General features: G+C 72.3%; 47 protein-coding genes and 2 pseudogenes (1 of these 49 running past the window's edge). 15 read left to right on the top strand and 34 right to left on the bottom strand.

What is annotated here, in order from left to right:
* Positions 1-858, bottom strand: partial view of an AfsR/SARP family transcriptional regulator gene (locus AB0I41_RS14735; RefSeq protein ID WP_357106685.1) — the 5' end (the start) only. Its footprint begins 1038 nt before the window's first position; only the first 858 of its 1896 coding nucleotides appear in the window; its start codon is at positions 856-858; its stop codon lies beyond the left edge, outside the window.
* 906 nt (positions 859-1764) lie between these two features.
* Here AB0I41_RS14735 and AB0I41_RS14730 point away from each other — a divergent pair.
* Positions 1765-2424, top strand: a complete 660-nt coding sequence (locus AB0I41_RS14730; RefSeq protein ID WP_357106683.1) for a hypothetical protein — start codon at positions 1765-1767, stop codon at positions 2422-2424.
* A gap of 82 nt (positions 2425-2506) precedes the next feature.
* Here the strand turns inward: AB0I41_RS14730 and AB0I41_RS14725 are convergent, their stop codons facing one another.
* From AB0I41_RS14725 to AB0I41_RS14680, 10 genes and pseudogenes are all read right to left on the bottom strand, one after another.
* A complete protein-coding gene (locus tag AB0I41_RS14725; RefSeq protein WP_357106680.1) occupies positions 2507-3301 on the bottom strand; it encodes a hypothetical protein in 795 nt (264 codons plus the stop codon).
* A 48-nt stretch (positions 3302-3349) separates the two neighbouring features.
* The gene (locus tag AB0I41_RS14720; protein WP_357106677.1) at positions 3350-3838 is read right to left on the bottom strand and encodes an SUKH-3 domain-containing protein; all 489 of its coding nucleotides are present in this window, start codon (positions 3836-3838) and stop codon (positions 3350-3352) included.
* Positions 3839-4020: 182 nt separating this feature from the next.
* Positions 4021-4446: a hypothetical protein gene (locus AB0I41_RS14715; protein ID WP_357106675.1), complete on the bottom strand. Its 426-nt coding sequence runs from the start codon at positions 4444-4446 to the stop codon at positions 4021-4023.
* 100 nt (positions 4447-4546) lie between these two features.
* Complete coding sequence (locus AB0I41_RS14710) at positions 4547-4834, bottom strand: DNA/RNA non-specific endonuclease (protein WP_357106843.1); 288 nt, start codon at positions 4832-4834, stop codon at positions 4547-4549.
* A gap of 195 nt (positions 4835-5029) precedes the next feature.
* A pseudogene (locus tag AB0I41_RS14705) lies at positions 5030-5317 on the bottom strand (hypothetical protein); the annotation flags it as partial.
* 1187 nt (positions 5318-6504) lie between these two features.
* Positions 6505-6855, bottom strand: a pseudogene (locus AB0I41_RS14700) (DNRLRE domain-containing protein); the annotation flags it as partial.
* Between the two features lie 949 nt (positions 6856-7804).
* Positions 7805-8506, bottom strand: coding sequence for a L,D-transpeptidase family protein (locus AB0I41_RS14695; protein WP_357106672.1), 702 nt, complete (start codon positions 8504-8506; stop codon positions 7805-7807).
* 469 nt (positions 8507-8975) lie between these two features.
* A complete protein-coding gene (locus AB0I41_RS14690; RefSeq protein WP_357106670.1) occupies positions 8976-9767 on the bottom strand; it encodes a DUF4184 family protein in 792 nt (263 codons plus the stop codon).
* Positions 9768-9795: 28 nt separating this feature from the next.
* Positions 9796-10494 (bottom strand): HAD family hydrolase, encoded by a 699-nt coding sequence (locus AB0I41_RS14685; RefSeq protein ID WP_357106667.1) that lies wholly within the window; start codon positions 10492-10494, stop codon positions 9796-9798.
* 188 nt (positions 10495-10682) lie between these two features.
* Positions 10683-13391, bottom strand: a complete 2709-nt coding sequence (locus tag AB0I41_RS14680) for a glucosidase (protein WP_357106663.1) — start codon at positions 13389-13391, stop codon at positions 10683-10685.
* Between the two features lie 45 nt (positions 13392-13436).
* Between AB0I41_RS14680 and AB0I41_RS14675 the strand changes: the two genes are divergently transcribed.
* The 4 genes from AB0I41_RS14675 to AB0I41_RS14660 all read left to right on the top strand — a co-directional run bounded on the left by AB0I41_RS14675 (position 13437) and on the right by AB0I41_RS14660 (position 18811).
* Entirely contained in the window at positions 13437-15377 is a 1941-nt protein-coding gene (locus AB0I41_RS14675; RefSeq protein WP_357106660.1) for an amylo-alpha-1,6-glucosidase, read from the top strand.
* A 144-nt stretch (positions 15378-15521) separates the two neighbouring features.
* Positions 15522-16853 (top strand): glycosyltransferase family 4 protein, encoded by a 1332-nt coding sequence (locus tag AB0I41_RS14670; protein ID WP_357106657.1) that lies wholly within the window; start codon positions 15522-15524, stop codon positions 16851-16853.
* Positions 16854-17078: 225 nt separating this feature from the next.
* On the top strand, positions 17079-17888 hold the full coding sequence (locus AB0I41_RS14665; protein ID WP_357106654.1) for a metal-dependent hydrolase: 810 nt from the start codon (positions 17079-17081) through the stop codon (positions 17886-17888).
* Positions 17885-18811: an amidohydrolase family protein gene (locus AB0I41_RS14660; RefSeq protein WP_357106652.1), complete on the top strand. Its 927-nt coding sequence runs from the start codon at positions 17885-17887 to the stop codon at positions 18809-18811. The genes AB0I41_RS14665 and AB0I41_RS14660 overlap by 4 nt, the downstream gene beginning before the upstream one ends.
* Positions 18812-18887: 76 nt before the next feature.
* Here the strand turns inward: AB0I41_RS14660 and AB0I41_RS14655 are convergent, their stop codons facing one another.
* The 3 genes from AB0I41_RS14655 to AB0I41_RS14645 form a co-directional block, all read right to left on the bottom strand.
* Complete coding sequence (locus AB0I41_RS14655) at positions 18888-19388, bottom strand: hypothetical protein (protein ID WP_357106649.1); 501 nt, start codon at positions 19386-19388, stop codon at positions 18888-18890.
* Positions 19389-19480: 92 nt separating this feature from the next.
* Positions 19481-20074 carry a nucleotidyltransferase family protein gene (locus AB0I41_RS14650; RefSeq protein ID WP_357106647.1) on the bottom strand — a complete coding sequence of 198 codons (594 nt, stop codon included), beginning with the start codon at positions 20072-20074 and terminating at the stop codon, positions 19481-19483.
* Positions 20075-20208: 134 nt separating this feature from the next.
* Positions 20209-21918, bottom strand: coding sequence for a bifunctional 3'-5' exonuclease/DNA polymerase (locus tag AB0I41_RS14645; RefSeq protein WP_357106645.1), 1710 nt, complete (start codon positions 21916-21918; stop codon positions 20209-20211).
* A 208-nt stretch (positions 21919-22126) separates the two neighbouring features.
* Between AB0I41_RS14645 and AB0I41_RS14640 the strand changes: the two genes are divergently transcribed.
* Together AB0I41_RS14640 and AB0I41_RS14635 are read left to right on the top strand one after the other, a co-directional pair.
* Entirely contained in the window at positions 22127-23893 is a 1767-nt protein-coding gene (locus tag AB0I41_RS14640) for an ABC transporter ATP-binding protein (RefSeq protein ID WP_357106642.1), read from the top strand.
* Positions 23890-25644 (top strand): ABC transporter ATP-binding protein, encoded by a 1755-nt coding sequence (locus tag AB0I41_RS14635; RefSeq protein WP_357106640.1) that lies wholly within the window; start codon positions 23890-23892, stop codon positions 25642-25644. The genes AB0I41_RS14640 and AB0I41_RS14635 overlap by 4 nt, the downstream gene beginning before the upstream one ends.
* 46 nt (positions 25645-25690) lie before the next feature.
* On the opposite strand, the gene AB0I41_RS14630 is transcribed toward AB0I41_RS14635, so the two are convergent.
* From AB0I41_RS14630 to AB0I41_RS14610, 5 genes are read right to left on the bottom strand one after another with little or no spacing between them, the layout of a single operon-like run.
* Positions 25691-26647, bottom strand: a complete 957-nt coding sequence (locus AB0I41_RS14630) for a carbohydrate ABC transporter permease (protein ID WP_357106637.1) — start codon at positions 26645-26647, stop codon at positions 25691-25693.
* Between the two features lie 12 nt (positions 26648-26659).
* Positions 26660-27601, bottom strand: a complete 942-nt coding sequence (locus tag AB0I41_RS14625) for a sugar ABC transporter permease (protein WP_357106634.1) — start codon at positions 27599-27601, stop codon at positions 26660-26662.
* A 22-nt stretch (positions 27602-27623) separates the two neighbouring features.
* Positions 27624-29039, bottom strand: a complete 1416-nt coding sequence (ngcE, locus tag AB0I41_RS14620; RefSeq protein ID WP_357106631.1) for an N-acetylglucosamine/diacetylchitobiose ABC transporter substrate-binding protein — start codon at positions 29037-29039, stop codon at positions 27624-27626.
* Positions 29040-29065: 26 nt separating this feature from the next.
* Positions 29066-29815 (bottom strand): SIS domain-containing protein, encoded by a 750-nt coding sequence (locus tag AB0I41_RS14615; protein ID WP_357106629.1) that lies wholly within the window; start codon positions 29813-29815, stop codon positions 29066-29068.
* Complete coding sequence (locus AB0I41_RS14610) at positions 29812-30759, bottom strand: MurR/RpiR family transcriptional regulator (RefSeq protein ID WP_357106626.1); 948 nt, start codon at positions 30757-30759, stop codon at positions 29812-29814. The genes AB0I41_RS14615 and AB0I41_RS14610 overlap by 4 nt, the downstream gene beginning before the upstream one ends.
* A 200-nt stretch (positions 30760-30959) precedes the next feature.
* Here AB0I41_RS14610 and AB0I41_RS14605 point away from each other — a divergent pair, with 200 nt between their 5' ends.
* The gene (locus tag AB0I41_RS14605; RefSeq protein ID WP_357106623.1) at positions 30960-31949 is read left to right on the top strand and encodes a BadF/BadG/BcrA/BcrD ATPase family protein; all 990 of its coding nucleotides are present in this window, start codon (positions 30960-30962) and stop codon (positions 31947-31949) included.
* Positions 31950-32061: 112 nt separating this feature from the next.
* On the opposite strand, the gene AB0I41_RS14600 is transcribed toward AB0I41_RS14605, so the two are convergent.
* On the bottom strand, positions 32062-32961 hold the full coding sequence (locus AB0I41_RS14600) for a carbohydrate ABC transporter permease (protein ID WP_357106620.1): 900 nt from the start codon (positions 32959-32961) through the stop codon (positions 32062-32064).
* 96 nt (positions 32962-33057) lie between these two features.
* On the opposite strand from AB0I41_RS14600, the gene AB0I41_RS14595 reads away from it, so the two are divergent.
* Positions 33058-34290 carry an RNA-guided endonuclease TnpB family protein gene (locus AB0I41_RS14595; protein WP_357106617.1) on the top strand — a complete coding sequence of 411 codons (1233 nt, stop codon included), beginning with the start codon at positions 33058-33060 and terminating at the stop codon, positions 34288-34290.
* Positions 34291-34303: 13 nt separating this feature from the next.
* Here the strand turns inward: AB0I41_RS14595 and AB0I41_RS14590 are convergent, their stop codons facing one another.
* Both AB0I41_RS14590 and ngcE (AB0I41_RS14585) read right to left on the bottom strand, forming a co-directional pair.
* Complete coding sequence (locus AB0I41_RS14590) at positions 34304-35212, bottom strand: sugar ABC transporter permease (protein ID WP_357106614.1); 909 nt, start codon at positions 35210-35212, stop codon at positions 34304-34306.
* Between the two features lie 61 nt (positions 35213-35273).
* Positions 35274-36689, bottom strand: a complete 1416-nt coding sequence (ngcE, locus tag AB0I41_RS14585) for an N-acetylglucosamine/diacetylchitobiose ABC transporter substrate-binding protein (RefSeq protein WP_357106611.1) — start codon at positions 36687-36689, stop codon at positions 35274-35276.
* A 192-nt stretch (positions 36690-36881) separates the two neighbouring features.
* Between ngcE (AB0I41_RS14585) and AB0I41_RS14580 the strand changes: the two genes are divergently transcribed.
* Complete coding sequence (locus AB0I41_RS14580) at positions 36882-38354, top strand: acyltransferase family protein (protein WP_357106608.1); 1473 nt, start codon at positions 36882-36884, stop codon at positions 38352-38354.
* Here the strand turns inward: AB0I41_RS14580 and AB0I41_RS14575 are convergent.
* A complete protein-coding gene (locus tag AB0I41_RS14575) occupies positions 38326-39834 on the bottom strand; it encodes a CoA-acylating methylmalonate-semialdehyde dehydrogenase (RefSeq protein WP_357106605.1) in 1509 nt (502 codons plus the stop codon). The genes AB0I41_RS14580 and AB0I41_RS14575 overlap by 29 nt on opposite strands.
* On the bottom strand, positions 39831-41138 hold the full coding sequence (locus tag AB0I41_RS14570) for an aspartate aminotransferase family protein (protein WP_357106602.1): 1308 nt from the start codon (positions 41136-41138) through the stop codon (positions 39831-39833). The genes AB0I41_RS14575 and AB0I41_RS14570 overlap by 4 nt, the downstream gene beginning before the upstream one ends.
* Before the next feature lie 623 nt (positions 41139-41761).
* On the opposite strand from AB0I41_RS14570, the gene AB0I41_RS14565 reads away from it, so the two are divergent.
* Positions 41762-42730 (top strand): hypothetical protein, encoded by a 969-nt coding sequence (locus AB0I41_RS14565; protein ID WP_357106600.1) that lies wholly within the window; start codon positions 41762-41764, stop codon positions 42728-42730.
* Positions 42731-42784: 54 nt separating this feature from the next.
* Here AB0I41_RS14565 and murD read toward each other — a convergent pair whose 3' ends face one another.
* Positions 42785-44131 (bottom strand): UDP-N-acetylmuramoyl-L-alanine--D-glutamate ligase, encoded by a 1347-nt coding sequence (murD, locus tag AB0I41_RS14560; protein WP_357106596.1) that lies wholly within the window; start codon positions 44129-44131, stop codon positions 42785-42787.
* Positions 44132-44223: 92 nt separating this feature from the next.
* On the opposite strand from murD, the gene AB0I41_RS14555 reads away from it, so the two are divergent.
* Positions 44224-45573 carry a hypothetical protein gene (locus tag AB0I41_RS14555; protein ID WP_357106594.1) on the top strand — a complete coding sequence of 450 codons (1350 nt, stop codon included), beginning with the start codon at positions 44224-44226 and terminating at the stop codon, positions 45571-45573.
* A 130-nt stretch (positions 45574-45703) separates the two neighbouring features.
* On the opposite strand, the gene AB0I41_RS14550 is transcribed toward AB0I41_RS14555, so the two are convergent.
* The 4 genes from AB0I41_RS14550 to AB0I41_RS14535 form a co-directional block, all read right to left on the bottom strand.
* Positions 45704-47653 carry a PucR family transcriptional regulator gene (locus tag AB0I41_RS14550; protein ID WP_357106592.1) on the bottom strand — a complete coding sequence of 650 codons (1950 nt, stop codon included), beginning with the start codon at positions 47651-47653 and terminating at the stop codon, positions 45704-45706.
* 81 nt (positions 47654-47734) lie between these two features.
* The gene (locus AB0I41_RS14545) at positions 47735-48313 is read right to left on the bottom strand and encodes a hypothetical protein (RefSeq protein WP_357106590.1); all 579 of its coding nucleotides are present in this window, start codon (positions 48311-48313) and stop codon (positions 47735-47737) included.
* Between the two features lie 38 nt (positions 48314-48351).
* Positions 48352-49233, bottom strand: a complete 882-nt coding sequence (locus tag AB0I41_RS14540; RefSeq protein WP_357106588.1) for an RNA methyltransferase — start codon at positions 49231-49233, stop codon at positions 48352-48354.
* Positions 49230-49397 carry a hypothetical protein gene (locus AB0I41_RS14535; protein ID WP_357106585.1) on the bottom strand — a complete coding sequence of 56 codons (168 nt, stop codon included), beginning with the start codon at positions 49395-49397 and terminating at the stop codon, positions 49230-49232. Before AB0I41_RS14535 ends, AB0I41_RS14540 begins: the two co-directional genes overlap by 4 nt.
* Between AB0I41_RS14535 and AB0I41_RS14530 the strand changes: the two genes are divergently transcribed.
* Positions 49396-49998: a thymidylate kinase gene (locus AB0I41_RS14530; RefSeq protein WP_357106582.1), complete on the top strand. Its 603-nt coding sequence runs from the start codon at positions 49396-49398 to the stop codon at positions 49996-49998. The genes AB0I41_RS14535 and AB0I41_RS14530 overlap by 2 nt on opposite strands.
* Before the next feature lie 34 nt (positions 49999-50032).
* Positions 50033-50236 (top strand): GNAT family N-acetyltransferase, encoded by a 204-nt coding sequence (locus AB0I41_RS14525; protein WP_357106579.1) that lies wholly within the window; start codon positions 50033-50035, stop codon positions 50234-50236.
* Positions 50237-50295: 59 nt separating this feature from the next.
* Here AB0I41_RS14525 and AB0I41_RS14520 read toward each other — a convergent pair whose 3' ends face one another.
* The 4 genes from AB0I41_RS14520 to AB0I41_RS14505 form a co-directional block, all read right to left on the bottom strand.
* Positions 50296-52470, bottom strand: coding sequence for a transglycosylase domain-containing protein (locus AB0I41_RS14520; protein WP_357106576.1), 2175 nt, complete (start codon positions 52468-52470; stop codon positions 50296-50298).
* A 252-nt stretch (positions 52471-52722) separates the two neighbouring features.
* The gene (locus AB0I41_RS14515) at positions 52723-53520 is read right to left on the bottom strand and encodes a hypothetical protein (RefSeq protein WP_357106573.1); all 798 of its coding nucleotides are present in this window, start codon (positions 53518-53520) and stop codon (positions 52723-52725) included.
* 152 nt (positions 53521-53672) lie between these two features.
* Complete coding sequence (locus AB0I41_RS14510; protein ID WP_357106570.1) at positions 53673-54779, bottom strand: SPFH domain-containing protein; 1107 nt, start codon at positions 54777-54779, stop codon at positions 53673-53675.
* 5 nt (positions 54780-54784) lie between these two features.
* A complete protein-coding gene (locus tag AB0I41_RS14505) occupies positions 54785-55258 on the bottom strand; it encodes an NfeD family protein (RefSeq protein WP_357106567.1) in 474 nt (157 codons plus the stop codon).
* 90 nt (positions 55259-55348) lie between these two features.
* On the opposite strand from AB0I41_RS14505, the gene AB0I41_RS14500 reads away from it, so the two are divergent.
* Complete coding sequence (locus AB0I41_RS14500) at positions 55349-56662, top strand: serine hydrolase domain-containing protein (protein ID WP_357106564.1); 1314 nt, start codon at positions 55349-55351, stop codon at positions 56660-56662.
* Between the two features lie 102 nt (positions 56663-56764).
* On the opposite strand, the gene AB0I41_RS14495 is transcribed toward AB0I41_RS14500, so the two are convergent.
* Positions 56765-57577: a DUF3097 domain-containing protein gene (locus AB0I41_RS14495; RefSeq protein ID WP_357106561.1), complete on the bottom strand. Its 813-nt coding sequence runs from the start codon at positions 57575-57577 to the stop codon at positions 56765-56767.
* Positions 57578-57671: the final 94 nt, after the last annotated feature.

The following is a 57671-nucleotide window of genomic DNA, read 5'->3' as shown; positions in this document are numbered from 1 at the left end:
GCCGGCGCCGCCGGCCGGCCCGGCCGGCGGGGTCGGCGGGGTCGGCGGGGTCGCGGCGGCGACAGCCGGAGCCGGCGGCGGGGTCGCGGTGGTGATCGGCACGGGCGGCGGGGTGTACGCCAGCTCGGACGCCCGGTCGAGCATCGCGCGGTGCAGGGTGCCCAGCTCCTCGCCCGGCTCGATGCCGAGCTGCTCGTCGAGTACGGCCCGGGCGTCCCGGTAGACGGTGAGCGCCGCCGGGACGTCTCCGCAGCGGTACAGGGCGAGCATGAGCTGCCCCCAGGCGCGCTCACGCAGCGGGTGGGCGTCGACATGCCCGCGCAGCTCGGGCAGGAGATGCCCGTGCTCGCCGGCGGCCAGCCGCGCCTCGGCGAGCTCCTCGAACACCTGGAGCCGCTGCTCGTCGAGGCTGGCCCACCGGTTGTCCAGCGCGGTGCCCCGGGGCAGGCCGTCACCCGACGCCCCACGCCAGTGCGCCAGGGCAGCGGTGAGGGTGGCGACAGCGCCGGCGGGGTCGGGCACCGCGAGCAGGGAACGTCCCTCACCCGCGAGCCGGTCGAACTCGGTGACGTCCAGCTCGTGCGGCGACAGCCGCAGCTCGTACGCGTTGGGGCGGGCGACCACTCGGTCGCCCAGCGCCCGGCGCAGCCCGGCGGCATGGGACCGCAGATTCGCCACCGCGGAGGCGGGCGGGACGTCGGACCAGACCATCCCGGCCATTCGCGGCAAGGAGACCGACCGGTTGGCCTCCAACGCCAGACCGGCGAGGACGCCGCGTCGCTTCGCCGCGCCGGGCGTGACGACCTGGTCGTCCACGCACAGCTCGACGCTACCCAGAAGCCGAATCTGCAGTTGCACCGTGCCGCTCCCCCCGTTGGACCTCGAGCGCGCCCAGGCTAAGTGGACGGTTTCGGGTGCAACAAGGCAGAAAGCCAGCATCAGAGGGTGACGAACATCAATACCTTTCAACGGCGTGTCGCCGTAACGGAATGAGGACCGGAAGCGCTCGCGGAGGTTCGTCACCCGGCGTGATCGTCGACGCGGCGAACGGGCCCGGTCACAGATCAGTGAAGTACCCCAGTGTTGCCAGCGTGAAACAACGACGGGAGCGATCTGTATCAGTCCACACCCGAGTCGGCGGTCGCGCCAACCGGCCGGACGGACAAGGGGGCGGACAACTCCGGTGAGTCACGGGCCCCGCCCGGCGAGCCGTGACGATCCACTCGACAGGACGCGGGTGACCGGTCAGTCGGTAACTCTCGTCCAAACGGCCGATAGGGCGATCGGCCGCGCGCTTCGCCACGCGCCAGCCGCTCCGGAGGTCGAGCCGAAGCTCTTCGGCCCAGCGCCGTCAGGGCCACCCGTTCCTCGAATGAGGGATCCACCTCCTCATCAGAACCGGAGTCCTGCCTCGACGGATCATCGTGCGCTCTCGCGCAAGAACGCCAGGATCTACTGATCAATCTCGGTCAGGCAGCAGCAGGAGCGGGTGGTTGCGCCAGCTTCCGGTCTTCGACCCGTCCCTACCGTCGACATCGACGGTGGAGGTGATGAAGGTCTTCCTGCCTTCGGCACTGCGACCGTGGAGGTGCTCAGCTCTGGCGAGCCCAGCTGCCATCGTCACTGCAGGTAGTGATCATTGGCGTCGCTCCCGCCAGGCCCCGGGGGTGATCCCCCGACCATCGTCGTGTCCGGATCGACCCGTCCGCACGTGGAGACGCATCGCGACGGTGTCGTCCGGCGCCGACTCGTAGGCTTTGCCTGGTGACCGTCTACGACACTGCCGCCAAGCTGCCACCCATCGATGTGGTGCGCGACCGCTCCCGAGCCCTGGCGATGCTCGACTCCATCGTCGATGGCGTCTACTACGACTACAGCCACAGAGCGGGCCAGTGCGAAGCGGCGTCGATGCGCAACGGCAGCGGCGAAGAGTACGACATCGTCTTCACCGCCGATGGTGCTTTCATCCGCGGCGTCTACCACGATTCACCAATGCACAACTACACCGGCGGCCAACTGTGGCCCGGCCTGCTGGAGGGGTTGCCCGAACAGTTCGCGCCGCTGGTGCACGAGCGCACGTTCTGCCATGAGGACGGCACGCTCGACGCCACCTTCGTGCTCTGGCGGCGGTCCGGGGACAACCGGTGGCACGCCGGTGAGGGGATCGACCTCTCGCCCGCCGACGACGAGGAGACCGATCCCGACGGGGCCTGGCTGCTCGACATCCTGTGCGACGACGCCGCGGAGGAATACCTGGAACATGCCTGGTCGGTCTACGACGTCGAGCTGGACAGAAGCGTGGTCGAGCAGATCCTCGCGCTGCAGCCCCTGACCGATGAGGTCATCCAGACGCTCAATCCGCAGCGGCGACTGGCAGACCTGCGGGAGCGGGCGGCGGAGCTGGACTACCCGGTCGCGGCCTGACCTCGAAAGTCAGCCGTCACCGGCCCGCCCTCGTCCCCTAGTGTTGCGTGTCTGAAGTCGCTTACAGGCGGTCAGCGGCCGGTCAGTCAACAGCACGGGCATACGCCTCGTATAGGCTGGCTCCAGCCATAACATTGAGAGCGATACAGGCAGCTACCCCTATCCAGCCCTGGTGGTTTTGTGCCAAATCGGCTAGAGCGGCGCGATCGGCACCGGAAAGAGCCCGACGCAGGTCGTGGGTGGTGTCAACGCCGATCTCTGAGCAGATCCAATGCGCCACGATCACCGCGTCACCAACGGCCTTAGGGTCTGCGGCGACTTCGGCAGCAAAGTACGGCAGCCCTCCATCGTTGGCGCCGTACCGCAACGCGAGGGCGACCAGCGTACGACCGGCGAGCCGGTCGTACGGGTCGCGGTCGACCCGCCGCCTGGCATACTCCTCAAGCTTGAAGATCGTGAGGCGATCGTTGGCCCGCCCCGACCAGAAGTCGTCCGACCGCGGCAATGCAGCCAGGTCCCCCATGGTGACCCGCAGCGGTGTCACCAGACGCTCCACGATGTCAGGGTGCCCGACGGCCTCCGCCGTGTCCCTCAGAAAAGCAGCGACCAGGGCGATTTGCTGCTCGACCTCCGCAGTCGTCATGACCAACAGCGCCTTTCGTGAGGCGTCGCGACCGAAACCACGCGGCCGGTAGATGAACTGCGAGTACTCCCGCGATCCGTCGTCCTTGTGCTTGATCTGCGTCAGCTGCTGACCCCACGGCGCGTACTGATAGGACTTGGTCGCCTTGTCCGCAACCTCCTCCCGCAGCACCTGGTTGTCCATCCCCAAATACGTGAACGCCGTCGTCTTCGACCCCGACGTCTGCGACACCATCCGATCAAACTGGCCTGCGTGACGCCACCCTGCAATAGACGTTGAGAATCAAAACGAATGCGGGTTCAGCCAGTCCACTCGACGAGCGCGGTCCTTGCCACCGTCGCCGTTCACCACGAAGTCCAACGCCTCGGCAAAACTCAGACCCAACTCCCACATCACCCGCGGACCCACAGCAATCGCGCGGCCACTCTCGCTGATGTAAGACCTGAACTGGACAGACCAAATGCCAAGGGGAGAGTAGTTCTCCCCAAGTTCTCGCTTCAGCGAAGAAGCTTCGTCCAGTGCGTCGATACAGGCATCCACCGGATCGACGTGCAGCGACGACGACGGAAAACGAGCCTCTGAACTCTCAATCGTCAGATCGCCAAACTCGGCCCAAACCCGCCACGACAGGTCGTTCAACTCGAATCCCGTCGCTTCAAGCATCTCTACCCAAGCAACGGATTCGACACGCCTACCTTCGTACCAACCAGCAGCAAGCAAAGCTTTCCGTGCCGATGGTTTCCCGCCCCATATCGGATCCGCAATTTCCACCAGAGACCCCTTACCCGTATCGAGGCACGCCTTCCCCTGTTCCACGTGGAAGCCGCAGATCGGGCTCGCGTTGCCCGATAGACCCGGCTGCCGCACTAGGTGAGTACGACTTTCCAATTGAGTGGCCACTCCGGTAGGAGTGGCCACTCAAATCAGTCGTCAACTAGTATCCGCGAAGCTGCCTACAGTGGCCGGTATGCATGCTCGGGCCCATCGAACAGACCTTCAAACTGCTCTAATTCGATCTGCCCGCCAAGGAGCTTATAGATGCATTCGGTGGCAGTCATATCGTACTCCAGCCAGTCTTCCAGTTCCGCATCGACAATCACCACCCCCCATTGGTCCGCCGGCACACCGGGCAGGACCTTCCAGAAGAAGTAATTCGCTTCCACGGCAGCGAAGGCGACCAGACGTCGTCCCTCCCGGAAGTATTGGTCGGGTAGCTCGACACCCACTTCCGCAAACCGACTCCAGGAACTTTCACGCTCTTCGATCAACACACCCAGGTCGGTATAGCCCTCGCGCCCTCCAGGCTCAAAGAGGCACAGGGATTCGTCGATCAAAACGGCGCCCACCCTGTCGATCAAATCCTTATAGTCCCGGGGCACAGCGACTCCCACGGTTACCTCGAACGACTCCCAGTCGTGCAGCCTTCGAGTTTCTGGTCCACTGATGAGGCGGACGATCAAGTCTACATAATCTTGCATTCTACTTTTTCTTGTTGAGAATCGTCACCATCAGCATCAACGGGTCCGGTCCCGGCCCTACAGCCTGCATGGTGATCCCGCCTGGTCTCGCGCTGGTTCCTTGGTAGATGGGCGTGACCCGCAAGTCCACCTGCTGTCCTGCTTTGACTGCATCACGGATCTGGAACTCGACACTACGCATCGTCGGGCTGTTCGCATAGCGGTGCATAGCAACGAAGTTCCGCGGGTCGGTGTTCGAACCACCAAGCATAGCCGCCAGCAGATGCGTCTGATTGTCCTGGCCCTTCACCAGGGCAGGGATTGGCTCAGTGGGATTAGGCTTGGTCTTTCCGCCGATGTTGTCCTTGTCGAGAAGGACACGCATCCCACTCCGCTGGCCGTGGTCGTTGATCGTGCCGTAGTCAGCCGACCTGCGGGGGCAACTGTCGTTGTGCACCAGAACTGGCGTGGCTCCGGCGAGCACGTGGTAGCTGTGGACACCGTCAACGGTGAGGTTGTGGACCCGCTCGTGCTTGACGGTCCGCTTGACCGCGGTGATCTGGACCCAGGTTCCGGATGCGGTCTGCAACCACATGCCGGGCTTGAGCTGTTCTGCCTTGGCCCACGTGCCGGCGTCGGGGAGCCAGACCAGGTGGGCATCAGTGGAAGTGATGCTTCCGGTCTTCGACCCGTCCCTACCGTCGACGTCGACGGTGAAGGTGATGAAGGTCTTCTTGCCTTCGACACTGCGGGCGTTGGTGATGACCCGGTCCTGGTTCTGGCCGGTCTCCACGTCGGTGGCCAGCACCCGTACACGTCGAGGTTGGTCGTCGACTTCGTGGCTGACAGGGTGGTGTCGATGACGCCGTTGGTGCCGATCGAGTCGGTCGCGGCGGTCCGGTAGATCCGGGTGATCTGCCCGGCCTTCGGGAGCATCGCCTGCTGGGTCGGACCGGCGATGACCTGCCCGTCCTGGGTCTTCACCGCGACCATGTAGTAGTAGAACTTCCGCGCCATCGGGTCGGTGTTGTCGGCCGCCGTCGGCACCGCGGTGCTGTCCTGGTACGCGCGGGTGGCCGAGGAGACCGGCGAGATCAGCGTCGCGGCCGAGGGCTCGAAGTTCTGGTGGACACTGCGGTGCACCTGGTACTCGACGATGTCGTCGCCGGTCCCCGGAACCCGGTCCGGGTCGGTGTAGGCGGGCCAGTCCAGCACCGCGCCGGTCGAGGTGATCGTGGTCGGCGGGTTCACCGTGACACCCGGCCGCCCGTAGGTGACCACCAGCTTCGGCAGGTTGAAGTCCCGCCGGTCGTTGTTGTATGCGTACTCGGACGCCTCGTAGATCGGCCCGCCCTTGCCCTTCGTCGCCTCGTCGAGGGCCTTGACCATGAACCCGTAGTTCGGGTAGGTGCCGTTGACCCAGTCCTGGACGAGGTTGCGCACCGGGAACGAGTTCCAGACGCTGGACTTGCCGTACTTCTTGACCGCGCCGGCCTTGGTGAACCGCACCGCATCGGCGATGGCGGACGTGCCGGGCACGCCGTTGAGCACCACCTTGCCGGTGGTGCCGGCCACGAACGGATGGGTTCCCAGCGTCACCCACGCGCCCTGGCTGTCCGGCGTCTTCTGGTTGACGGGGTACTGCTTCGAGCCGCCGGAGTAGTACACCGTGTACGGGGCGTTGTCCGGCCGGTCCGAGTAACCCACGTAGTGCACCTCGACCTGGTAGTCACCCGACTCCGTGATGGTCGGCACCCAGGTGTGGGTGTCCGTCGAGAGGGTGCTGCCGTGGTAGCGGTAGTCGGTGTTGACCGCCTGCGCCTTCAACGTGCTGCTCGAGTACGGCCACGACCCGGTCACTGACGTCCCGGAGTCGCCGTCGTCCTTGGTCACCACGTTGCCCGCCGGCGCACCGGCGAACTTGCCGTTGATGCTTGCCCACGTGGCGCAGGCGACGGCGCCCCCGCACCCCTCGGCCCAGTCCGCGGTCACCCGGTGCGCCTGCATCGGCACGTCGGCCGCGTAGGTGGTGTGCGTCTGCGAGTAGTACAGCTGCAGCTGCGCGTCGTCGATCGGCGTGTTCGCCGGAATCGAGCCGACGTTGAGCTTCAACAACGACCGCCACGACTGCGTGTCGGTCGTGCCGACCTTCAACTGGTACGTGTCGTTGTAGTTCGTGGTGGTGGCACCCGAGTAGATCTGCACATCCTGCGCATCGGCCGGCACCGGCTGCACCTTGATGGTCGGGTCGACGACCACCGGATACACCCGCGCCGGATCGGCCAACCAGCCCGCGTCCGCCGACACCGTGACAGTCGTCTGCCCGTACATCTGCTGCACCCGCTGGCTGACCTTGTCGCTCCACACCTTGCCGTGCGGCGACGCCTTGTCATCCTTCGCGTCATACATGAACGGCGCCGGCATCACGAACACCGGCGCGCCACCGTCCCGACGCACGAACGCGATCGACCCGTCCGCCCGCTGCTGCGCGATCAGACCAGCCGTGTCCAGAGTGAACGTGTACGACACCGGCCCGGTCGGGGCGCGGTGCAGAACGATCTTCTCCTTCAACGCGGTAGCGGTGACGTCGTAAACGACGTCCGCCCCACCGGCCAACCCCGGGTAGGTGACCGTGGAACCGGAAACCTTCGGCGTCACGCCCTTCGCCGCGCCCGCCAGGCCCAGCTCAATGCTCCGGCCGTCCTGCTCGAAGCGGACCAGCTCGTCCGAGCTGTCCCCGAAGAGGCTGGTGAAGGTATTCGGCACCGCCGAGATCTCCGCCTGGGTACGCCCGTCGGAAAGCTGGTAGACCTTGCTGTTCGCCGTCCGCTTGCCGACCAGCTCCTTCACCCGCTTCTGCGCCGGCCACACCTTCGCCACAGGCGGCTTCTCGTTCACCACCAGGCCGGCGCTGACCACCTCCGGCCTGGCCCTGCCCGGCCCATCGCTGACCAGATCACGGGCGGCATTGCCCAGCTTCGACAGAAAACCGTCGTCCTCCTTGGCACTCGCCACCGGGACGACGCCGCCAGGCTCCTCGTCCGGCATAACCTCCATCCCGCCGAGCGTGGCCACCAACGCCAGCACCAGCCCCCCGACAAGGGGACCTCCTGATCGTCTCTTCACCCGTAACCCTCCGGTCCATAGACAGACACGTCGGGTGGAGGCTAGGAACGGCGGATATACGCGCTGCTGTCTTTCGGCTACTTTGCGGCGCGGCTCCAGGGAGACAGGAGCCTCCGGCCGTTCGGCCGGAGGCTCCTGACGCACTCGGAAGGCGCTAGTAGCGGCTCAGGTTCTGGACCGGGCACATCACGATCCGCGGCGAGCGGGCCGGGTCCAGCCAGGTGAGCACGGAGACCAGGTTGGCGTGCGACATGCTCACGCAGCCGGCGGTGGCGTTGCCGCTCGAGGTGCTGTACTCGTGCAGGAAGATCCCGCTGCCGGCCCCGGGGACGGGCTTGGCCACGTTCGGCGGCATGTTGTAGGTGATCACCGCGAAGTGGGTGTACGCCGGCTTCTCGGTCCACAGCGCCTCGCTGTAGCCACCCGGGTTGGTGGTGGTGTGCTGGAACGTGTTGTACGCGGCCGAGTCCGGGTTCTCGTTCCACCAGTCGTACTGCACGACCGGGTGGTACGGGTAGCGCACACCGGGGTTCGCGGCGATGCCATACATGGTCGGGCCGAACGAGTAGACCCCGGTGGGTGTGTCCGGCACACCCTCCTTGTGGTTGTCGCTGAACCCCCTGGAGCCGATCCGGGCCGGCAGCGGCGCCGAGACCGCCACCCAGTGACCGCCGACCTTGTGGAACGTCTCCAGAGTGGCGTAGGTGGTGCTGTAGCTCTCGCCGGTGACGATGACGACCTGGGTGGTCGCGGCGGGCAGGGTGGTCAACCGGGAGGCCCGGTTGGGCGGCGGGATCGGCTTCGCCCGGCCCGTCGGCGTCCCGACGGGGTCACCGGCGACTGGTGTCGGTTCCATTCGCAGCATGATCGCATCCCGGCCGCTTTCGCGGTGCCCAGGAAATGGTGACGGATCTCTTCCCGCAATTTCGGCGAGTCGATGTAACGCGCATGGCGTGGCCGACGCTTGCACTTCACGTTGGAGAAGAGGGATCGGAACGGGAAACATTTTCGCCGGGCGGGTCAGGACCGGGTCCGCAACTCCCCGGCCCTGACCACCAGCCGTCCGGCGTGGTAGCGGATTCGCCGATGTGGGCGCGGCGGGCGTGGCACGCCGCCCACGCCGGGCCCAGCACGGCGAGCCGGCCCGCCTGCACTCAGCTCCACGGTGCCCAACTACCGGACTTCGGTGCGGTCCCGACTCACCCCGAAGAGCCGTGAACGCGCGCCCAGGTTAGGCATCGCGCCATCGCCCGGACAAGCATTCCCGCGCCCCGGTGAATGTGATTGATGACAATCCTGAAATGCGGCACGTCCGCGTAACGCGGTCAGCCGGGTTGACGCTGTTTCTCCTCGAAGCGACCCGTCTCGCCAGGCAGCGGCCGGCCGGCGGGAAGCGCTCTCGCCGCCCCGGCGCCGGCGATGAGCGCGAGGGCCGCCAGGTGCAGCAGCCGCACCCCGGCGGGGGCGGGGACGGTGGCGGCCGGCAGCTGCGGCAGCACCGTCGCCCCGGCCGCGCCGACCGACCCGGCCACGCCCCAGAAGACGGCGGGCCGCGCCACCGGGGCGGGCGGCCGTACGCCCTCGAAGATCTCACCCCGGCGGGCCGCCCGCAGTGCCAGGGCGACCACGACGGCGCCGCCCACCGCGGTGCTGACCAGGTCCGAGAAGAACCACCAGTACATGCCGGTGATCGCGTGGAAGTCCTGGATCCCCACCAGGCGCAGCCAGCGCTCGGTGTGCGTGACCCGGTCCCAGGCCACGTGGCTGGCCGCGCCGATCACCGCCGAACAGGCCGTGACCTGCCAGGGGTGCCGGACCGCACCGAGGGCCGCATGGTCCCGCCAGGCGAACAGCCGTTCGGCGGGCAGGTGCACCGCGATCCCGGCCACCGTGCGGCGGACGATCCAGGCGTAGGCCAGCGCGACCGGCAGGCACCACCAGAGCAGCCCGCCCACGGTGTGGGTGCGCATGCCCAGCTCGAACCGGGTGCCGGTGAGCAGGTAGCCGACGTCCGGCGACACCGCGCCGGTGGCCAGGGCGACCCCGTCGAACCAGCGCGGTCGCCACAGCTTCAGCGGCAGCACCGGCGCCAGGTGCGACGGGAACGTCAGGGGCACGGACCGGACCTTACCGGTCGGCGTCCGATCAGAAGTGCCGAAGCAGCTCGGTGAACCCGGTCAGGCGCAGCACGCCCTCGTCGGCCGGGTCGAGTTCGTCGTGCTCCAGCACCCAGGTGTTGTCGTTCGGGATGAACACCGCGTTCATGCCCGCGGCCCGGGCCGGCAGAATGTCGGACTTCGGGGAGTTGCCGATCATCCAGGCCCGGGCCGGGTCGAAGTTGTGCTCCCGGGCCAGCCAGCGGTAGGTGTCGACGTCCTTCTCCATCACGATGTGCGCGGCGTCGAAGTGGTGCAGCAGCCCGCAGGCGTCGAGCTTGCGCTGCTGCTCCTCCCGGTCGCCCTTCGTCAGCAGCAGCAGGTCGTACCGGCCGGCGAGGGCGTCCAGGGTGTCGGCGACGCCGGGCATCAGCTCCACCTGGTGGGCGACGAGGGCGGCGGCCAGCTCGTCGATCTCCCGGCGCTCCCGCTCGGTGGCCGGTCGCTCGCGCAGCCGCTCCAGGCACTCGCCGAGGCTGCGCAGGAAGACCTTGCTGCCGTACCCGTGGACGACCGCGTTGGCGCGTTCGATGTCGTCCAGCACGGCCCGGATCTGCGTCCGGTCCAGCGTCGGGTGCTCCAGCCACTCCAGGAAGTCGTCGATCACCCGCTCGAAGACGAGGTTGTTCTCCCAGAGCGTGTCGTCGGCGTCGAAGACGAGCACCGCCGCGTCCCGGCGCTGTTCCATTGTTCCCCTCCCGGTCTGGCGTCCGGGACACGCTACTGCGCGCCGCCGGCCGGGTCATCCGGGTTCCGCCGGACGTGGCGTCCGGCACGCGGCCGGGCCCGCCCGGTCAGGGCCCGACGAGCGACCGGACCACGATCATCTCCTCCCGCTGCTCCTGGTGCCGGGGCGCAGCCGGCCGCCCCGGCCGGTCAGCGGCGCAGGGTGAGGATGAGGTCGGCGACCAGCGCCGTCCACCCGGTCTGGTGCCAGGCCCCCAGGCCGGCGCCGTTGTCGCCGTGGAAGTACTCCGGGAAGCAGATCAGGTCCCGCCAGTCCGGGTGGGTCTGGAAGAGCTGGGCGGCGCCGTAGATCGGCCGCCGGCCCCAGCCGTCCCGGGTGAACAGCGAGATCAACCGGACGGACAGGTCGTCGGCGATCTCGTCCAGCGTGCACTTGCGCCCGGAGCGGGTCGGGTACTCGACCTGGAGGTCGTCGCCGAAGAATGCGGCGTAGTCGCGCAGCGCGCTGATCAGCAGGAAGTTCGTCGGCATCCAGATCGGGCCGCGCCAGTTGGAGTTGCCGCCGAACAGGCCGCTGGTCGACTCGGCCGGCTCGTAGCCGACGCGGAACTCCTGCCCGCCGAGGGTCACCGCGAAGGGCTTGTCCAGGTGCGCCCGGCTCAGCGTGCGCAGGCCGTAGTCGGAGAGGAACTCGTCGGGGTCGAGCATCCGGGCGAGCAGCCGGACCACCTGCTCCGGGCCGACCATGGAGAGCAGCCGCTGCTGGCGGCCGTCCGGCCCGAGCCGGCGGGCGCCGATCACGTCGGCGTACTCGGGGCGGTGGGCGAGGAACCAGCGCAGCCGGGCGCCCAGCTCGGGCAGGCGTTGCAGGGTACGCGCGGTGAGCCGGGTGGTGGCGGCCAGCGGCAGCAGCCCGACCACCGAGCGGACCTTCAGCGGCACCTGGCTGCCGTCGGCCAGCCGGAGCACGTCGTAGAAGAAGGCGTCCTCGTCGTCCCAGAGCCCCTGTGAGTACGCCGCCGCGGCGATGTACGCGAAGTGCTCGAAGAACTTGGTGGCGGTGTCCACGTACGCCCGGTCGTGCTCGGCGAGCACGACGGCCATGTCCAGCAGGTTGAGCGCGTACATCGCCATCCAGCCGGTGCCGTCGGACTGCTCCAGCACCCCGGCCACCGGCAGCGCCGCCGACCGGTCGAACGGGCCGACGTTGTCCAGCCCGAGGAAGCCGCCCTCGAAGACGTTGTTGCCGCCGGTGTCCTTGCGGTTGACCCACCAGGTGAAGTTGAGCAGCAGCTTGTGCATCACCCGGGCGAGGAACTCGTGGTCCCGGCCGCCGTCGATCTCGAACACCTTCAGCGCCGCCCAGGCGTGCACCGGCGGGTTGACGTCGCCGAACGCCCACTCGTACGCCGGGATCTGCCCGTTGGGGTGCAGGTACCACTCGCGGAGCAGGAGCAGCAGCTGGTCCTTGGCGAAGCCGGGGTCGACCCGGGCGATGGTGACGCAGTGGAAGGCCAGGTCCCAGGCGGCGTACCAGGGGTACTCCCAGGGGTCGGGCATGGAGATCACGTCGAAGCTGTTCATGTGCCACCAGGCGCTGTTGCGCCCGTGCCGGCGGCCGGCCGGTGGCGGCGCGGAGCCGGGATCGCCCTCCAGCCACCGCTTGACGTCGAAGTGGTAGAACTGCTTGCCCCACATCAGCCCGGCGATGGCCTGCCGGGCGACCAGGGCCTCGTCGGCGGTGGCCGCCGCCGGGATGACGCCGGCGAAGAACCGGTTGGCCTCGGCCCGCCGGGCCCAGACCACCGCGTCGAAGCCGTCGCCCAGGTCCGCCGGGGGCGGCGGGGTGCCGCCGGGCGGCGGGGCGGTGCGGGTCAGCCGCAGCCGGATCTGCCGCTGGCCGCCGGCCGGCACGTCGAGGACGTAGTGCAGCGCCCCCCTGGTCCCCTCCCGCGCCGGGTTGACCGTGGCCGCGCCGGCCACGACGTGGTCGTTGATGCCGTCCTTCGGGTACGGCGACCGCCCGGTCAGCCCCCACAGCCGCTCGGCGTTGGTGTCGTTGTCGCAGAGCAGCGGGGTCGGCTCGCCGTCGCCTTCGAGCAGGACCTGGCCCAGCACCCAGTGCTCACCGACCAGCCGGGAGCCCTCGCCGACCAGCCGGGGCACCCGGTCGGCGCCGGGCAGCCCCCAGGCCCAGGTGTTGCGGAACCAGAGCGTGGGCAGCACGTGCAGGGTGGCCGCCTCGTCGGCCCGGTTGGCCACGGTCACCACGACGCACATGTCGGTCGGCGACGCCTTGGCGTAGTCGACGGTCACCGCCCAGTACCGGTCGTCGTCGAAGATCCCGGTGTCGACCAGCTCGTACTCGGTCTCGTCCCGGGCGCGCAGCGCGTTGACGGCGACCAGCTCGTCGTACGGGAAGGCGGCCTGCGGGTAGTGGTAGCGCCAGCGCATCCAGGAGTGCGTGGGCGTGGAGTCCTCGTACCACCAGTACTCCTTGACGTCCTCGCCGTGGTTGCCGCCGTCACCGCCGAGGCCGAACATCCGCTCCTTGAGGATCGGGTCCACGCCGTTCCAGAGCGCGAGGGCGAAGCAGAAGGTCTGCCGGTCGTCGCAGACGCCCGCCATGCCGTCCTCGTTCCACCGGTAGGCTCGGGACCGCGCGTGGTCGTGCGGGAAGTAGTCCCAGGCCGTACCGTGCTCGCTGTAGTCCTCCCGTACCGTCCCCCACGCCCGCTCGGACAGATAGGGACCCCATGCGCGCCAGTCCTGCTCCCCGGCGTCGGCCTGGGCCAGCCGGAGCCGCTCAGGGTCGGGGGACGGCGCGTCGGAGGGCGAACTGTCGGTGAACACGTGCACATCTTCGACGCCGCCGGGGTACTTCACCACAACGGCCATTGTCGTCGTGGCGTGTCACACCTCGCCGCCGCAGGAGGAAACTAGTTGATCGAGATCGGTTTCGGTCCGCAGATCTGCGGCGAGCTGACCGGCGGGACGACCCGGGAATGGCTGGTCACCGACAGCCTCGGCGGGTACGCGATGGGCACGGTGAGCGGGCTGCGTACCCGGCGCTACCACGGCCTGCTGGTGGTGGCCGGGGAGACCCCGGCGTCCCGCCGGGTGGGACTGGTGAGCCTGGACCCGGCGGTGACGTGGCCGTCCGGGGCGAGGGTGCGCCTCGGTGCGCACGAGTGGTCCTCGGGCGTGGTCGACCCGCGCGGCTTCGAACTGCTGGAGCGCTTCGACCTGGTCGACGGGCTGCCGCGCTGGCGCTGGCGGATCGGCGACGTGGTGATCGAGCGGGAGCTGGCGATGACGCACGGCCGCTCCTGCGTGGCGGTGGTGCACCGGCTGGTCGCCGGCGGCCCGGTCCGGCTGGACCTCTCGGCGGCCTGCACCTGGCGGGACGCGCACGGCGAGCGCCGCGCGGACGGCCCGGCGCCCCGGATGGAGCCGGTCGACGGCGGCGCGGTGGTGGCAGGCTCGTTCCGGCTGGCCGGGCCGGGCTGGACGCCCCAGGGGCGGTGGTGGCTCGGCGTGCACCACCGCGAGGAGGCGGCGCGCGGCCTGCACCCGGAGGAGGACCTCTGGTACGCCGGCCGCTTCACCGGCGCGTTGGACCGCCCGGGCGACACGGTGTCGGTGCTGGCCTGGGCCGGCGACCTGGCCGACGAGCCGCCGGCGGCGACCGAGGTGGTGGCGGCGGCCCGCCGGCGGCACCGGGCGGTGGTGGCGGCGGCGAAGCCGGCCGACCCGGTCGAGGCCACCCTCACCCTGGCCGCGGACGCGTTCGTGGTGCGCACCGGCGCCGGGCCGGACGTGGTGGCCGGCTACCCCTGGTTCGGGGCCTGGTCGCGGGACACCATGACCTCGTACGAGGGGCTGTTCCTGTGCACCGGGCGGGCCGACGAGGGGCGGGCGCTGCTGCGGTCGTACGCGGCGACGCTGTCGGAGGGGATGCTCGCGAACACCGCCGACACCGGGCGGGTGGAGTACAACACCGTCGACGCGACGCTGTGGTTCCTGCACGCGGTGAGCCGGCACGTGACCCGCACCGGGGACGCCGACCTCGCGGCCGAGCTGCTGCCGGCGCTGCACGGCGTGGTGCAGGCGCACCTGGCCGGCACCCGGTACGGCATCGCGGTCGACCCGGCCGACGGCCTGATCACCCAGGGCGGGGCCCCGGGCACCGCGCTGACCTGGATGGACGCCCGGGTCCACGGGGCGCCGGTGACGCCGCGCACCGGCAAGCCGGTCGAGGTCAACGCGCTGTGGATCAACGGGCTGGCGGGCCTGGCCGAGCTGACCGAGCTGGCCGGCCGGGACGCGGCCGAGCTGCGGCGGCTGCACGCCCGGGCCCGGGAGTCGTTCGGCAGGCGGTTCCCCGCGCCGGCCGGCTGGCTGCACGACGTGGTGGACGCGCCCGCGCCGGCGTACCCGCTGGGCGGGGCGGCGTACCACGACGACGACCTGCTGCGCCCCAACCAGCTGCTGGCCTGGTCCCTGCCGTACGCCCCGCTGGAGCCGGGCCCGGGGGTGCTGCGCCGGGTGGCGGCCGGGCTGTTCACCCCGCTCGGCCCGCGCAGCCTCTCCCCCGACTCCCCCGACTTCGCCGCCCGGCACCGGGGTGGGCCGGCCGACCGGGACACCGCCTACCACCAGGGGACCGTCTGGCCGTGGCTGATCGGGCCGTTCGTCGACGCGTACCGGAAGGCCGACCTGCCCACCAATGACCTTCTGGTGGGGCTTGAGGGCCATTTGGGCGATTACGGGCTGGGATCGGTGAGCGAGACGGCCGACGGCAGCGCGCCGCACGCCGCCACCGGCTGCCCGTTCCAGGCCTGGTCGGTCGCCGAACTGCTGCGCGTCCGGCGGGGCCGCTAGGCCACGCGTTACACCCCGGCAACGACGGCGTCTCCGCTGGTTATCCAGCGGTCGGCAGGATGGGCCTCGACCCACGCGAGACGACGGGCACCGATGGGGGGTGCCGGCCGCCGCACGTACGGGGACAACTCCAAGGGGGCCTTCATGTCACCTGACGCCGCCGTGATCGACATCCACCCCGCCCGGCACCAGCGGGTGCTGATGCTCTCCTGGGAGTACCCGCCGGTGCTGGTCGGTGGGCTCGGCCGGCACGTGCACGCGCTGTCGGTGGCCCTGGCCGCCGCCGGGCACGAGGTCACCGTCGTCACCCGGCACGCCGAGGGCGCACCCCTGGAGGAGTACGCCGACGGCGTACGCATCCTGCGCGCCGCCGAGGACCCGGTCACCTTCCCGCTCGCCACCGGCTCCCTACTGGCCTGGACCATGGCCTTCAACCACACCCTCACCCGGGCCGCCCTGCGCGCCACCGAGTCCGGCACGTACGACGTCATCCACGCCCACGACTGGCTCGTCGCGCACACCGCGATCACCCTGCGCGAGCACCTGGACGTCCCGCTGGTCAGCACCATCCACGCCACCGAGGCCGGCCGGCACCAGGGCTGGCTGCCGGAGGAGATGAACCGCACCATCCACGGCGTCGAGCAGTGGCTCACCGGCGAATCCGGCCGGGTGATCGCCTGCTCCGGCTACATGCGCGACCAGGTCACCCGGCTCTTCGAGGTGCCGGCCGGCCGGGTCGACGTGGTCCCCAACGGCGTCGACGACCGGGCCTGGCACGCCCGTCCCCGGGCGGTCGCCTCGGCCCGGGCCCGGTTCGCCGGGGACGGCCCGCTGGTCGGGTACGCGGGCCGGCTGGTCTACGAGAAGGGCGTCCAGCACCTGGTGCACGCCGTGCCGTACCTGCGCGGGCGGCACCCGGGGCTGCGGGTGGTGATCGCCGGCGACGGACCGTACCGGGAGGAGCTGGTCGACCAGACGCGGCGGCTGGACCTGGGCGACACCGTCCGCTTCGCCGGCTTCCTGGACGCCACCCAGCTGCCGGCGGTGCTGGCCGCCACCGACGCCACCGTGGTGCCCAGCATGTACGAGCCGTTCGGCATGGTGGCGCTCGAAGCCGCGGCGGCCGGCGCGCCGCTGGCGGTGGCCAGCACCGGCGGACTGGCCGAGATCGTCGAGCCCGGCGTGACCGGGGTGACCTTCCCGCACAGCGACCCGGACGCCCTCGCCGGCGCGGTGGACCAGCTCCTCGGCGACGAGGTCTTCGCCCGCCGGGTGGCCCGCCGCGCCCGCACGATGGTCAGCCGGCGGTACGGCTGGGCGACCGTCGCGGCCCGCACCGCGGGCAGCTACGCCACCGCCCGGCGGGAACACGGCACGTTCCAGGCCCGACGGGCCGCCGCGCTGCTCGCCGGCACGCGGGCCCGGATCGCCATCCCCGAGGGCAACCTGCTGGCGGTGGACGGCGCGGCCTGCTGACGGCCGGACCCCGCCGACGGACAGGGCCGGGCGCAACCGTCTCATGGTTGACAGAAGAATTCGACCGGTAGGTCGACGCGACATACTTCCTGGTGATCCGGCAGCGCTTCCGGCCGGCCGCCGGACACTCTCCCCTGTGGACCCTCCGGGTGATTGCCCCTCGGCGGCGGCTCTGACACAGTGGCGTAGCTTTGTCGATCAAGGATCTGGGGAGGGCGAGCCGACATGATGGGACCGTCCCACGCGCTGTCCGGCGCGGCGGTGTGGCTGACCGGCTCGTGGGCGCTGGACCAGTTCGCCGACTACCACCAGTCGCCGCTGGCGCTGGCCGTCGGGACCGCGGTCTGCGCCGGCGGGGCACTCTTCCCCGACCTCGACCTCTCCGGCAAGGTCACCCGCAACCAGGGCGGCGCGACGGTGGCCCGCACCTTCGGGGTCTTCTCGCTCTTCATCGCCGAGGTGATGGAGAAGATCTCGCTCGGCGTCTACTACGCCACGAAGCTGAGCCGCGACCCGCGCCGCAACAACGGCCACCGGACGCTGACCCACACCATCCCGTTCACCGTCCTGGTCGGCTGGGGCACCACCGCGCTCTGCGCCGCGTACGGCAAGTGGGCCGTGGTGAGCATCCTGTTCTTCATGATCGGCCTGGCCCTGCGGGGGCTGTTCGACGAGTGGGCCGAGCGCGCCGGCTGGGTCATCGTCACCCTGGCCTCGGCCGGCGCCGCCTGGTTCACCTTCGCCAACCTGCCCGGCGACCGGGGCTACCCGATGATCGGGCTGGCCGTCGGGGTGGGCTGCTTCGTGCACATCCTCGGCGACATGATCACCAAGGCCGGCGTGCCGATCCTCTGGCCCATCCCGATCAAACGGCGAATGTGGACGATGATCGGCCTGCCGAACAGCATCGCGCTGCGTACCGGCAGCAAGGCCGAGGTGATCGTGCTGCGCACCGCGCTCACCGTGCTCTCCGTGCTCGCCACGGTCGGGCTGGTGGCGCCGTCGGTGCTGCACCGCTTCAACATCGAGGTGTGACCACGGTCGGGCCGGCGCCGGCCGGCGACGACGAGGTCCCGGCGTTCTGGCGGCGACTGGGCCTTCCGGGGCTGGCCGACGTGCACGTGCACTTCCTGCCGCCCCGGCTGCTGCGCCGGGTGTGGGCGTACTTCGACGCGGCCGGGCCACTGGTGGGCACCGAGTGGCCGATCCGGTACCGGTGGAACGACAGCGACCGGGTCGCGCACCTGCGGCGGATGGGCGTACGGGCGTTCAGCGCGCTGGCGTACCCGCACCGGCCCGGCATGGCTGCCGAGCTGAACCGGTGGACGCTGGACTTCGCCCGGAGCACGCCGGAGTGCCTGCCGTCGGCGACCTTCTTCCCCGAGCCGGACGCGCCGCGGTACGTCGCCGAGGCGCTGGACGACGGCGCTCAGGTGTTCAAACTGCACGTCCAGGTCGGCGGGTTCGCGCCGACCGATCCGGCGCTGGACCCGGTGTGGGGGCTGCTCGCCGAGGCGGGCGTGCCGGTGGTGGTGCACGCCGGGCACGCCCCGGTCGGCACCGCGCACACCGGACCGGAGGGATTCGCGGCCCTGCTGGCCCGGCATCCGGGGCTCAGTGCGGTCGTGGCCCACCTGGGCGCGCCCGACTACGCCGCCTTCCTCGACCTGGCCGATCGGTACGAGCGGGTGCGACTCGACACCACCATGGCGTTCACCCCGTTCTTCGACCGGTTCGTGCCCTTCCCCGCCGGTGAGCTGCCCCGGCTGCGCGAGCTGGGGCTGGCCGGCAAGGTGCTGCTGGGCAGCGACTTCCCAAACCTCCCCTACCCGTACGCCGAGCAGCTCGCCGGGCTGGCCCGGCTCGACCTCGGCGACGACTGGCTGCGCGCGGTCTGCTGGGCCAACGCCGCCACCCTGTTCGACCTGGACCGAACGGTGGCGCCGCCCGTCTGCTGATCCACTTCGGATCGCCGAGGTAGCGCTGTCGGGCGGGTGGGACCGCGCGACGCCGGCGGCACCGGGCGCGGACCCGTCAGCGTGTGGCGACCGGCGGCGCGTCGGTGCCGGCCGCCCCGGTCCTGCGGAGCCGGGCCAGCAGTCGGGGCACCTCCCGGGCGCCCCGCACGATGCCGACGTGCGTCAGGGTCGGCGGGAGCACCAGGAGCACCCCCACGGCGCAGGCCACCGCGAAGCCGAGCGGGGACCCACCGTCCACGAGTGCGACACCGACGACGGCGAGCAGGGTAAGTGCGCAGGCCACGCCGGCGGCGGCCAGCGTCCCGGCCAGACCGCCGCGGCGGCGACCGGTCAGCTCGGCGACCACCCCGGCCGGAACGACGACCAGCGGCACCAGGACCAGGCCGGCCAGCGCGGCCATCAGCACCATCACCGGCCCGGCCAGCGGGCCACCGGCGGCGGCGCCGGTGACCAGTGCGTACCCGAGCAGGAGGAGGTAGCAGACCAGGCCTTCGACGGTGAACACGACCCAGGCGACCACCGCCCCGGCGATGTGCCGCCCCACCGCAGCGAACATCGACCGCACCTCCCCCGCGCCGCGCGCCCGCCGAAGGGCGTCGCGTCCCCGAACGTAGTGCAGGGGGCGGCCTGCCCGTTGCCGGGGCCGCCTCAGACGCCGACGCGCTGCGGCGGGACGCTGAGCCCGTAGAGCGCCATCAGCTCCGGCGTGTCGATCCGGCTGCCGTCGGCGACCGAGTCGCAGGCGATGTCGACGATGTGGTCCTTGTGCGCCAGCAGGTAGGGCCGGGCGCCGACGTCGGCGCTGGCCAGCGTGGCGATGCCGGACCAGTGCCGCCGGCCGAAGAGCATCGGGTAGCCGCGCAGCCCGTCGTAGGTGGCGCAGACCAGCACGTCCGGGTACGGCAGGGCGGTCACCCGGCGTACCGCCGCGGGGGTGAGCCCCGGCATGTCCACCGGCACCACCACCACCGCCTCGATCCCCTCGTCGGTGAGCGCGGCCAGGCCGGCGCGGATGGAGGAGCCGACCCCGGTGCCCCAGGCACGGTTGACCACCACCGTGACGCGGGTCAGGTCGACGGTCTCCCGCACCTGGTCGGCGGCCGCGCCCAGGACCACCACGATCTGCTCGCAGCCCGCCTCGGTCATCGTGTCGATCATCTGGTTCACCAGGGGCGTGCCGCTCTGGTGCAGGAGCGCCTCCGGTCCGCCGATCCGGCGTCCCCCGCCCGCTGCGATGATCATCCCTGCGATCCGGTTCAGCTGCGCCACCTCCGTCGTGAAGACGGACCGGAGCAGAGCTGCCCGGCCCGTTACGCACACCGGACCCAACGAGCGCCCCCGGCGCGGGGTAGCGGGGCAAATGGGAAAATCGTGCGCTATGCCGCGTCGGCGTAGCAGTCGACGATGGACAGATCCAGCGGGAACCGGACCGGAGTGTCCCCGAACAGCAGCGCGGACGCCCGCTCGCCGGACCGGCCGACCGCCTCGGCGACCGCCTCGGCCTGCTCGGCCGGGCAGTGCACCATCACCTCGTCGTGCTGGAAGAAGACCAGCTCGGCGTCGGTGCCGGCCAGCTCGCCGCGGAGCGTGGCGAGCAGCGTCGAGGCCCACTCGGCGGCGGTGGCCTGGATGACGAAGTTGCGGGTGAACCGGCCCCGGGACCGGGCCGCCCGGGCGCGCGGGGACTGCGGATCGGCGCCGGCGCCCGGATCGACGCCCGCGTCGTCGCCGTCGACGAAGCCCGCGGTGCCCGGCGGGCAGGTGCGCCCGAGCCAGGAACGGACCAGGCCGCCCGCCTCCCCGGTGCGGGCCGCCGCCTCCACGTAGCCGAACGCGGTCGGGTAGTTGCGCCTGAGCACGGCCAGCGCGGGGACCGCCGCCCCGCCGGTCTGCCCGTACATCGCGCCGAGCAGGGCCACCTTGGCCCGGGCCCGGTCACCGGCGAAGGCGTCCTGGGCCAGGGCCGCGTAGAGGTCGCCCGCCCCGCCGGCCGCGGCGAGCCGGGCGTCACCGGAGACCGCGGCGAGCACCCGGGGCTCCAACTGGCCGGCGTCGGCGACGACCAACCGCCGGCCCGGGTCGGCCACCACCGCCCGCCGGATCACCTTGGGGATCTGCAACGCGCCGCCACCCCGGGTGGCCCACCGGCCGGAGACCACGCCGCCGGGGACGTACTCCGGCTGGAAGCGGCCGTCGCGGACCCAGGCGTCCCGCCAGGCCCGGCCGTGCGCCGTCCAGATCCGGTAGAGCTCCTTGTATTCCAGGACCAGCGGCACCGCCGGGTGGTCGACGCCGCGCAGCACCCAGGCCCGGGTGTTGGGCAGCTCCACCCCGGCCCGGGCGAAGGCGCGCAGCAGCTCCGCCGGGGAGTCGGCGTGCACCTGGCGTACGCCGAAGGCGTCGGCGATCCGGGCGGCCAACTCGGCCAGCCGGCGGGGCGGCCCGCCGACCGGGGACGCCTCGCCGAGCAGCTCGGCGAGGATCTCGTCGTGCACGTCGGTGCGCCAGGGCAGGCCGGCGGCGCCCATCTCCACCGCGATCAGCGCGCCGGCCGACTCGGCGGCGACCAGCAGTCGGAACCGGCCCGGGTGCGCGGTCGCGGCGATCCGGGCGAGCTGGTCGGCGTACACCTCGACCAGGGCCTCGATGCCCGGGCCCGGCGGGCCGGGGACGGCGTCGAAGAGGGCGCCCTGGCCGTGCCCGGGCGGCGCGGGCGGCCGGGGTGGCGGGTCGGGTGGCACGGCGGCCCCGGTGAGCCGGGCGTGCGCGGCGGCGAGCGACCGGGGCTCACCCCAGCGACCGGCGTGGCCGAGCAGCAGCGCCTCGGTCAACTCGACATCGTGGCAGCGCTCGACCCGGACTCCGGCGCGCAGCAGCGCCGGGTAGAGCGTCGCCCCCGACGCCCAGACCCAGCGGGGGTGCTCGGCGGCCTCCCGCGCGGCGACGGCGGTGGCGAGATCGACGACCGCGCCGGCCGCGCCGGCGGGACACCCCTGGGCGTCGAGGGGCTGGAGCACTCCCCCGCCCCGCTCGTCCGCCACCACCGCCACCAGCACGGACGCGATTCTGCCTCGCCCCTGTGACACCGGCGGAACCGCCGGCCCGCACCGCTCGACGACCGCCCGCCAGGCGCCCGGCGCCCCGGTCGGCCCCCGGGTAGCGGCGGGAGGCAGCGCCAGGAAGCCGGCAAACGGGTCGGTGGAGCGCCGGCCCGCTCGGTAGCGTGTCCGGATGCCCCCAGAGATTCCCCAATCCGAGCCTGGGACACCGGATACCAGGGGGCCGCTGCACTACATGTGGTGGTTGGTCCGCCGTCAGCCCTGGCGGGTACTGCGCGGCACCGTTCTCGGCACCGCCTGGATGGTCGGGCTGTCGGTGCGGCCCTACCTGATCTCCAGGGCCGTGGACGACGGGTTGCGCGCGCACGACACCCAGGCCCTGTCGCTCTGGGTCGCGGCGATCGTGATCGCGGGCGTGGGCCTGTCGTACCTGGGCATCATGCGGCACCGCACGATGACCTTCATCCGGGAGGACGCGAAGGCCCGGTCCGCCGCCGTCGTCCTGCGGCAGCTCTCCCGGATCGGCGCGGTGCTGCCGCGCCGGTCCGCCGCGGGCGAGGTGGCCACCGTCGGTGGCTCCGACATCGAATGGACGTCGCAGGCGCTGACGATGACCGGGCCGGGGGTCGGCGCCGTCGTCGCGTACGTGGTCGTCGCCGTCCTGCTCTGGTCGGTCTCCCCCTTCCTCGCGCTCTGCGTACTGCTGGGCGTGCCGGCGGTCGGGCTGGTCGTCTGGCCCCTGCTGCGCCGCCTCGAACGGGCAGAGTCGGTCTACCGGCAGCAGCAGGGCGCGCTCACCGCCCGGTCCGGTGACATCGTGGCCGGGCTGCGGGTGCTCGCCGGGGTCGGCGGCCGGGGCCTGTTCGCCCGCCGGTACGCCGCCCGGTCCCGGGACCTGCTGGCCGAGGGCTACCGGGTCGGCGCGGTCAACAGCTGGATCGACATGGCGACGGTGGCCATACCCGGGCTGTTCCTGGCGGCGGTGGTCTGGCTCGCGGCCCGGATGGCGGTGACGGGCGAGATCAGCATCGGGGAACTGGTCGCCGTCTACGGCTACGTGGCGACCCTGATCGTGCCGGTCTGGTTCCTGCTGGAGGGCAGCCACCAGCTGATCCGGGGCCGGGTCGCCGCCCGGCGGATCGTCGCCCTGCTCGCCCTGACCCCGGACGACGTCGGTGGCCCACGGACCGCACCCGGTGCGCGGGGTGCGGGCACCGTGCCCGACGCCCGCCGGCCGGCAGCCGATCGGGGGCCGGCCCACCCCGCCGACCTGCGCGACCCGCTCACCGGACTGACCGTCCGCGCCGGCCGGCTGACCGCCGTGGCCGCCGACGACCCGGCGGCGGCGGTCGCGCTGGCCGACCGGCTCGGCCGGTACGTCGTCAGCGACGTCACCTGGGATGGTGTGCCGCTGACCGGGGTCGCGCTGGACGAGGTGCGGGCCCGGATCCTGGTCGCCGACCACGACTCGTACCTCTTCGCCGGCACGCTGCGCGACATCCTGCTCCCCCGGCCGGCGGGCGGCGACGACCACGCCGCGCCGGGCACCGACGACCGGATCGTCGCAGCCCTGCGGACCGCGTCCGCCATGGACATCGCCGACGCCCTCCCCGCCGGGCTCGCCACCGCGCTCGACGCGAGGGCCCGGACGCTCTCCGGCGGCCAGCGCCAACGGGTACGCCTGGCCCGGGCACTGCTCGCCGAGCCGGAGGTGCTGATCCTCGTGGACCCGACATCGGCGGTGGACGCGCACACCGAGGCGCGGATCGCCGAGCGGCTGCGCAGCGCCCGTGCCGGGCGGACCACGCTCCTGCTCGCCACGTCGCCGCTGCTGCTCGGCCGGGCCGACACGGTCGCCCACCTCCGGGCGGGCCGGATCGCCGCCACCGGCACCCACACCGACCTGCTCGAACGGGACCTCGACTACCGGCGCCTGGTGGCCCGGGACAGCGCCGACCCCGAGCTGGACCGGCCCGCCGACGCCGAGGGGGCCGTCCGGTGAGCCGGCTGCCGGTGGCGGACCGGCGCGCCGTACGCCGGGCGCTGCGCGAGCTGATCGTCCGGGACCGCCGGGCGGTCCTGGTCGTGCTGGCGCTGCACGGCGCCGCCGCGATCGCCGGCCTCGCCCCGCCGTGGCTGCTGGGCACGATCATCGACCGGGTCACCGCGGGCGCGGGTGCGGCCACCGTCGACCGGCTGGCGCTGGCGATCTGCGGGTGCGTGCTGACGCAGGCGCTGCTGTCCCGGTACGCCCAGTACGCCGGCCACCGATTCGGGGAGCGGGCCGTCGCGCACCTGCGCGAGGAGTTCGTCCGCCGGACGCTCGGGCTGCCCGTCTCCGTCGTCGAGCGGGCCGGCTCCGGGGAGCTGGCCGTCCGCAGCTCCATCGACGTGTCCACCGTCGGGACCACCGTCCGGGACGTGGTGCCCACCATCGTCATCGCCTCGCTGCAGCTGACACTGCTGTTCGGGGCGATCTTCCTGCTGCACCCGCTGCTCGGTCTGGTGGCGCTGGCCGCGCTGCCGTCGATCTGGGCGGTGACCCGGTGGTACCTGCGACGGGCCAGTTCCGCGTACCTCGCCGAGGGTGCCGCCGCCGCCGAGCTGACCGAAACGCTGACCGCCACCGCAGAGGGCGCCCGCACCGTCGAGGCGCTCCGGATCGCCGACGACCGGATCCGGCACGGCACCGCCCGGATCGCCCGGCTGTGGGCCACCCGGCGGGCCACGCTCGCGCTGCGCACCGTGTTCTTCACGGTGGTGGAGGCGAGCTATCCGCTGCCGGTCGCCGCGGTGCTGCTCGTCGGCGGGTACCTGTTCTCCCGGGGGATGGTCTCGCTCGGCGCGGTGGCCGCCGCCGCGCTCTACCTGCAACAGGCGATCGAGCCGCTGGACCGGCTGCTGCAGTGGACGGAGCAGGCGCAGCGCGGCCTCGCCTCGTTCGCCCGGGTGCTCGGCGTCGGCCTGGTGGCCTCGGAGCCGCCCGGCACGGCGGCCACGTCCCGGGGAGACCGACTCGTCGTACGCGGGGCGCGGTTCGCCTACGCCGCCGGCCACGACGTCCTGCACGGCATCGACCTGGACGTACGGCCCGGCGAGCGGCTGGCCGTGGTCGGCCCGTCGGGGGCCGGAAAGTCCACCCTGGCCCGGCTGCTCGCCGGGATCGACGCGCCACGGCAGGGCGTGGTCAGCATCGGCGGCTGCCCGGTCACCGACCTCGACCCGGCCGAGCGCCGCCGCCGGATCGCCCTGGTGACCCAGGAGCACCACGTCTTCATCGGCTCGGTGCGCGACAACCTCGCCTTCGCCGCCCCGGACGCCTCCGACGACGAGATGCGGTCCGCGCTGCGCACCGTGGGCGCCGACTGGTACGCCGAGCTGCCCGACGGCCTGGACACCCCGATCGGCGACGGGGCCCGGCAACTCGGCGCGGCCGAGGCCCAGCAGCTCGCCCTCGCGCGGCTGGTGCTCGCCGACCCGCACACGCTGATCCTCGACGAGGCGACCGCCGCCCTCGACCCGACCACCGCCCGGCGTACCGAGCGGGCTCTCGCTGCCGTGCTCACCGGGCGTACCGTCATCGCGATCGCGCACCGGCTCAACACCGCCCACGACGCCGACCGGGTCGCCGTCCTGTCCGACGGCCGGATCACCGAGATCGGCAGCCATCACGAACTCGTCCGCGCCGACGGGGCGTACGCCGCCCTGTGGCGCTCCTGGCACGCCGAGGCGCCCGGAGGGGCCACGCGATGAGCGGGGCCCCTCCGGGCGCACCACGCCGGGGGTACGGCCGGCCGGTCTACTTGCCGACGCCGGCGGTGAGGCCGGACTGCACCTGGCGCTGGAAGACGACGTAGACGATGAGCACCGGCAGCATCGCCATGGTCACTCCGGCGAAGAGCCCCGACCAGTCGGACTTGTAGCCCTGGTTGACCGAGAGTTCGATCAGACCCTGGGAGATGACCTGGTTCTTCGGCTCGCCAGCGACGGACTGCATGAGCAGGGTCGGCAGGTACCACTGGTTCCACTGGCCGAGCACGTTGAAGATGCCGATGCTGATCAGGCCCGGCTTGGCCATCGGCAGCATGACGCTGAAGAACAGCCGACTGTGTGACGCACCGTCGACCATCGCGGCCTCGGCGATCGTGTTCGGCAGCGTCCGGAAGAACGAGTGCATGAAGAAGATCGTGAACGACAGCGACCAGGCGACGTAGACCACGACCAGCATGAGGTGCTTGTTCGGGCCGAGCAGCGGGAAGACGACGCCCATGTTGTAGACGCCCTTGAACAGCGGCACGGCGGCGAGGTAGATGGGCAGGGTCAGCCCGGACAGGAACATGTAGTAGATCAGCCGGTTGCCGCGGAACTCGTAGCGGGCCAGTACGTAGGCGGCCATCGAGCCGAGCAGCATGGTCAGGAAGACGCTGCCGACCAGCACCAGGACGGTGTTCAGGAAGAACGCGCCGAGGTGACCCTCACCCCAGGCCCGGCTGAAGTTGTCCCAGTGCAGCGTGTCGGGGATGAGCGACAGCGGCTCGCGGATGACCTCCGAGTCGTCCTTCAACGCCGACATCACCACCCACAGCAACGGGTAGATCACCATCACGGCCCAGACCGCCAGGAACAGGTGGGAGAAGCCGTTGAAGATCCGCGCGCCGACGGCGGCGGTACGGGACTCGGTCCCCCGTGCCGGCGTCTGCCTGCTGGGCGGAGACTGGTCGGGCCGGGTCAGACCACCGTGTGTCGTCGTGCTCATCGTCCAGCCTCCTCAGAACTCGATACGCTCACGACGGGTGATCCTCAGCTGCGCCGCGGCCAGCAGGATCGTGAAGATCGCCAGCGACACGCCCATGGCGCAGGCGTAGCCGAACTGACCCTTCTGGAACGCGGTGAAGTTGAGCACCGACGCGAAGATCTCGCTGGCGTGGTTCGGTCCGCCCTGGCTGGGCGTCATCACGAACACGAGGGCGTACATGTCCAGCGCGATGAAGCCCAGGTAGACCCAGGCCACGGAGATGGTGTCCCGCAGCAGCGGCAACGTGATCCGGAAGAAGGTGTGGAGGCGGCCGGCGCCGTCGAGGATGGCGGCCTCGTAGATGTCCTTCGGGATCGACTGCATCGCCGCCGAGAAGAGCACCATGTAGAAGCCGGCCCCGCTCCACACCGCGATCAGCAGCAGCCACCAGAGCACCGCCGGTACGCCGAGGAACGGCTCCGGGTCGGCGGTGAAGGCGATCGGGTTGTCGGCGTCGACCAGGCCGATCTTGATCAGCAGGCTGTTGATCAGCCCCTGGCCGTCCGTGCGGTAGATCTGCTGCCACATCACGGCGATGACCACCAGCGACAGCACCTGCGGGAAGAAGAAAATGACCTTGTAGACGCCGGAGCCGAACACCCCCCGGATGCCGGCCCTGTCCTCGCGTCCGCCCACGTTGAGCAGGAACGCGAGGAACAGGGCCAGCGCGATGGTGAAGAGCGGCACGGTGACCAGGAAGAAGACGTTGTGCCAGAACGCCTTCCTGATCAGCTCGTCGGAGAGCAGCCGGACGTAGTTGTCCAGCCCGACGAACTCCTGCTTGTCGGAGTACCCTCCCCAGCTGGTCAGCGAGTATCCGGCCGCCTGGGCGAAGGGCCACACCACGTAGAAGAGGTACAGCGCGACGGGAAGGGCCAGGAAGCCCGTGACGAAGCGCGCGACACCGTGCCGCATTTAACTCACTCTCTCGTTCGGATCAGGCGGTTCGGGTCTGCTTCTTGATCGACGAGTCCTTGGCGACCTTGTCGGCGGCCGTCTGCATCTTGTCGACGAACTGCTGCGCGGTGAGCCGGCCGGCCATCAGCTCCTCGGAGAGGTTCTGGCTCTCCTTGTCCAGGTCGGCGTAGAAGTCCCAGAACTTGGTCTTGATCAGGTCCTTCGGGGCGTTCTTCATCAACTCGTTGGCGGTGGACAGCGAGGTGTCCTGGACGTTGTCGCCGGAGCCCTGGGTCGAGGCGAGCGACTTGGTCAGCTCGGCGAACTTGGCCGAGCCCGACTTGGAGAGGACGACCCGCAGGAACTCCTTCGCCGCCGCCTTGTTCGGGGCCTTGCTCGGCACCACGAGGCCCTCGCCGGCGCCGGCGAAGACGTCCTTCGGCGCCTTGTCGCTGGCGCCGAGACCCCAGTAGTCCGACAGCCTCATTTCGAAGCCCGGCGGGATGGTCGCGGCCATCTCGTTCTTCAGCCAGGTGCCGACCTGGATGAACGCCGCCTTGCCGTCGAGCCAGGCCTGCTGCGACTGGGTGTGGTCGAGCTTGCCGGGCAGGAGCAGCCTGTCCTTGACCAGCTTCTCCCACGCCTGCAGCGCCGGCAGGACGCCGTCCGCCTTCCAGGCGTTCTCCTTGAGGTTGTCGATGTCGATCACGGCCTGCTTGCCGGCGGACTTCCAGACCGTCGCCATCAGCGCCCAGCGTGGGTAGTAGCCGTGCACCGCGTCGTGCACGTACGGCGCGATGCCCTTGGCCTTGATCTTCGGGGCGAGGGCGAAGAACTCGTCGAAGGTCTTCGGCGGCTCCCAACCCTCCTTGGTGAAGAGCGCGCCGTTGTACCAGTTGCCCCAGACGGTGTAGGCCACGTTGACCACGTAGAACTTGCCCTGGAAGGTCCCGTCGGTGACGGTGCCCGGCAGCAGCGAGTCGGCCACCGTGCCCTCGCCGTCCCAGGCCGGCGCGGCGAGCAGGTCGTCCAGCGGCTCGATCGCGCCCTCGTTGACCAGGGTGCTGATGTCCATCATGTCAGCGCCGGAGTTCATCACCACGTCGCTCGGCTGGGTGGCCATCTTGGGCTGCTCTTCGGTCTTGATCTTCTGGGTGGAGCTCATGTTGACCGTGATGTTGGCGTGCTTGGCGTTGAAGAGGACCTTGTCCTCCTTGGCCCACTGGTCGCCGAGGCCGCCGTTGAAGATGACCACCTTGACGGCGCTGCCGTCCTTCACGCCGAACGGGTTGTCCTTGCTCTTCGCCGCACCGGCGTCGTCGGACTTGGTCGGCTCGCTGCCGGCGCAGGCGCTGAGCAGGCCGACGGCCGGGGTGACCAGCAGGCCGGCTGCGGCGGCCCGCCGCAGCAGGGTCCGGCGGCTGAGATCGCCGAGGTTCTCGGGGGTAACCGACATCTCTGTCTCTCCTTGTGGTGTCCGGGTCAGGCGGTCCGCCGGAGACGCCCGGCGTACCGCGACTCGAGGGCGAGGTTGTGCTCGTCCCCACCGGGGACGTTGGCGGAGAGGTAGATAGGGGGAACCTCTCCGGCCTGGTGGAACCGTCGTACGACCTCCGCGGTCAGCAGCTGCGCCAGCAGCGCGGTGGTGACCGAGGAGACCGCACAGACCGCGCCGCCGCCCTCGAGCGGCAGCAGTGCGTCGCCGTACGGCGCGCCGTTGTCGAGCACGACGTCGGCGAGATCGGCGAGCCGGTGGCCGGACGGGTGGCGGGGGGCCACCCGTGCGGTGTGGGCGACCGAGGTGACCGCGATCAGCGGGTGGCCGCCGGACCTGACCAGCAGCGCCAGCTCGACGACCGAGCCGTTGATGCCGGACTGGGAGGCGACCACGAAGACGTCGGCCGGGTGCGGGTCGGCGAGGGCGTGCAGCTGGTGGGCGACGGCCGGGTCGCGCTCCAGCTTCGGGTCGGCCAGCAGGTCGCGGGGCGCGTCGCCGTGCAGCACCAGGTCGTGCAGGGAGAGCCGGTTGGTGGGGACCAGCCCGCCGGCCCGGGCCACCAGCTCGGCGGCGAACGCCTCGGAGTGGCCGGCGCCGAACGCCTGGAGCACCCCACCGGCCCGCAGGCTGGCCACGACCAGGTCGGCGGCCCGGCCGATCGCCTCGGTCTGCGAGTCGACCACCCGGTCGAGGACCGGGCGGACGGCCTCGGCGTACCCCTGTGCGCTGATCATGAGGGGACCCCCTTCTCGGCCTTGTGCCCGTCGACGGCCTGGGCGGTACGCCGGAAGGCCGCGTGGGCGCGGTCGTGGGTACGCTGCGCGACGGCGATGTAGAGCAGGTCGAGCACGACGAGCTGCGGGTGCCGGGCGGAGAGCGCGTCCGGCCGGAAGGTGGTGGCCTGGCTGGCGGTGAGCAGCACGATGTCGGCCAGTTCGGCCAGCGGCGAGCGGGGGAAGCCGGTCAGCGCCACGGTGGTCGCGCCCCGGCTGCCGGCCTCGGCCAGCATCTCGATGGTCTCCCGGGTCTGCCCGGTGTGCGAGATGCCGAGCGCGACGTCCCCGACGCCGAGCAGCGCGGCGCTGGCCAGCCCCTCGTGCACGTCGCTCCAGGCCCAGGCGGCCACCCCGATGCGGTGCAGGCTGAACTGCATCTCCTCGCCGACCAGCGCGCTGCCGCTGGCGCCGAAGATGTTCACCCGGGACGCCCCGGCGATGGCCACCGCGGCGCGTTCCACCTCGGCGAGGTCGAGCAGCGCGGCGGTGTCGTGCATGGCCCGGGTGTCGGCGGCCATGATCTGGTCGAGCACCCGCTCCAGGGGGTCGCTCGGCTGGATCTCGCGTCCGATGTCGACGGTCCAGCCGGCCGAGCGGGCCCGGCCGGTCTCCGAGGCGATGCCGAGCCGCAGGTCGGCGTAGCCGTCGAAGCCCATGGCGCGGCAGAACCGGGTGATGGTGGCGGGCGAGGTGCCGCTGCGCTCGGCCAGCTCCACGATGGTGGCCCGGGCGGCCGCCTCCGGGTCGCTGAGCACGTGCTCAGCGACCCGGCGCAACGCCCCCGTCAGCTCCCCCGCGCCGGCCCGGACCCTGGCCAGCACCCCGTCGGGGCTCCGCCGGTCGATCGTGTCGGCGTCGACCACCGCGGTCCCCGCGGAAGCGTCCACCTCATGATCCACCATTGGAGCGCCTTTCGGAAAAGAGTGTTAACTGTTAGTGGTAAAAACTCTTACTGAAGGCCCCTCCGTGTCAAGGGCGTGGGCGAAGTTTTCAAACTGTTACCTGGCGCACAGCGCCGCGCCGGCCGCCGATCTTGCCCCCGGGGCGCGCGTCCGACCAGCATGGACCCGCCCGCACCGCCGCACCGGGGAGGCCCGTGAGCATGTCCGACACCGTCGTGGTCGGTCTCGACATCGGAGGTACGTCCACCCGGGCGGTCGCCCTCACCCTGACCGGGGCGCGCCTGGGCACCGGCCGGGGCGGTGGCGGCAACCCGACCAGCCACGGCGCCGAGCGCGCCGCCGCCGAACTGCTGGCCGCGCTGCGCGGCGCGCTGTCCGGAGTCGACCCGACCCGGGTACGCGCCGGCACGATCGGCCTCGCCGGCGCCGCCCGACTGCTGGCCGACCCGGCGGGGCGGGCCGCCTTCGACCAGGCCTGGGCCCAGGCCGGCCTGCGCTGCCCGTACGCGGTGCACGGCGACGCCCTCGTCGCGTACGCGTCGGGCACCGCCGCCCCGGACGGCACCGTGCTGATCGCCGGCACCGGGGCGATCGCCGCCCAGGTACGCGACCTGCGACTGGACCGCGTCGCCGACGGCCACGGCTGGCTGCTGGGCGACGCCGGCTCCGGCTTCTGGCTGGGACGCGAGGCGGTCCGCCGGCTGCTGGCCACCCTGGACACCGCCGCGACGCCCGGCCCGCTGGGCCGCCGGGTGCTCAGCGAGCTACTCGGCGCCGCCGAGGTGGCGGCGCGCCCCCGGGAGACCGTCGACGCGCTGATCCAGGCGGTGACCCGGCGACCCCCGGTCGAGCTGGCCCGGCTCGCCCCCCTGGTGGTGGCCGCCGCCGTCGAGGGCGAGCCGGTCGCGACGGCGCTGATCGGCGAGGCCGCCTCCCACCTGGCGACCAGCGCGTCGAGGATCCGGCCGGCCGGCGCGGCCGAGCCGATCGTGCTCGGCGGCGGCCTGCTCACCGGCGACACCCCGCTGGCGGCGGCGGTCCGCGCCGAGGTGTCCGACCGCTGGCCGGACGCCCCGGTCCACTCGGCCGGGGACGGCGCCGCGGCAGCCGCCTGGCTGGCCGCCCGCGACCTCCCCGAGGTCACCGACCCGGCCGCGCTGCACGCCCTCCTGGTACCCGTCACGGCCTGAGACGGAGGCGAGGTCCGTCCCGCCGCCGGGCGCGCTCGGCGGCGGGGGCGCCCGCCACGATCGCGCTCGATCCGGGAGCGAGTCCCCTCGTCGCTCACGAATCGGACAGGCGCTACTTGAGCTGACCGGCGGTCAGGCCCGACTGGACCTGCCGCTGGAAGGCCACGTACACGGCGAGCACCGGCAGCACCGCGATGCTGAGACCGGCGAAGAGCCGGGCGTAGTCGCCGGCATAGCCCTGGCTGACCGAGAGGGCGAAGAGCCCCTGGGCGAGCACCCACTTCGACTCGTCGCCCTGCATCAGCACCTGGGGCAGCAGGAACTGGTTCCAGTGAGTGAGGAAGTTGAAGATCGCCACGCTGATCAGCCCCGGACGGGCCATCGGCAGCATCACCCGGAAGAAGAGCCGGAAGTGACCGCAGCCGTCGACCAGCGCCGCCTCCGCGACCGAGGTGGGCAGGGTGCGGAAGAAGGCGGTCAGGAAGAACACCGTGAACGGCAGCGAGTACGCCGCGTACACCAGGATCAGGCCGGTCCAGGTGCCGAAGAGCCCGGCGTTGCGGACCACGAAGAAGAGCGGCACCAGGGCGAGGAACACCGGGAACATCAGACCGCCGACAAAGAGGTAGTAGACGAACTGCCGGCCCCGGAACTCGTACCGGGCGAAGACGTACGCGGCGGTGGCGCCCATCACCATGGTCAGGCTGACCGAGCCGGCCACCACCACCAGGCTGTTGAGGAAGTACCGGCCGATGTGCGCGTCGGTCCAGGCCCGGACCCAGTTGTCCCAGTGCAGCGTCTCGGGCAGCCCCCACGGGTCCGCCAGGATCTCGCCGTTGCTCTTGAACGAGCTGACGAACATCCAGAGCAGCGGCAGCACCGTCAGCACGGCCCAGACCAGCAGGAAGCCGTGCGAGAAGACGTTGGCCACCCCGAGCTCCCGGCGCACCGGGCGGTCGGCCGGCTTCGTGGTCGCCGCCGCAATCGGGGCGGCCTTGTCCAGGGTGGTCACCGAACTGCCGCCAGGATGCCCTGTCCTTTAGGGCGGGGGGGAATGGCGGCCGTGTTTGCCTCAGCCATGATCGGTCTTTCTGGTTAGATTGGTCGTGTGAGGACGGCGTACAAGTGTCGGGCGTACCCGACATCGGAGCAGGTCAGCGTGCTGAACCGCACGTTCGGCTGTGTCCGCGTGGTCTGGAACCGCACCCTCGCCGCCCGCCACGCCCGCTACCACGCCGAGGGCAAGTCGACCTCGTACGCGGAGACGGACCGGGCGCTGACCGAGATGAAGCGGCTGCCGGAGTTGACGTTCCTCAACGAAGTCAGCTCCGTGCCGTTGCAGCAGACGTTGCGGCACCAGCACACCGCCATGACCGCGTTCTTCGCCAAGCGTGCCCGCTACCCCCCGTACAAGTCGCGGCACGGCCGCCAGTGCGCCTCGTACACCCGTTCGGCCTTCCGGATGCGTGACGGGCAACTGTCCCTCGGCAAAACCCCGGGAACGCTGCGGGTCGTGTGGTCGTGGCCGGATGTGGACGTGACCGCGCTGGACCCGTCGACGGTGACCGTGTCGCGTGATCCGGACGGCCGCTGGTACGTCACCTTCGCCGTCGCCGTCGACGCCCCGGACGGCCCCGAACCGGCCGGTCAGGTTGTCGGTGTCGACGTCGGCCTCACGGACTTCGCGGTACTGTCCCAGCCGGTGCCGGGCCTGACCGACGATGAGGGCAGGATCGCTCACCCGAAGCACATGGAGGGCCGCGAACGCCGGTTGAAGCGGTACCAGCGGATGATGGCCCGCAAGCGGCAAGGTTCCGCGAACCGGGCCAAGGCCAGGCAGAAGGTCGCCCGCGCGCACTCCCGGGTGCGGGATGCCCGCCGCGACTTCCTCCACAGGACCAGCACAGCCTTGGTGCGCCGGTTCGACGCCATCGCGGTTGAGGATCTGGCGGTGGCGAACATGGTCCGTAACCGCAGCCTCGCCAAGGCGATCTCCCGTACCGGCTGGGCCGAGTTCCGGACCCTGCTGGCCTACAAGGCGCACCGTGACGGCCGGCACCTCGCCGTCGTGGACCGCTGGTATCCGTCCAGCAAGACCTGCTCGGCGTGCGGGCATCTGCTCGCCACACTCTCGCTCGGCACACGTCACTGGACGTGTCCGAGTTGCGGCACCCGGCATGACCGGGACGTCAACGCCGCCAAGAATCTCGTTGTCGCCGCCGGGCTGGCGGAGACGAGAAACGCCTGCGGAGCGGACGTCAGACACGAAGGGCAACCTTCCGTGCAGTCTGCGATGAACCAGGAACCCTCCCGGATGACCGGGGGAATCCCCCGCCTTTAGGCGGGGGAGGATGTCAAGAGTATTCGATCCGATCACGTCGGCCGGCGCGCAGCGACAGCACCGCCACCGACAGGGTCAGGAAGAACATCACCACGCCGATCGCCGAGGCGTAGCCGAACTTGGTCTCGCTGCCGAAGGCGGTGTCGTACATCCGCACGCCGATCACGTCGGTGGAGAAGTTCGGGCCACCGTTGGTCATCAACTGCACCAGGATGAACCCGTCCAGGGCGAAGATGGCCAGGTAGACCCAGGCGACCTGGACGGTGTCCCAGAGCAGCGGCAGGGTGACCCGGCGCAGGGTGGTCAGCCGGGACGCGCCGTCGAGCATGACCGCCTCGTAGATCTCCCTCGGCACCGCCGACATCGCCGCGCCGAAGAGCACCACGTAGAAGCCGACGTTGCTCCAGACCATCACGGCCAGCACGCACCAGAAGGCGGTCCGCGGGTCGCCGAGCCAGGTGGGCGAGGCGAGCCCGACGGCGTGCAGCGCGCTGGTGAGCAGGCCCTTGTTCGGGTGGTAGACCTCCTTCCAGAGCAGCGCGATGATCACCACCGAGAGCACCTGCGGGAAGAAGTACACGGTGCGGTAGAGGGCGGTGCCGCGTACTCCGGTCACCCCGGCGCGGCCCTTGCGACCGCCCATGTTGAGCATGGTGGCGAAGAAGAGCCCGAGGACGATGGTCAGCACCGGCACCAGGGCCAGCAGGATCGCGTTGTTCTTCAGCGCGTTCCAGACGTAGTCGTCGTGCCAGAGTGCCTTGAAGTTGGCCAGCCCCACCGAGTTGGCGTCGGCGGAGTAGCCGAGCCAGTCGGTGGTGGAGATCTGGAACGCCTGCAGGTACGGCGATACGACGAAGACGACGTAGAGCAGCACCGGCGGCACCAGGAAGGTGACGATCAGCGGGTACTTGCCATGTCTCACGGTGGGCCTACCTCCGGGCGGCGGCCGGTGGGGACGGGTCGACCGTCCCCACCGGCCGGTGTCACGCGGTGCGCTTGTACTTCTTGACCGAGCTGTCCTGGGCGATCGAGTCGGCGCCCTTCTGGCACTGGTCGAGGAACTCGGCCGGGCCGATCCGGCCGCTGAAGAACTCGCCGCACGCGGCGTCGACGAGGTTGCGCTCCAGCTTGCGGTAGTAGTTGTTGTAGACCCAGTTGAAGCCGTTGGCGCCGGACGCGTCCAGCGCCTTCACCACGGTGGTCAGCCCGTACGGCAGCTCGACGCCCTCGGTGGCGCCGGCGACGATGGTGAGGCTGGAGACCTTGCGGGTGAAGTCCTGGGCGCCCTTGCGGGACAGCATGGTCCGGAAGTATTCCAGGCCACCGGCGACGTTCTTCGCCTTCGCCGGCACCATGAACGGCTCGCCGGCGGTGCCCCGGACCGCCTCGAACGGCAGCTTGTCGCCGCTGCCGAGGCTGGGCGTCGGCTGGACGGTCATGTTGAACCCGGCCGGGGTGACGTCCTTCTGCTCACTCTCCAGCCAGGATCCGCAGGAGATGAAGGCGGCCTTGCCCTGGCACCAGGCGGTCTGCGACTGCTTGTGGTCCAGACCGGGCGAGCCCTCGAGGATGTACTTGTCCTTGACGATCTGGTGCCAGGCGTCGGCCGCGGCCTTCATCGCGTCGGACTTCCAGGCGTTCGGCTCCAGGTTGTCGATCGCGGTCGCGACCGACGGCCCGCCGAACTTGATCGCGGTGGCGATCAGCGGCCAGCTCATGTAGCGCGGGTGCAGGCCGGCGTACGTCCAGGGGGCGATGCCGGCGGCCTTGATCTGCTTGCAGAGCGCGATGTGCTCGTCCCAGGTCTTGGCGTACGCCCAGTTGCGCTCGCTGAACAGCTTGGTGGAGTGCCAGATGCCGTAGACGGTGTAGGTGTAGTTGAACACCAGGAACTTGCCGTCGTACGAGCCGACCTCGACCGCGCCGGGCAGCAGGGTGTCCTTGACGGTCTTGCCCGGGATGTCGAGGCTCGGTGCGGCGAGAAGCTCACCGAGGTCGGCGAGGGCGTTCTGCGAGACCAGGCCGTTGAAGTCGATCTGGCCGGCGCCGGAGTTGTTGACCACGTCCGGCGGGGTGCCGTCGACGAAGCGCGGCTGGAGGGTCTTGCTGATCTCCTGCGTGGCCGAGTGCTTGATCTCGGCCTTCGGGTACTTCTCCTTGTACATGGCCTCGTGCGCCTTGGCGTACTCCTCGCCGAAGCCGCCGTTGAAGATCACCACCTCGAGTGGCGCGTCCTCCTTGACCCCCAGGGGGTTCTGCTCGCTCTTGGTGCCCTTGTAGGTGCCGCCGTCGGCCTTGTCGTCGCCACCACCGGTGGCGCAGCCGGCGAGCAGGCCGGCCGCGGGGGTGGCCAGCAGGCCGGCGGCGGCGGTACGCCGCAGGATGTCACGCCTGTTCATCAGCTCTCCTCGGTTCGGGTGGGGCGGATCGCCGCTGACAGGGGGTGGCGTCCGCCGCTCGAGGCACGTTGATTCTCTTCAGTTTGCCTGTTGTTGCTGAAGAATTTCTACGGCAGGAGCGCGTGGACTTCAAGACCCGGCGACCGATCCGTTATCACCACCGGCCGGACCGCGCTGGCATAGCCTGATCCCATGCGCCGCCTGGGCCAGCTCGCCGAGCGGACCCCGGCCGGACGGGAACGTTACATCGACCTGCTCCGCGCGCTCGCGATCACCATGGTCGTCGCCGGTCACTGGGGCGTCACCGTCATCGTCCGGGACGCCGCCGGAAGGCCGACCGGACACTCCGCGCTCGGCGACCTGCCGTGGGCGTACCCGTTGACCTGGCCGGGCCAGGTGTTGCCGGTCTTCTTCCTGGTCGGCGGGTACGCCAACGCGGCCTCGCTGGCCCGCCGCCGGGAGCGCGGCGGCGACGCCGCCGGCTGGCTGCTGGACCGGAGCGCCCGCCTGGTCCGCCCCACCAGCGCGCTGCTGCTGGTGCTCACCGCCGCCGCGGCGCTGGCCCGGCTGCGCGGCGCCGACGCCGCGCAGATCCGCACCGTGGTCTGGTTCGCCACCATCCCGCTGTGGTTCCTGGTCGCCTACCTGGTGGTCGTCGTCCTCACCCCGCCGATGCACGCGCTGCACCGCCGCTACGGGCTGGCGGTGCCGCTGGTGCTGGTCGCCCTGGTGGCACTGGGCGACATCGGCCGGCTGGCCGGGCCGACGGTCCTGGCCGACGGCAACTACCTCTTCGGTTGGCTCGCGGTGCACCAGCTCGGCTTCGCCTGGTACGACGCCCGCTCCGCGACCGCCGCGACCGGGCCACCGTCCCGGCCGGCCGGGACGACCGCGCCGGCCGGGACGGCCCAGGGCGGGACGGCGCCACCACCGACGGCCGGCACGCGCCCGCCGTCGGGGTCCGACAGTGCGGGCGTACGCCGGCGGCGGTTGCCGACCTCGCGCCCGGTGGCACTGGCGCTGCTGACCGGGGGCCTGGCCGCGCTGGTCCTGCTCACCGTCGTCGGGCCGTGGCCGGTGTCGATGCTGCACGTGCCCGGCGAGCGGCTGGACAACGCCTCGCCGCCGAGCCTGGCGCTGCTCGCCCTCGCCGCCGCGCAGCTCGGGCTGATCCTGTTGCTGCGCGACCCGGCGGAGCGCTGGCTGCGCCGGCCCCGCCCGTGGCGGGCGGTGATCGCGGTCAACCTCGTGGTGCTGACGGTCTTCCTCTGGCACCTGACCGCCGCCGTGCTGCTGATCGGGCTCCTCGACGCCGTCGGCCTGCTGCCCACCCCACGCGTCGGCTCGGCCGCCTGGTGGGGCTGGCGGGTGCCCTGGCTGCTGATGCTCAGCGTGGTCCTGGCCGGGCTGGTCGCCGTCTTCGGCCCGGTCGAGGCGCGCAGCGCCCGGCACCGCCCCGGGCGGCGGGGCGGCCGTACCAGCCGGGCCCGCGCCGCGCTGACCGTGGCCGGGTACGCCGCCGTCGTCGGCGGGCTGCTGGTCAACAGCGTCACCCCGCAGCGCACCCCGGAGCCGCTCGGCACGCCCGTCCCGGCGCTGGTGGCGTACCTGGCCGGGGCGGGCGTGCTGCGGCTGCTCAGGTCTGGGTGGGGAAGCCGAGGTTGACCCCGCCGTGGCGCGGGTCGAGCCAGCGGCTGGTGACCACCTTGCCCCGGGTGCAGAAGCGCACCCCGTCCTCGCCGTGCGCGTGCAGGTCACCGAAGAGGGACGACTTCCACCCGCCGAACGAGTAGTACGCCATCGGCACCGGGATCGGCACGTTGATCCCGACCATGCCGACCTCCACCTCGTGCTGGTAGCGGCGGGCGGCGCCGCCGTCGTTGGTGAAGATCGCCGTGCCGTTGCCGTACGGGTTGGCGTTGACCAGCTCGACCGCCTCGTCGTACGAGCCGACCCGGACGACGCTGAGCACCGGGCCGAAGATCTCGTCGGTGTAGATCGACATGTCCGGGGTGACCCGGTCGAAGAGGGTCGGGCCGAGCCAGAATCCGCCGGACTCCCCGTCCGGGGTGACGTCCCGGCCGTCGACCACCGGCACCGCGCCGGCCGCCACGCCCGACTCCACGTAGGACCGGACCCGCTCGGCGTGCGCGGCGGTGACCAGCGGACCCATGTCGCAGCCGCGCCGGCCGTCGCCGGTGCGCAGCCCGGCCATCCGCTGCGCGATCCGCGCGACCAGGGCGTCGGCGACCGGCTCGACCGCGACCAGCGCCGAGATCGCCATGCACCGCTCCCCCGCCGAACCGAAGCCGGCGTTGACCGCCGCGTCGGCGGCCAGGTCCAGATCGGCGTCCGGGAGCACCACCATGTGGTTCTTCGCCCCGCCGAGCGCCTGCACCCGCTTGCCGGCCAGCGCGCCGCGCTGGTGCACGTACCGGGCGATCGGGGTGGAACCGACGAAGGACACCGCCTTCACCGACGGGTGGTCCAGCAGCGCGTCGACCGCCTCCTTGTCGCCGTTCACCACGTTCAGCACCCCGTCGGGCAGGCCCGCCTCGGCGAACCACTCGGCCAGCAGCAGCGCCGCGCTCGGGTCCTTCTCGCTCGGCTTGAGCACCACCGCGTTGCCGCAGGCCACCGCCACCGGCACGAACCACAGCGGCACCATCACCGGGAAGTTGAACGGCGAGATCACCGCCACCACCCCCAACGGCTGCCGGATGCTGTACGAGTCGACCTCGGTGGAGACGTTCTCGCTGAACCCGCCGCGCAGCGCGGAGGGGATGCCGCAGGCGTACTCGATCACCTCCAGGCCGCGCTGCACCTCGCCCGCGGCGTCCGCGAGCACCTTGCCGTGCTCGGCGGTGATCACCTCGGCGAGCCGGTCGCGGCGGGCATGGACCAGCTCCCGGAAGGCGAACAGCACCGCCGTGCGCCTCGCCAGCGAGGCGTCCCGCCAGTTCCGCGCGGCCCGCTCGGCCGCCTCCACCGCGACCGCGACGTCCGCGGCCGAGGCCAGCTCCACCTGCCCGGTACGCCGGCCGGTGGCCGGGTCGAAGACGTCCCCGCGCCGCTGCGCGCCACCGGAGACCCGCTTGCCGTCGACGAAGTGCCCGATGACCGTCCCGCCGTCCGCCGCGCTCACGCTGCCACCTCCGCCGACGCGCAGGAGCGGATGGCGTCGACCAGGATGGCCAGCCCCTCGCGGGCCTCGTCCTCGGTCAGCGTCAGCGGCGGGCCCATCCGCAGCACGTTGCCGTGCAGGCCGCCCTTGCCGACGAGCAGGCCACCGGCCCGGCACGCCTCGAAGACCCGGGTGGTCAGCGCCGGGTCCGGGTCCATGGTGCCCGGGCGGACGAACTCGACGCCGAGCATCAGCCCCCTGCCGCGTACCTCGGCGACGCGGTCGAGGCCGGCCACGGCGGCGCGCAGGCCGTCGGCGAGGATCGCGCCGGTGCGGGCCGCGTTGGCCTGCAGGTCGTGGTCGCGCAGGTAGTCCAGGACGGCGTTGCCGGCGGCGGTGGAGACCGGGTTGCCGCCGAAGGTGGAGAAGCTGATCGCCGGCACCGACTCCAGCACGTCGGCCCGGCCGACCACGCCGGCGAGCGCGAAGCCGTTGCCGACGCCCTTGGCGAAGGTGAGCAGGTCCGGGGTGACGTCGTGGGCCTGGTAGCCCCAGAAGTGCTCGCCGGTACGCCCCCAGCCGGTCTGCACCTCGTCGGAGATCAGCAGGATGCCGTGCTCGTCGAGGACCTTCTTCCAGGCGGCGAAGAGCCCGTCCGGCGGGGCCACGAAGCCGCCCACACCCTGGATCGGCTCGGCGATCAGGCAGGCCACGTCGCCGGCGGTCTGGGTGGCGAGGACCTCGCGCAGGTCCTCCACCGCCGCGTCGATCCGGTCGGTCTCGTCGAGGCGGGCCAGCAGGCCGCGCAGCCGTTCGCCGGAGTGCAGCCAGGCCACCTGGAGCGGGTTGAGCGCGCTCGCCGACCAGCTGCGGTTGCCGGTGGCGCCCATCGCCGCGTACGACCGGCCGTGGTAGCTGTTGCGCACCGCCAGGATCTGGTGCGAGCGACGGTGGTTGGTGGCCACCAGCAGGGCGGCCTCGTTCGCCTCGGTGCCCGAGTTGGTGAAGAAGACCCGGGCGTCCGGGATGCCGGAGAGCCGGGCGATCTTCTCCGCCAGCTCGACCTGCTGGCGGATCAGGTAGAGCGTGGAGCTGTGCACAATCCCGGTGCGCAGCTGCCGCTCGACCGCCTCCCGGATCTCCGGGATGTCGTAGCCGATCATGTTGGTCAGCACACCGCCGAAGAAATCCAGGTAACTGCGGCCCTGCGCGTCGGTCACCCGGCGACCCGAGCCGGACACCAACTCGATCGGCTCGGCGTAGTAGAGCGGCATCCAGGACGGGAGCACGGCCCGGTGTCGGGCCAGCAGGTCGTCGGAGGTCATCGTCGCACCCTTCAGCGGCGGCGGATTCGCGTTCCCCGCACGCTTCCACCACACGCTTGCAGGGACAACTGGCACTGTGTAGCGCAGCCGGGGTCGCGGCCTGACAGCGCGTCAACCCGCCCGGTGCGGTTTCCCGGGCGGACGGCGGCCTTCGCCATCATTTCCGATGGGGGCGAGGCCGATCCGCGACTTATTCCGCAGGGCGACCGCCCGGTCGTCGCGCCACGCTCGGCCGTGGTCGGACGCGTCCGGGGGCGGGCCGGACCGGCGCGTCCAGGGCACGCCGGACCGGCGCGTCCGGGGCACGCCGGACCGGCGCGTCCGGGGCGGGCTCACGGCGGCGGCGCGGCGGCTGGTGCAGGGCGGTGACAGCAGCGCGAAGGCGGCCCAGCCCCGGCCAGGGCGACGGCCGGCGACCGGCACCCCGCAACCAGCGGCAGCGCCACCGGATCGGTGTGCGCGACCAGCCGGACCAGCCCGCTGACGGATCCCGTACGCCCGGCGGAAGGTCGACGGAGCGCGTCACCGACCATCGACAATCCCCGATCTCGTGGGGTGGCCGGGGCAGTGCCGATCCACAAGGGTCCGCCGTCCGAGCCGCCCCTCGCCGGTACGATCCGGTGGTGCGGATCGCGGACGTGGCGCTGCCGACCGGGGCGGCGGGCGCGTCGCCGGCGCAGGTCGCCCGGGGGGTGCGCGCCTGGGTGGAGTCCCCGCCGCTGCGCGCGCTGGTCGCACGGTTCGGCGGCGACTGGCCGGCCGGCGACCTGACGGCCGTGCTGGCCGGGCTGGACGACTTCTCCGCCCGGCACTGGGACTTCCGGGGCGGCCGGGAACGCCCCGAGGCGCGGGAACCCGCCCTCGACCCCGCCACCGCCGGGCTGGTGCGCGCCACCGCCGAGGCGCTCGGCCTGGTCCGCCCGGTGCCACCGGCCCAACCCCGGTACGCCCACCTGGTGGTCCTGGGTGGGCTGGCGCACGCCTGCCTGCGGCGCGTCGCGTACGCCGCCCAGCTGGTGCGGCACGGCCCGGCGGTGGCCGGCGAGGTGGCCGTGCTCGGCAGCTTCCGGCCGCTGTCCGAGGTGGAGCGGGCCGTGCTGGCCGGTACGGGGATCGAGGCCGACACCGAGGTGGACGCGCTCGACGCGGCGGTCCGGTGGGTTCTCGGGGTCGCCGCACCGAGCGAGGAGGACGGCCGGGACACCGGCCACCCGCACCACTCCTGGTCCTCGCGGACCTACCGGCCGGACGGGCTGCCGCCGGTCCGGGTGCTCGCCGCCCCGTCCAGCGAACCGGAGCGGCGGCGCGCGCACACCGCGGACACCCAGCGGTTCTGGGCCGCGCACGTCCGGCTCTCCCCTGGCGACGCGGTGCTGGTGGTGACCGCGCCGATCTACGTGCCGTTCCAGCACTGCGACGCGCTGCGCACCCTGGCGGTGCCGTACGGCTGCTCGATCGAGACCGTCGGCGTCGACCCGGCCCTGCCCGACCTGACCCGGCTGCCCGAGCCGACCCTCACCCCGGGGCGCTACCTCCAGGAGATCCGCTCGGCCATCCGCGCGATGCGGGCCCTGCACGAGGTGCTCGGCTGACCTCGACCCCGCCCCGCGCGCCCTGGTGGGCGGGGCGGGGACCGGCGGTCAGGGTCACCGGGCGGTGTCGGCGACCGCCTGGGCGAAGACCTCGGAGCGGTGCTCGAAGTTGCGGAACCGCCCGTAGCTGGGCGCGGCCGGCGACAGCAGGACGACCCCGCCGGACGGGGTGAGCTTGCGGGCCAGCCCCACCGCCGCCACCAGGTCCTCGGCGAGTTCGGTACGCACCGCCGGCAGCCCGGCCAGCGCCTCGACGATGCGGGGGCCGCTGTCCGGGATGCCGATCACGGTGATCTCCCGCTCGGCCAGGTGCTCGGCGAGCGGGCTGTAGTCCAGGCCCCGGTCGGTGCCGCCGACGATCACCGTCAACGGCCGCCCCTCGTACGCGTCGATCGCGTGCATCGCCGCGTACGGGCTGGTGGCGAGGGTGTCGTCGACGAAGGTGAGGCCGGACGGGTCGGCGATCTCGGTGAGCCGGTGGGCCAGCCCCTGGAACCCGGCGACCGCGATCGCGAGGGTGTCCTTGCGGGCCACCACGTCCACGCCGAGCGCGTCGAGCACGGCCAGCGCGACGCAGAGATTGGTCTCGTTGTGCCGGCCCACCAGCGGCAGCACGGCGCGCGGGAAGAGCGGCTGGTCGGCCAGGTGGAACCAGGGCGTGCCGTCGGGGCCGGTGGCCACGTTGGCGGTGTCGGGCCGGCCGGCGCGCACGGCGGCCCGGTCGCCCAGTTCGAGGGCGAGCCGGGGGTCGCCGCCGTTGACCACCACGGTGCGCGGGCCGTACGCGAGCAGGTTGAGCTTGTCCCGGTAGTACTCCGCCTCGCCGCCGTGCGCGTCGAGGTGCTCGGGGAAGAGCGCGGTGACCACGGCGACCCGGGGCGAGTCGGCCAGGTCGCTGCACTGGTAGCTGGACAGCTCCAGCACGTACAGGTCGGCCTCGGGCAGGTCGAGGGTGGGCACGCCGATGTTGCCGCCGAAGACGTTCGGCCGGTCGACCGCGGCGAGCAGGTGGCTGATCAGGCTGGACGTGGTGCTCTTGCCCTTGCTGCCGGTGACCCCGACGGTCCGGTCGGCGTGGTCGGCCATCCAGAGCGCGGTGCCCTGGGTGACGGTGGCCCCGCGGCGGCGCAGCTCCACCAGCCACGGGTGGGTCTGCGGCACGCCCGGGGAGCGGACCACGACGTCGGCGGCGGCCAGCCGGTCGAAGCCCTCCGCGCCGGTGACCAGGGGCGCGGCCTCGGCGAGCGGCCCCTCCCAGGGCAGGGTGAGGAAGTTGGCGCTGTCGTCGACGGCGACCAGGTCGGCCGGGCCGTGCGCGGCGATGGCGGTCACGGCGGCCCGGCCCTCGCGGCCGGCCCCCCAGACGGCGACGGTACGTCCGCGCAGGTCAGACAGGCGCACGGGCTCTCTCCTCGGGGGTCTCGACGGCGTTGCACGGGGCACGGTCCGGCGCAGCCGGACACGGCCGGACGAACCAGGGCCTAGTATGGCGTGTGCCCAACGAGCAGCTCCGGCGGATGGACGCCTTCACCTTCCCGTCCTACTCGATCGATCTCGCCACGGGCGAGGCGTTGTTCGACTACGCCCTGACCGGCCCCGACGGCGAGCAGCGGTTCACCGAGGTGATCACGCTGCCGCTGCCCGCGGATCCGCCGTCGGACGCGACCGTGGCCACCCTGGGCCGGGTCCTGGAGCTGCTGCACGTGGTCGCCGGGGTCAGCTACTACAAGGCCGCCGCGCCGCGTCGGCTGGTGCTGCCGGCGCCGCTGGGCGCGGCCGCCGCCGAACTGGTCACCGGCATCTACACCAAGGGCCTGGCCGAGTACGCCTACCGCAACCAGCTGCCGCACGTGCTGGAGCTGCGCCCCGAGGTGCCGGCCGGCACCGTCTCCCCGGCCCGCGGGTACGACGACTCCGACCAGCGTCCGCTCTCGGCTGTCGGCGGCGGAAAGGACTCCATCGTCAGCCTGGAGGCGCTGCGCCGGGCCGGTTTCGACCCGGTGCCGTTCTCGGTCAACCCCAACCACGTGATCGTCTCGGTGAACGAGGCGTCCGGGCTCACCCCCCTCGCCGCCCGCCGGCGGATCGACCCGGTGCTGTTCGACCTCAACGCGGCCGGCGCGCTCAACGGCCACATCCCGGTCACCGCGATCAACTCGCTGATCGCGGTCGCCACCGCCGTGCTGCACGGGCTCGGCCCGGTGGTGATGTCCAACGAGCGCTCCGCGTCCGACCCGAACCTGGTCTGGAACGGTCACGAGATCAACCACCAGTGGTCCAAGGGCGTCGAGGCGGAGGGGCTGCTGCGGGCGGCGCTGGCCGAGCACGCCGGTCTCACCGAGCCGTACTTCTCGCTGCTGCGTTCGCTGTCGGAGCTGCACATCGCCCGGCTCTTCGCCGAGATCGACCGGTACGACGCGGTCGTGACCAGCTGCAACGCCGCGTTCAAGCTACGCGACGCGAGCGAGCGCTGGTGCCGCAACTGCCCCAAGTGCCGGTTCGTCTTCCTGGCCATGGCTCCGTTCATGCCCCGGGAGCGGGTCGTGCGGATCTTCGGCGGCGACCTGCTGGCCGACCCGGCGCAGATCCCCGGGTACCGGGAACTGCTCGGCGTCGACGGGCACAAGCCGTTCGAGTGCGTCGGCGAGGTGGAGGAGTCGGTGGTGGCGCTGAGCCTGCTCGCCGAGCAGGAGCAGTGGCGCGACGCCCCGGTGGTCCGCGCCCTGGTCGACGCGGTCCCGGAGACCGCCTGGTCCGCGGCGGCGACCTCGGACGTCTTCACCCCCGGCGGCCCGAACTTCGTCCCCGCCCCCTACGCCAAGGCCCTCACCGCCCTGACCTGACGTCCCCACCGCCGCGAACCCCAGCGCCCGAACCCCAGCGCCCGTTGATCATGAGGTTGGCGGTGCGATTCGACCGGTTCGCCCCCGCTAACTCCATGATCGACGGGCCGGGCTGGGCTGGCGGGGTGGGTCAGGGGGTGCGGATGGCGTCGAGGGCGAGCAGGGCCACGTGGAGGGAGAGGCAGGCCTCGACCGAGTCCAGGTCGACGTCGAGGATGCGGGCGATGCGGGCCAGCCGCTCGTAGAACGCCGGCCGGGACAAATGCGCCGCGGCGGCCGCCGCCGACTTGTTGCGACCCTGTTCGAGGTACGCCCGGAGCGTGCCGAGCAGTTGTTCCCGGGGGTGCTGGGCGTCGTGGGCGAGCAACGCGCCGAGTTCCCGCTCGACGAAGGTCTGCACCCGGGGCTCGTCGCGCAGCAGGTGCAGCAGCCCGGCGAGCCCGACGTGCGGCAGCCGGAAGATGGGCAGGTCACGGCGATCCCGCCGGGCGGCGTCGGCGATCTGCCGGGCCTCGATCAGCGAGCGTCGCGCCTCCCGCAGGCTGCCCACCCCGGATCCGGCGGCGACGATCACCGCGTCCGGCAGAATGCCCGCGACCACCGGCCGGAAGCCAGCCTCCGCCCGGCCCGGGGCCACCCCGACGGGTCCGGTCTCCACCTGGCCCGGAACAGACCGACCCGAGCCGACCTCCGCACCACCCGGAACCGACCGACCTGAGCCCGCCTCCGCATGACCCGGGACCAGCCGGCCCGGGCCCACCTCCACGCGACCCGGAACCGGGCGGGCCGGGGCTGCCTCAGCGCGACCCGGGCGGGCCGGGGTGCTGTCGAGCCGGATCCGGCGCAGGGCGGTGGCGAACGCGGTCAGCGCGCGTTCCTCCGCGGCCCCGTCCGGCAGGGCGAGCAGCGCGCCCACCGCCTGGTCGTCGACGGCGCTGGTCAGTGCGGTCAGCTTCGCCTCCCGCAGCGCCTGCCCCACCGCCTCGGCGAGATCCCGCAGCCGCCCCGGGCCGGCCTCCGGGGCCGCCTCGGCCGACAGGCCGCTCTCCCCCGGCACGCCGACCTCGGCGGCGGGGTCGTCGAGGCGGTGCCGGACCACCACCCCGACCAAGTGACGGCGTTCGAGCGTGACGCCGAGCGCCCGCGCGCGCAGCGCGACCTCGTCGACCGGGCGGGAGTGGTCGAGCAGGGCGGTCAGCAGCGTCCGGTGGATCTGCCGTTCCAGGCCCTCGGCGTCGCGCCGGATCAGCCGGCCCAGCGCCAGGGTGGAAGCGGCCCGCTCCACCAGGATCGTCAGCCGGGTGGGCGGGGTGCCCGCCGGACGGCCGCCGAGGGTGCCGCCGGCGGCCAGGTCGCCCCCGCCGGGCCAGCGCAGCAGCAGCCGTCCCCAGTCCTGTCCCCGGGCGCCGACGGTGGTCACCAGCCAGCCGCTGTCCGCGTCGTACGCGGTCCGCCCGGCGGGGCGGATCCGGCGGGAGTGCTGCTCCCAGCCGTCCAGCAGCAGCTCGGCGCTCTCCCCCGCCGGGTCGTACGCGAGGACCTGCCGGGACAGGTTCTCCAGCACCACCGGGCAGCCGGCCAGCTCGGCGGCCTGCCGCACCACCTCGGCCGGGCCGGCGTCCTCGACCGACAGTTCGGTGAAGCGCTGGTGGATCTCCTCGGTGGCGCGCAGCTCGGTGAGCTGGGCGTCGACGATCAGCGCGTGCACCGCCTCGGTGATCCGGACGAACGGGGTGGCCCGGCGCAGCTCGACCAGGGGCAGGCCGCGTCGCTCGGCGGCGGCCGCCATCACCCGCGGCACCCCGCTGAGGTACCGGCGGCCCAACTCGACCACCAGACCGGAGACACCGACGCCGGCCAGGTCGCAGATGAAGGCGCGCAGGCCCGCGTCGTCGGCGGGCAGCCCGATGCCGGTGGTGAGCACCAGCTCACCGCCGCCGAGCAGGGTGGCGATGTCGGGCACCTCGGCGACGTGCACCCAGCGGACCGGCCGGTCCAGGCCGGCATCCCCGGCGACCAGGCGCGGCGCGCCGTGGCGGACCGGGTCCAGCGCCAGCACCTCACGCACGGTAGGGAACACGGCGACACGCTACCGTCCGTGACTCCGAAGTTCGACACGCCGGCTACTCGGGCGGCCCCCACCGGGTCGACCGGGCGGCGCTCACCAGCTCGCCGTCCAGCCGTACCAGCCGCCACCGAGGGACCTGAAGGTGGGTGACTCGAAGGAACCGTTGCCGAGCGACGAGGTGGGACCGCCCGGCAGGTAGGCGAAGCCGGCATCGTCGAAGAACGCGCCGTGCTCCTCGTAGAAGACGACCCCGCCGGGCACCAGGCAGGCGCTTCTGATGCCGTAGCCACCCACCCGGGCAGGCACCTCCACCCGGTCGAATCTCGTCGCCGGGGTGGATCGCGGCAGGCCGGCGACGACCGTCTCGAACGCCTCCCGGTTCAGCGCCCAGCGCACCCGCACCGGCACCCCGATGACCAGCAGCGCCAGCACGACGACCGCCATGAACGGCGCCACCGGCAGCCACCACGGCCAGGTCCGGCCGGCCACGTGCGACGCCTGCGCCCCGACGACCCAGAGCAGGGCCGCCCCGCCGAACACGGGGGCGGCGGTCATCGCGAGCAGCACCGAGAAACCGGGAACGCTGAACGCCCACAGCAGGATCGCGGCCCCGCCGACGGCGACCCCGTGGGCGCTCCAGACCACGCCGCGACCAGCCAGCACCGGATGCACGCCGGCGACCTTACCGACTCCGGCGCCCGCCGTGGGGGTCAGAGCGGGTCGTCGCGGCCCAGCTCCCAGCAGGCCACCGCCGTGGCGGCGGCCACGTTGAGCGAGTCGACGCCGCGACGCATCGGGATGACCACCCGGGCGTCGCTGGCGTCCATCGCGGCCCGGGTCAGCCCGGCGCCCTCCGCGCCGAGCAGCAGCGCCGCGCGGGCCCGCTGGGCGGCGTCGAGGTGCTGGATGGGCACCGCGTCGGGGGCCGGGGTCATCGCCAGCACGGTGAAACCGGCCGCCCGCACCTCGGCGAGCGCGTCCGGCCAGGGCTCCAGCTTCGCGTACGGGACGGCGAAGACCTCGCCCATGCTGACCCGTACGCTGCGCCGGTAGAGCGGATCGGCGCAGGTCGGGGAGAGCAGCACCGCATCCACCCCGAGCCCCGCCACCGCCCTGAAAATGGCGCCCAGATTCGTATGGTTGTTGACGTCCTCCAGGATCACCACCCGGCGGGCGGCGGCCAGCACCTCGGCGGCGGCCGGCAGCGGCTTGCGGCGGAACGAGGCGAGCACACCCCGGTGCACGTGGAAGCCGGTTGCCCGCTGGAGCACGTCCGGGGTGGCGGCGTAGACCGGCGCGTCGCCGGTGTCGAGGTCGGCGAGCTGGTCGACCCGCTTGGCGTCGACCAGGTACGACCGGGCGGGATAGCCGGCGCGCAGCGCCCGCCGCAGCACCAGCTCCCCCTCGGCGATGAAGAGCCCATGCGGGGGCTCCCAGCGGGTACGCAGCTCGACGTCGGTCAGCGCGCGGTAGTCGGCGATCCGGTCGTCGTCGGGGTCGGTGATCTGGTGGACGGGCACCCGTCGATTCTGCCGGGTGCCCGTGACGCAGCGTCCGGGGCGGGTCGGCGGGGCGACCCGGGCCACGCTCACCCCGCCGGGCGCGGGTAGCGCAGCAGCACCGTCCGGCCGTCGAAGACGCGCGACCCGGCCAGCCGCAGATCCAGGCGCTCCGGGCCGTCGGGGCAGACCGGCCGGCCGCCGCCGAGCACGACCGGAACTGTTTCTTGCCCGCGCCGGCTAGCGTGCCGGGGCATGGCCCGTCCCGTGATCATCGCGCTGCTCGGGGTCGACGGCTCCGGCAAGTCGACGCAGGCCCGGGCGCTGGCCCGGCGGCTGTCCGAGCGGGGCGTCCGGGCCACGTACTTCGAGAACGCCGGCGGCCGGCCGCTGTGGAACGCGCTCGCCCACCGGCTCGGGCGGCGCGACGGCGTACACCTGTTCGGCCGGCGCCGCTATGCGGCGCTGGAGGCGGCGGTGCGCTGGCTGGCCCTCGCGCGGGCGGTGGCCGGGGTCCGGCTGACCGGGCGGGTCGGCGTGATGGACCGCTGGACCTGGTGCCAGTACGTGATCATGCGGGCCCGCGGCGCCCGGGGGGTACGGCTGGTCCGGGCCGTGTACGCGCTCTTCCCCCGGCCCGACCTGGTCTGCTTCCTGGCGGTGTCGCCCGCGCTGGCGCAGCTGCGGGTGCGCGAGCGGGGCATCGACACCGAGGAGCTGGGCCACCTGACCGCGCTGGACGCCGCCTACCGGGCGCTGCCCGAGTTCGCCGGCTTCGTGGTACTCGACGGGAACGCCGACCGGGAGGCGGTCGCCGCGGACCTGGACCGGGTGATCCGTCCCTTGGTCGGCCGGTAAACCGTCGGACCGGGCGCGGCCCGACCTGGCGGTGGTGCCCGAACGGCAGCGCCGGGGCGTCGGGGCGGCCATCCTGCGCCGCCTGGAGGAGTGGATCGCCGGTCATGCCTCGCCGGGGGCATTCGTGGGGCTCTTCGCCGCCGGTGAGTCGGTCGCCCTCTACCGCCGCTTCGGCTACGCCGTTCACGACGACATGACCGGCATGTTCCGCGTCGGCCCGCACCTCCCGACTCCATGAATCTTGGACAGTTACCGTGCCGAGGGAACGGTAACTGTCCAAGATCTCAGGCCGACGGGTCAGCCGCGGCGGTTCTGGAGCCACCGGAGGAGGTCGGGCGGGAGGCCCTGGTCCTGCTGCTGCGGGGGCTCGGTCGGTCGCAGCGACGGCCGGGGCGGCTCGGGGCGCTGCGGGTCGCCGGCCAGCTCGCGGCTCGGCGCGGTGAAGTCGCGGACCGGCTGGCCGTCGACCGCGGCCCGGATGGTGCGGGCGACCGCGTCGATCACCTTGGTCTGCACGGCGGCGCCGACGGCGTCGCTCGGGTCGTCCGGGTTGGCGGCGATCCCGGCGACCGCCACCTGCGGGGTGAACCCGACGAAGGTCTCGGTGGCGTTCTTCTCCGAACTGCCGGTCTTGCCGGCGACCGGGCGGCCCACGATCCGGTCCACCCCGCTGGCCGTGCCGCCGTTGCACTGGCCGTACGCGGACTGCTGGCCGACCGGGCAGCGCGCCGCGTCGGTCGCGGCCCGGGCCACGTCGGCCTCCAGCACCCGCTTGCAGGCCGGCTGGCCGACCGGCACCTTCGTGCCGTCCGGCGCGGTCACCGACACCACTGGCGTCGGGGTGCAGTACGTCCCCTCGGCGGCCACGGTGGCGTACGCGTTGGCCAGGTCGAGCGGGGTGGTGGCGGCCACGCCGAGGGTGAACGCGCCCCAGTTGGCGGCGTCGTTCTCGGCAAAGGCGGCGTCGGCCTCGGCGCGGAAGGTGATCCCCAGGCGCTGCGCCATCTCCACCACCTTGTCCTCGCCGACCTGCTCCGCCAGCCAGACGAAGTAGGTGTTCACGGAGCGGCCGAAGCCGTCCCACATCATCCGGTAGCCGTCCATCCGCTCCGGGTTGGCGTTGGCCGGGCACCACCGGCCGTCGCAGCTGCCCTCGCCCTCCGCGGCGTACCGGGTGGGCAGGCGGCTGGGGGCGTCGAAACCGGTGGCGAGGGGCTTGCCGGCCTCCAGCGCGGCGAGCATGGTGAACAGCTTGAAGGTCGAGCCGGCCTGGTAGCCCTCGACGCTGCCGCCGCCGGAGATCAGCGGGTTGACGGTCTGCTTGCCCGTTACGCCGTACTGCCGGTTGACCGCCATCGCCAGCACCCGGCCGGTGCCCGGCTCGACCGCCGCGATCGGCAGCGCGCGCTTGTCGTCGTCGGCGTAGACCTTGCGGGCCTGGCTGACGGCGGTGGCCTGCACGTCGGGGTCGAGCGAGGTGACCACCTGGTAGCCGCCCCGGCGCAGGGCCTGCTCCCGCTCCTCGGCGGTGGCACCGAAGGCGGGCTGCTCCAGCCACCAGCGGCGCAGGTAGTCGCAGAAGAAGCCGGCGTCGTCGGTCTGGGTGGCCACGCAGCCGTTGGGCTGGGCGGTGGGGTGCAGCGTCAGCTTCTCGGCCCGCGCCCGCGCGGCCTCGGCCTCGGTGATCGCGCCGGTGTCGACCATCGCGCCGAGCACGTACCCGCGCCGGTTCAGCGCCGCGTCCTTGTCACCGTCGATCGGGCTGTACTCGTCCGGGGACTGGACCAGTCCGGCGAGCAGGGCAGCCTCGCCGAGGGTCAGGTCGGCCGGCGCCTTGCCGAAGTAGCGCTGGCTGGCCGCCGCGACGCCGTACGCCCCGGAGCCGAAGTACGCGATGTTCAGGTAGCGGTTGAGGATTTCGTCCTTGCTGAGCGAGTCCTCCAGCGCGGTGGCGTACCGGATCTCCTGGAGCTTGCGCCCGACGGTCTGCTCGGTGGCCGCCTGCCGCTCCTCGGCGGTGCGGCTCGGGTCGGTCTTGAGCACGTTGCGGACGTACTGCATGGTCAGCGTCGAGCCGCCCTGCGCCGAACCGCCGGTCACGTTGGCGACCAGGGCGCGGGCCAGGCCGCGCAGGTCGGCGCCGCCGTGCGCGTAGAAGCGGCGGTCCTCGGCGGCCACGATCGCCTGCCGCATCACCGGGGCGATCTCGGCCAGCGGCACGTCCGTGCGGTTGACGTCGTAGAACGTGGTGAGGAGCGTCCTGCCGTCGTTGGCGTAGAGGTAGGAACGCTGCGGGGTGACCGGCGTGCGCAGCGCCGCCGGCAGCTCGTCGTACGCCCCGAGGGCCACCTTGGTGGCGACCCCGGCGAGCAGGTTGCCCGGCAGCGCGGCGACCGCGAGGACAAGGCCGGCCAACAGGCCGGCGAGCAGCACGGTGAAGAGCCGCGACAGCGGCGACCGGGGTCGGGGCATGCTGTCCAGGATTGCCACGGATGCGGGCGGCGGCCCACCCCGGCACGCGATTGTCAGCTAACTCACGGTGACCTGCCAGCCGTCTCTCCGTCCCACGCCCCTGCCGTCCCCTCCCTGCCCGTCACTCCCTCTCCTCCCCTTTCCGCCCCCGCGCCACCTCCCGGGATCGATCAAGAGGTTTGCGTCATCCGGAGGCCGTCTCCCGACACAAACCTCTTGATCAACTCGGCGAAGGCCGGGGTGGGACCGGGGTCAGGCGGCGGAGAGGGGGCCCTGGGGGCCGCCGCCGGTCGGGGTGGCGACGCTGGCGGTGGCGGCGTCGCGGGCGATCGCGGCAGGAACCAGCCGGCCGGCACGGTAGCCGATGCCGATCCCCGAGATCAGTACGAAGATGGCGCCGAAGGTCTGCAGCGAGCCGACCAGGGCGCCGCCGAGACCGAGCAGCGGCGCGGCGATCATGAGCATCACGCCGTCGCCCATGGAGAACATCCCGGAGCGGGCCACCGACCATCCGGTGAACAGCCAGCCGACGCTGTAGAAGGTCGAGCCGACCAGGACGAGCATCCGGGCGGTGGTGCCGAAGACCGGGGTCTGTTCGGCCAGCCCGGCGAAGGGCAGCATCAGCACGGTGCCGGCGATGCTGACCAGCAGCCCGGCGACGGCCACCCGGCGGCTACGGGTGGCGGCGAGCAGCCCGGTCAACGCCAGCAGGGCGAGCAGGCCCAGCCAGACCGCGGCCACCCAGCCCACCAGGTAGAGCGGCCGGCCGTCGGCCGGGTACGGGTCGTTGCCCACCCCGCCGTCGCTGGCCATCGCCACCACGCCGTAGAGGACCGCGTACGCGGGGAGCAGCCAGACCGCCGCGCGGGCGAAGCGCCGCAGCGACCAGGCCCAGCTGGCGTTGGTCGCCGGCGCCGCGGGCGCCGGGTCGCCGACGAAGGGCAGCACGCCGAACCCTCCGCCGGTACGGCGGGTGCCCAGCGGGCCGGCGGGATCGTGCGCGCCTGGGACGGGGGTGCTGGAGAAGAGCCGCTGCGCCGGATCCTTCATGCGTCACCTCGCTCGCTCCGACGGGCGGCGCGGGACGCATCCGGCGCCCCGGCTCCTGGCCACCACCCGTCCGTCAGACCGATCGTGGCAGGCGCCGGGACGCCGCATGAGTGTTTCTCGCATTTGCCGTCCGGCTCCGGACGGCCACCGGATCAGCCGCGTGCGCGCTGGTCCGACGGGTCGTTGACCAGGCTCTCCGGGGAGACCGGCTCCGGGGCCGGCAGCCCCTGCGGGCCCTTGCCGCCGGTGACCTGTGCCTCGGCGACGCGTACCTCGTCGTGGATCTGCTGAGCCGCCGCGGCTGCGGCCTGCGCCGCCTCCGCGGCCTCGCGCTCCACCTCGCTGGCGCGGTCGGCCGCCTCCGGCGCCGGCTCGTCGCCGACCATCCGGCTCAGCCCGCCGAGCGCGCCGCCCATCCCCTCCAGCGCCTTGGTCAGCTCGGCCGGCACGATCCAGACCTTGTTCGCGGTGCCGTTGGCGATCTGCGGCAGGGCCTGGAGGTACTGGTAGGCGAGCACCTTCTGGCTCGGGTTGGCCTGGTGGATCGCGTCGAACACGGTCCGGATCGCCTTCGCCTGACCCTCGGCCTGGAGGATCCGGGCCTGCCGGTCACCGTCGGCGCGCAGCACGGCGGACTGCTTCTCGCCCTCGGCGGTGAGGATCTGCGACTGCTTGTGCCCCTCGGCGGTGAGGATCGCCGCGCGACGGTCCCGCTCGGCGCGCATCTGCTTCTCCATCGAGTCCCGGATGCTCGCCGGCGGCTCGATCGCCTTGATCTCGACCCGGGTGACCTTGATGCCCCACCGGCCGGTGGTCTCGTCCAGCACCCCCGACAGGTGCCGGTTGATCTCCTCGCGGCTGGTCAGCGCTCGCTCCAGGTCGAGCGAACCGATCACGTTACGCAGCGTGGTGACGGTGAGCTGCTCGATGGCCTGGAGGAAGTTCGAGATCTCGTAGGTGGCCCGGACCGCGTCGACCACCTTGAAGTAGAGGACCGTGTCGATCGACACGACCAGGTTGTCCGAGGTGATCACCGGCTGCGGCGGGAAACTGACCACCTGCTCACGCATGTCGACCTTGGTGCGCACCGCGTCGACGAACGGGACCAGCAGGTTCAGGCCCGGATTCAAGGTGCGCTTGTACTTTCCGAGCCGCTCCACCACGTCCTGACGCTGCTGCGGCACGATGCGTACCGCCTTGGCCAGCGTCACCACGACGATCAGCGCCACGGCCACCAACAGGACCGCTGCAAACTCCATACCGCTCACCTTTTCGCTTCCGGCAACTCGCCGGGGGAGGAAATGTCGTCCTGCCACACCAGGGCGGTGGCGCCCCGGATCTTTATCACCTGCACCCGCTCACCGGGCTCGAACGACTGCGTCGCGTCGTACGCCCGCGCGCTCCACAACTCACCGTCGATCTTGACCAGACCGCGCCCGTCGTCGACCCGCTCCAGCACCAGGGCGTTGGCGCCCTCCAGCGCCTCCACCCCGAAGGCCTGCTCGCCGGTCTCCAGCGCGCTGCGCCCGTGCCGCTGGATGACCGGCCGGACGACCGCCACCGAGAGCACCGACACCACGGCGAACACCAGCGCCTGCACCGCGACCGGGGCGCCCAGCGCGGCGGCCCCGGCGGCGGCGAACGCGCCGGCGGCGAACATGATCAGGAAGAACGTCGTCGTGAAGATCTCGGCGACGCCCAGCAGCACACCCAGCACGATCCACACCACGGCGTCCACCACTCGATGGTGACACGTGTACGCACGCACTGACGAACCCCATGATCAGTAAGCTCACGGGGAACGCCGCGACCGATCGAGGAGAACGCCGTGCCCCTGCTGCCCGAGACCGTCCGCCGGGTCGACGCGCTGGTCGCCCAGGCACAGTCCACCGGCCGCGCGCCGTCGTTGGCGCTGGGCGTCGTCCGCGACGGGACGCTCGCCCACCTCGCCGCCGCCGGGGACCACCCGCACCCCGACGTCGACCTGCAGTACCGGCTCGGCTCGATCAGCAAGACCATGACGGCCACGCTGGTCATGCAGCAACGCGACGCCGGCCGGCTCGCCCTGGACGACCCGCTGGAGCGGCACCTGCCCGGCACGCCGGTCGGCGCGCTCACCCTGCGCCAACTCCTCGGGCACGCCGGGGGGCTGCAACGGGAACCGGACGGGCAGTGGTGGGAGCGGACCGAGGGCAGCGACCTGGCGGCGCTGGTCGCCGGGCTGACCCCGGCGAAGATCGCGTACCCGCCGCACCGGTCGTACCACTACTCCAACCTCGCCTACGGGCTGCTCGGCGGGGCGCTGGAGCGGATCACCGGCACCCCCTGGGCGGAGCTGATGCGGGAGCGGATCCTGACGCCGCTCGGCATGCACCGCACCACCTATCAGGCCACCGAGCCGTACGCCCGGGGCTACGTGGTGCACCCCTGGCACGACACGCTGCGGGAGGAGCCGCGTACCGACACCGGGGCGATGGCGCCGGCCGGACAGCTCTGGTCCACCGTGTCGGACCTGGGCCGCTGGGCGGCGTTCCTCGCCGACCCCGAGCCGGCCGTGCTCGCGCCGGAGACGCTGACCGAGATGTGCGCGCCCGTGGTGATCAGCGACCTGGACTCGTGGACCGGCGGGCACGGCCTCGGGGTGGAGCTCTACCGGGTCGGCGACCGGGTCTACGTGGGTCACGGCGGCTCGATGCCCGGGTACGTCGCCGCGCTGGCCGTGCACCGGCCGAGCCGTACCGCGGTGGTCGGCTACGCCAACTCGTACGGCCTGCGCTCCGGTCACCTCGGCGGGCTCGCCCGGCAACTGCTCACCCTGGTGCTCGACGCCGAGCCGGCGCCGGTGACGCCGTGGCGTCCGGCCGCCGAGCCGCCGGCCGAGGAGCTGGCCGAGCTGACCGGCCGCTGGTGGTGGATGGGCGTCGAGTACGAGTTCCGCGCCGACGAGGCCGGCGGGTTGTGGGCCGGCCGGGTCGGCGAGCCGGTGCTCCGGTTCACCCCCGAGGGCCGGGACCGCTGGCGGGGCCGGACCGGCGCCCAGGACGGCGAGATCCTCACCGTCCTCCGCGATCAGGTCGGCCGGGCGGTCGCCCTCGACCTCGCCACCTTCGTCTTCACCCGTACCCCCGACCAGGAGCCCTGACCCACCTCTGGCACGGGCGCCGGCGAGGTGGGCGGCTGGGCCGGCTCCGGGGCGACCGGGCGGCCTCCGCGACCGTGCGCGCCCACCGCCGCAACGACGGACTCAGCCGGGCTCGGTGACGAAGTCGATCAGGCGTTCCATCGCGTTGATCAGCGGCGTCTCCACGTCGGCGAAGCTGTCGACGCGGGACAGGATGTGCCGCCACATGCCCGCCGGCTCGGCCACCCCGAGCGCCGCACAGACGCCTTCCTTCCAGGGCCGGCCCGGCGGCACCACCGGCCACGCCGGGATGCCCAGCGCCGCCGGCTTCACGGCCTGCCAGACGTCGACGTACGGGTGGCCGGTGACCAGCACGTGCGGCGAGGTCACCATCGCCACGATCCGGCTCTCCTTGGAGCCGGGCACCAGGTGGTCGACCAGCACCCCGAGCCGCCGGGTCGGGCCCGGAGCGAAGGCACGCACCTCGGCGTCCAGGGCGTCGATGCCGTCCAGGGGCTCGACCACCACGCCCTCGATCCGCAGGTCGTCACCCCAGATCCGCTCCACCAGCGCGGCGTCGTGCACGCCCTCCACCCAGATCCGGCTGGCCTTGGCCACCTGCGCCCGGACGTTGTCGACCGCGATCGAACCGGAGGCGGTCCGCCGGCGGGCCACCGGCACCGGGGCTCGGGTCGGGCGGCGCAGCGTCACCGGCCGGCCGTCGAGCAGGAACGCCGCCGGCAGCAGCGGGAAGTTGCGCCGCCGGCCGTGCCGGTCCTCCAACACCACCGCACCGGACTCGAAACCGACCACCGCGCCACAGAAGCCGGAGTCGGCGTCCTCGACCACCAGGTCCGGCTCGGCGTCGACCTCCGGTGTCACCTTCCGCCGCCGCCAGTCCCCCGTCAGCACGTCCTCGCCGTATCGCCGCGCCATGTCGATCACGCTAACCGCCGGCCCGGCGCGCCGCCCGCCGACGCGCCGCCGAGCGCCCCGCGCACGGCTGTGGTCCACATCGTGGTGACGCCGG

Source organism: Micromonospora sp. NPDC050200 (genome assembly GCF_040656135.1).
Lineage (GTDB): Bacteria > Actinomycetota > Actinomycetes > Mycobacteriales > Micromonosporaceae > Micromonospora.
The sequence above is the reverse complement of the archived record's forward strand: the minus strand, read 5'-3'. Positions and strand labels throughout refer to the sequence as shown.

Coding starts and splice junctions, on each gene's coding strand:
- AB0I41_RS14725 (WP_357106680.1), bottom strand. CDS start 3,301: ATGGTGTCGCAGACGTCGGGGTCGAAGACGACGGCGTTCACGTATTTG.
- AB0I41_RS14695 (WP_357106672.1), bottom strand. CDS start 8,506: ATGGAACCGACACCAGTCGCCGGTGACCCCGTCGGGACGCCGACGGGC.
- AB0I41_RS14685 (WP_357106667.1), bottom strand. CDS start 10,494: ATGGAACAGCGCCGGGACGCGGCGGTGCTCGTCTTCGACGCCGACGAC.
- AB0I41_RS14680 (WP_357106663.1), bottom strand. CDS start 13,391: ATGGCCGTTGTGGTGAAGTACCCCGGCGGCGTCGAAGATGTGCACGTG.
- AB0I41_RS14670 (WP_357106657.1), top strand. CDS start 15,522: ATGTCACCTGACGCCGCCGTGATCGACATCCACCCCGCCCGGCACCAG.
- AB0I41_RS14665 (WP_357106654.1), top strand. CDS start 17,079: ATGATGGGACCGTCCCACGCGCTGTCCGGCGCGGCGGTGTGGCTGACC.
- AB0I41_RS14655 (WP_357106649.1), bottom strand. CDS start 19,388: ATGTTCGCTGCGGTGGGGCGGCACATCGCCGGGGCGGTGGTCGCCTGG.
- AB0I41_RS14650 (WP_357106647.1), bottom strand. CDS start 20,074: ATGATCATCGCAGCGGGCGGGGGACGCCGGATCGGCGGACCGGAGGCG.
- AB0I41_RS14640 (WP_357106642.1), top strand. CDS start 22,127: ATGTGGTGGTTGGTCCGCCGTCAGCCCTGGCGGGTACTGCGCGGCACC.
- AB0I41_RS14630 (WP_357106637.1), bottom strand. CDS start 26,647: ATGAGCACGACGACACACGGTGGTCTGACCCGGCCCGACCAGTCTCCG.
- AB0I41_RS14625 (WP_357106634.1), bottom strand. CDS start 27,601: ATGCGGCACGGTGTCGCGCGCTTCGTCACGGGCTTCCTGGCCCTTCCC.
- ngcE (WP_357106631.1), bottom strand. CDS start 29,039: ATGTCGGTTACCCCCGAGAACCTCGGCGATCTCAGCCGCCGGACCCTG.
- AB0I41_RS14615 (WP_357106629.1), bottom strand. CDS start 29,815: ATGATCAGCGCACAGGGGTACGCCGAGGCCGTCCGCCCGGTCCTCGAC.
- AB0I41_RS14610 (WP_357106626.1), bottom strand. CDS start 30,759: ATGGTGGATCATGAGGTGGACGCTTCCGCGGGGACCGCGGTGGTCGAC.
- AB0I41_RS14605 (WP_357106623.1), top strand. CDS start 30,960: ATGTCCGACACCGTCGTGGTCGGTCTCGACATCGGAGGTACGTCCACC.
- ngcE (WP_357106611.1), bottom strand. CDS start 36,689: ATGAACAGGCGTGACATCCTGCGGCGTACCGCCGCCGCCGGCCTGCTG.
- AB0I41_RS14580 (WP_357106608.1), top strand. CDS start 36,882: ATGCGCCGCCTGGGCCAGCTCGCCGAGCGGACCCCGGCCGGACGGGAA.
- AB0I41_RS14570 (WP_357106602.1), bottom strand. CDS start 41,138: ATGACCTCCGACGACCTGCTGGCCCGACACCGGGCCGTGCTCCCGTCC.
- AB0I41_RS14530 (WP_357106582.1), top strand. CDS start 49,396: ATGGCCCGTCCCGTGATCATCGCGCTGCTCGGGGTCGACGGCTCCGGC.
- AB0I41_RS14535 (WP_357106585.1), bottom strand. CDS start 49,397: ATGCCCCGGCACGCTAGCCGGCGCGGGCAAGAAACAGTTCCGGTCGTG.
- AB0I41_RS14520 (WP_357106576.1), bottom strand. CDS start 52,470: ATGCCCCGACCCCGGTCGCCGCTGTCGCGGCTCTTCACCGTGCTGCTC.
- AB0I41_RS14515 (WP_357106573.1), bottom strand. CDS start 53,520: ATGAAGGATCCGGCGCAGCGGCTCTTCTCCAGCACCCCCGTCCCAGGC.
- AB0I41_RS14510 (WP_357106570.1), bottom strand. CDS start 54,779: ATGGAGTTTGCAGCGGTCCTGTTGGTGGCCGTGGCGCTGATCGTCGTG.
- AB0I41_RS14495 (WP_357106561.1), bottom strand. CDS start 57,577: ATGGCGCGGCGATACGGCGAGGACGTGCTGACGGGGGACTGGCGGCGG.